The organism is Gottfriedia acidiceleris (genome assembly GCF_004138285.1).
Taxonomy (GTDB): Bacteria; Bacillota; Bacilli; order Bacillales; family Bacillaceae_G; genus Gottfriedia; species Gottfriedia acidiceleris_A.
Genome location: NZ_SCFN01000026.1, coordinates 1 through 57671, shown reverse-complemented (window position 1 = coordinate 57671; position 57671 = coordinate 1). Strand labels below are relative to the sequence as shown.

The window sequence follows — 57671 nt, the reverse complement described above, 5'->3', positions numbered from 1 at the left end:
TTTCAACAACATGAAGCTAGCAATCGCTAGCTTTTTTGTATTTTTCAATAAAATCTGGGGAACTGTCCTTCAAAAACCTCTTTAATAAAATCAAATAAGAATTGTTGGTTATTCTCCTACGAATCTAGAAAGCCACATATATAATTCTGTCAATTTGTTTAATATAACTAAAATAGTCGTTAAAGTATTGTTAATATATTTAATAACTCACAAATTTTGTGTATTGCAAAAATATGGTATAATACTCAAGATACAGTTTTATTCTATAGAATTTGGAGGGTAAAAGATGCCTTCTTTACATATAAATTTTTTACAGTATTTACAGAATGGATTAGACATACTAATAGTTTGGTTTGTTATTTATAGATTAATTATCATTATTCAAGGGACGAAGGCTGTCCAACTCTTAAAGGGTGTAACAATCATTATTGTCGTAAAAGTATTAAGCAGTCTATTTGGCTTGCATACTTTACAATTTTTAATGGATCAAGCATTAACATGGGGATTCTTGGCGGTTATTATTATCTTTCAACCAGAATTAAGGAGAGCACTAGAACAGCTTGGACGTGGTCGTTTCTTCTCTAGAACGACAGGTAGTGGGATTAATGACCGAAATGATATTGTTGAGAACATTGCAAAAGCCACTGAATACATGGCTAAACGAAGAATAGGTGCACTTATTTCATTTGAGAGACAAACAGGTATGGGTGACTATATAGAGTCCGGTATTCGAATGAATGCTAATTTATCATCAGAATTATTGATTAATATCTTTATACCAAATACACCACTACATGACGGAGCGGTAATTATACAAGGTGAAAAGATTACAGCAGCAGCCTGTTACTTACCTTTATCTGAGAGTGCATTTATTTCAAAGGAATTAGGAACGAGACATCGAGCTGCAGTTGGAATCAGTGAAGTTACTGATAGTATTACGATTGTAGTTTCCGAGGAAACAGGTGCAGTTTCAGTAGCAAGGAATGGAAATCTATACAGAGAATTATCAAAAGACGAGCTTGTAAATTTATTAAATACTGAACTAAAATCACCAGAAGAGTCCACTACATCTAAATGGAATTGGAAGGTGAAACGTAATGGATAACTTTATGGATAATCGTTGGATATTAAGAGGAATCGCTTTATTAGTTACATTATTACTTTTTATGTCTGTCAACCTAGTTCCACAGTCAAGTACATCGGGGTTAGGAGACATACCGTTTGTAAATAATAAAGAATTAGTCAAAGAGGTACCAGTAACACCTATTTATGATCAGCACAATCTAATTGTTACTGGAATTCCAAAGAATGTTTCAGTGCAATTAGATGGACCTAATAGTATTGTAAAAACTGCTGAAATGAAGAAGGATTTTGAAGTATATTTGGATTTAACTTCTTATGCTTTAGGTACATATGAAGTTCCTTTAAAAATTAGAAATATTTCAGATAAAATTAAAGCAACTATTAAACCAAGAACAGTTAGAGTAACAATTAATGAAAAAATTGAAAAAGAAGTTTCAGTTAACGTTGTTTATCTAAATGAAAAAAAGATTAAACATGGCTATAAGGCAGAAAATGCAATTGTTAAACCAGGTTTAGTTACAATAGTAGGATCAAGAGATGAAGTGTCACAAGTGGCATATGCAAGTGTTGGTGTGGATGTTACTGATGCGAATCAGACATTTAGTCAGGTGTTACCTGTTAAATTATACAATAAAAAAGGTGTTCAACTTCCTTTCACTACAAGTCCAAGAAAAGTTGAAGTAACTGTCCCTATTGTTTCTGAAAGTGCTAGCTTCCCGATTAAGTTAGTACAAACAGGAACACTTAAGGATGGTTTGAAGCTAAGTAGTCTTGCTAGTAAAGTTAATGCAGTAAGAATTTATGCGTCTAAAGATTGGTTGGACAAGTTTAATGGACCTATAGAAGTGCCAGTAGACGTATCTTCATTTGATCAAAGTGGTACATATGAAGTTAATGTACCTACTCCAAATGGAGCATTTAGAGTTGACTCCAGCACGATTAATGTAGACGTTAATTTTGATACAGAAATGGAAAAGAAATTTAGTAATATCCCTATTAATTTAGTGGGTGAAAATAATCAATTTGAATATAAGTTTATTAAGCCTCCTTTAGGAAAAGTAGTAGTTACAGCTAAGGGATTTAAGGATGACTTGGATGCGATTAATCCAAGCGATTTAAATATTACAGCAAAAGTTAATGGACTAGATCCAGGAACTAGAGATGTAGCACTTACTATTACTGGCCCAAAAGGGGTTATATATAGTTTAGAGTTTGATACAATAACGATTGAAATTACTGATAAAAAATCTGCTCAAACTGATACTGATGAAAATGAGAATTCAGGCGATGTAGGACAGTCATCGAATTAGAAGGAGAGTTAAAATGGGTAAATATTTTGGTACTGACGGTGTACGAGGAGTTGCAAATAAAGAGTTAACTCCTGAATTAGCATATAAAATTGGACGCTGTGGCGGTTATGTATTAACAAAAAATAATGTCAAACCTAAAATTATTGTTGGGCGTGACACACGTGTATCAGGACATATGCTTGAAGGAGCACTAGTTGCAGGTTTATTATCAATTGGTGCTGAAGTTATGAGATTAGGGGTAATTTCTACTCCAGGTGTTGCCTATTTAACAAAAGCACTTGGAGCACAAGCGGGTGTTATGATTTCAGCTTCGCATAATCCTGTTGCTGATAATGGGATTAAGTTTTTTGGTCCAGACGGTTTTAAATTGTTGGATGAGCAAGAAGATGAAATTGAAGAACTAATGGATGCAGAAGTTGATCGTCTACCAAGACCAACTGGAAATGATTTATGTCAAGTTAGTGATTACTTTGAAGGTGGTCAAAAATACCTACAATTCCTTAAAAACACAATTGATGAAGATTTCTCAGGCCTATTAGTTGCTCTGGATTGTGCACACGGTGCCACTTCTTCATTAGCGCCATATTTATTCGCAGATTTAGAAGCAGATATTGTAACAATGGGAACGAATCCTAATGGATTTAATATAAATGATGGTGTAGGTTCTACACATCCTGAAGCTTTAGCAGCTCTTGTAAAGGAAAAAGGTGCTGACATCGGTTTATCATTTGATGGAGATGGAGATCGTCTAATTGCAATCGATGAAAATGGTGAAATCGTTGATGGTGACCAAATAATGTATATTTGTGCAAAATATTTAAATGAAAAAGGTCGTCTAAAACAAAACACAATCGTATCAACTGTTATGAGTAACTTAGGCTTCTACAAAGCAGTAGAAATGAATGGGATGAAAAGTGCAGTTACAGGTGTTGGAGACCGTTATGTAATGGAAGAGATGAGAAAGAATGGCTTCAATCTTGGCGGCGAGCAATCTGGACACATCATCTTTTTAGATCATATTACGACTGGTGATGGTATGTTAAGTGCGATTCAGCTCGTAAGTATTGTTAAAGAAACAGGTAAATCTTTATCACAATTAGCTGGAGAAATGAAAAAGTATCCACAATTATTAATTAATGTTCGTGTTACAGATAAAAATGAAGCGCTTAATAACGAGCGCATTAAAGCGATCATTTCAGAGGTAGAAGAAGAAATGAACGGCAATGGTCGTATTTTAGTTCGTCCTTCTGGGACTGAGCCACTTATTCGTGTAATGGCTGAGGCTCCTTCTGAGGCAGAATGTAAACAATATGTAGAACGTATTGTTGCTGTTGTAAAAGAAGAAGTTGGAGAATAATATAAATTAAAAAAATATGCATTGATGAGCACTTTTGTGTAAGTCTATGCATATTTTTGTTATATACAGCTATTCTATAATTTTTTTCCAACATATTTTTGTTGACCATTTTTAATTCAGTATAGTATAGTTGTTTTATTGTTTTCCTAACAAGGAAGGAGTATAGAAATAAAAAAAAATTTAAAAAGCGCCAGAACTACACTAGACGTGAATGTGTAGTTGACGAGGTGGAGTTTTATCGAAGTTTCGGCGGATGACTCCCGGTTGCTGTATCACAACCGAAATTATTTATGTAAAACACATGGGTGACTGTGTGCACAAACGTAAATAATCTGATACACCGTTTAAAACAAAAAAATGAACTCGCTAATGAGCGGAATATGAAAGGTAGGTGGATATTGCTTGTAAGTCCTCTACCATTATTAAACATGACGAGGGAATAGAAAATTAAATAGTTAAACGGTTAGGAAAACAGCGTTCCATTCCTATACATTTTGTATGTCTTGTTTTTGGACTTACTAAGCAATAGTAATTATGTGTGGAATCGTTGGATATATTGGAAATGATAATGCGAAAGAAATTTTATTAAAAGGTTTAGAGAAATTAGAGTATCGTGGTTACGATTCTGCTGGGATTTCTCTTTTAACTGACAAAGGTGTAGAAGTTTATAAAGAAAAAGGTAGAATTGCGGTATTACGTAAATCAATCCCTACTAAAGCGGACGGAAACGTTGGAATTGGTCACACAAGATGGGCAACACATGGTGCTCCAAGTAAACGTAATGCGCATCCTCACCAAAGTTCTACTGAACGTTTTACACTTGTTCATAACGGCGTTATCGAGAACGATGTACAATTAAAAAACGATTATTTAAATGATATTGAATTTACAAGTGATACAGATACTGAAGTAATTGTTCAGTTAGTTGAACTGCATATTAAAAAAGGTTTATCCGTACTTGATGCTTTTAGAGAAACACTTAAGCTACTTAAAGGTTCTTATGCAATTGCATTATTAGATAAACAAAATGATGACGTAATTTATGTAGCAAAAAACAAAAGTCCATTACTAGTTGGTGTTGGTGAGGAGTTTAATGTTATTGCATCTGATGCGATGGCAATGTTACAAATTACTGATCAATTTATTGAATTAATGGATAAAGAGGTTATTTTAGTTACTAAAGATCATGTTCAATTAATGGACCTTAACGGAAATGTTAAAGAACGTTCTCCATATACTGCAGAAATTGATGCTAGTGATATCGAAAAAGGAACTTACCCTCATTTCATGTTAAAAGAAACAGATGAGCAACCTTTAGTAATCCGTAATATTATCCAAAAGTACCAAGATGAAAACGGCGAGCTTGTAATCGACTCAGAAATTAAAGCGGCTTTATCAGAAGCTGACAGATTATATATTGTTGCTTGTGGAACTAGTTATCATGCTGGACTTGTTGGAAAACAATTTATTGAAAAAATGGCGGGAGTACCTGTAGAAGTACATGTTGCAAGTGAATTCTCTTACAATATGCCACTCCTTTCAGAAAAACCATTATTCATTTATATTTCACAAAGCGGTGAAACTGCTGATAGTAGAGCATGTCTAGTACAAACAAATAAATTAGGTCATAAAGCAATTACACTTACAAACGTTCCAGGATCAACATTATCACGTGAAGCTGATTTCACTCTTCCTTTACACGCAGGTCCTGAAATCGCTGTTGCATCAACGAAAGCTTACACTGCACAATTAGCAGTACTTGCAATTGTTGCAAATGCTCTTGCAAAAGAAAAAGGAAAATCAGTTAACTTTAACCTAGTTAAAGAACTTGGAATTGTGGCAAATGCAATGGAATCAATTACAAACCAAAAAGAAGAGTTTGAAAAAATTGCTACAGAATATTTAGCTACAACTCGTAATGCATTCTTCATCGGTCGTAACGTAGATTACTTCGTTTGCTTAGAAGGCGCATTAAAACTAAAAGAAATTTCTTACATCCAAGCAGAAGGATTTGCTGGTGGAGAATTAAAACACGGTACAATTGCTCTAATCGAAGATGGGACTCCAATCTTCGCATTGGCAACACAAGAATCAGTAAACTTAAACATTCGTGGAAATGTAAAAGAGGTTGTTGCTCGTGGTGCTAACCCTTGTATCATTTCAATGGAAGGATTAAACATGGAAGGCGATCGCTTCATTTTACCAAGAGTACAAGAAGAATTATCTCCAATCCTTTCAGTCGTACCATTACAATTAATTTCTTACTATGCTGCTTTACATCGCGGTTGTGATGTTGATAAGCCACGTAATCTTGCAAAATCAGTTACAGTTGAATAATCAAATTAGTAATCTTAAAGTTTGTTAAAGAACAGATTTGAAAATAAAAACTGAGCAGGGAGTGTAAAATGATGACCAAATTTAACGATGAAAATATCATTCCTACAAAAGACGATTTTCACGTTAGTGAAGTTGATGAGCGTGTTGTAATAAGAAAACCAATTAAATAACTTTAAATATAAAATACAGGGGACTAGTGGTGATGACCATTAGTCCTTTTTTTATTTCGAACATGACGACGCATCCAAGCTAACTTTCTAAAGTTAGATAAAGTCAAAAATTTAAATAAACTAAGAATAAACCTATACCAATCAATCCATCATAAGAATATGGGAAAATTCGCAATTAAATACTGAGTAGGAGTGAAATATGATGATAAAAATTTACGATGAAAACTTCATTCCAACAAAAGATGACTTTCATGTTAGTGAAGTTGATGAGCGTGTTGTAATAAGAAAACCAAATCAGGTTGAACTTTAATAGAAAAGAGGCTATGTTGAAATCTAAAATTTCAGTAGCCTCTTTTTTGTTGCTTCCGAAATCGCATCATTTATCAGCTAAAATCTGACTTTCAAATGACAATCATAGTTCGATTATCGGACCAAGTGATAGTATTTATAAATTTGATTTCCATACATAGTTATACTTATTGCCAATTATTTACGAATATCCACATGATATTCGTACAAATTAGTATAGAGGTGATGTATATGAAGTTTAAATCAATTCAAAATAATACTGATTTTCAAAAACGTAGCCTAAAAAAATATAATAAAACGATCACTCTGTTCTATTTAAATTCAGTATGTGATGGGAATAAAATTACTGAACTTCTTATTACACCTTTTTATGAATATGAATCATTTGTTGTATATAAAAACTACCTTAAAACATTAAATGATTGGGAGATCGTTACCGAAGAATCAGTCATGATTGAAAAGATTCTAAACGGAAATATTATTATAAATTTAGATGAAATAAACTACTCAATTACGATTAGCGAATTTAGTGCAAGTTCTGTTGGAGTGTCAACTGAAGAAAATGTGTTGCAGGGTCCAAAGGACGGATTAAATGAAAAATTTGATGTATCTTTAAACTTGATTCGCAATCGATATAGAAAGAGTACTTTAAAGGTTGAAAACTACATTGTAGGAAATCTATCAAAAACAAAAGTACTTGTGTTATATGATGAGAACTTAATAGAAAGTAATGTATACAAACATCTCATAGAAAAAGTTAAAGGCATAAATATTGATGTATTGCAATCTTGCGGTCAACTTCAAAAATTATTAATTAATAATAAGTGGAGTTTATTTCCTCTTTTTTTAACTACAGAGCGGCCAGATCGAGTCGTATTTAATATATCGACTGGAAAAATAATTTTACTTGTTGAGGGAACACCATGGGCGCTAATTGGACCTGCGACTTTCTCCGAATTTTTTAAATCGATGGATGATACAGTGGAACTAACAGTTGTGTCGAAGTTTTTTATTTCAATCCGTTATATAGCTTTAATGATTACGGTGTTTTTACCGGCTATTTATGTCGCAGTTATTTCTTATTCTCCAGAAGTTTTACAAGTCCAATTCGCCTTACTCGTTGCCGGAAGTAGAATGTCAGTACCGTTTCCTTCTTATATTGAAATTCTTTTTCTAATGTTAATGGCAGAATTTTTAATAGAAGCAAGTTTGAGATTACCTAAGTCAATTAGTTCTACAGCTACTACTGTAGGGGGATTAATTTTAGGGCAAACTGCATCACAGGCAGGTCTAGTAGCAGACATCATGATTATTGTTGTTTCATTAGTTGCCATCTCTTTATTTAGTATTCCAATTAATGCGATGCATCAAGCAATTAGAATTGTTCGATATCCGATTATACTATTTGCCTCATTGTTTGGGATGATAGGAGTTATAGTAGGTACACTAGCAATTCTTTGTCATTTATGTAATTTAAGAAGCTTAGGAAAGCCTTATTTGACACTTTTTAATAAAAATTAAATAACGAGGTGTATTTTTTGCTAGGAAAGAGATATATTACATACCTATTTTATTTAAATACGGTTATTAGTATAACTGCATTTGGGCCTCAAATATTGTATAGGAATAGTTTAAACGGGAGTATTACAAGTATTGGTTTAGCCATTATAGTAGGTGGCTTTTTTATTTATATTTTACAAAAGTTATTTAGTAAATTTCCTGAACAAAATATTAGTCAAATCATAAAAAATGTAGTGCCCGACTGGTGTCGAAAATGCTACATAATTTATAGCTTAATTTTTTGGTATTTGACAGGTGCTTTATTTATTATTGCGTTAATTCACGTTGTAAATATTTTTATCAATCCAAATACTCCTATCTTATTAACTTATATTGTGTTTCTCTTAGTAATAATTTTTGCGATTTTACTAAAAACAGAATCATTATTATACGTTACAGAAATACTCGTAATACTTCACATTCCGATTGTTTTATTTGTGCTTATAAGATTTTTGACTGATCGTTTTGTTGTGGTTGATTCCCTTTACCAATCTGTTAACTATTTTAAACATCTACCAAAAATCAGTGCGTTTACTGCTGCCTTATTTGTCTTTACAGGCTTCTCTAATTTAATTATTTTTAATGAAAAAATAAATTTAAATTTTATAAACAAAAGATTTCTTCTCTGGATCTTTCTATGTGGGATGTTTATAATCTGTAGTAATTATTTAATACCAATCGGATACTTAGGCTTAAAGGGTGTTAGAAAAGAAGTGTTTGTTTGGTTAACGACGGTTGATAGTATGCATTTCGACTATTTGATTGTAGAGAGAGTTATTTACATTCTACTGTTTGGCCAAATCGTTATTTCGTTAATATACATTATACTTAGCTGGCATACCTCATTAGAGCTTTTTAAAACACTCAATTTAAGCTATGGAGGAACTTATAAATGGATATTAATTTCCTTCTTTATCTGTGTAACCACAGTTATTCAAGTTCTTATAAGAGAAACAGACTTAGTAAAATATTTTACTATGTTTTTCAATTTAAATGCCTTCTCAAACTTCTTATTAATAATTTCGTTATTGTATGCGTCAATCAAAAAAAAGCACGCATCTTAAGTCTTAGCTTTTTTATGATTGGTGCCACGCTCCTATTATCTGGATGCACCTTTAAAGATATTGATAAGAGAGCATTCGTGACAGCTATTGGAATTGATCAATCTGAGAATCCCGAAAAAAAATATAAAGTGATGATTAAAGTAGCAATTCCTAATGGAGATCCGAAAATACCGAAATCAGAATTTCTTATTCTCACAGCAAATACTGACTCGATTTCAGAAGGTCTAAACTTAATGAAGTCACAGATTGATAAAGAATTAGTATATGGACATAGTAGTACGATTGTAATTGGAGAAAAATTAGCCAAAAGTAATATACAGCCGTTATTAGAGTTTTTTGTAAGAAGACCAGATATTCAAATGACGTCTTATTTAAGTGTTGCGAAACCGAATGCCTTTGAAGTGCTTAATTTTAAACCTATACAAGAACAAGTATCAGGCGGTGTTTTGAAATCATATTTTGATTTTAGTAGAACCGAATCGCCATATATAGATCCAGTTTGTCTATTTGACGCATATAGGAGAGAAACAGAAGACGGTATAGATATCGTCATGCCTATGATTGAATCAAATAAAAAAGATTTATTAGTAGATCGAATAGCATTATTTGATAAGAGTAAAATGATTATGGAACTCAGTCCAAGTGAATCAGAAACCTATCGACTTTTAACAACTGGAATCTACGATGAAAGCTTAAAAGTCAAAAACAAGAAAGTTATGTTTGTAATGAATTTAGAAAAAGGTAAGGCGAATTACAAATTAAAACATCGAAATAACAATATAGTTGCCAATTATACGATTAAGGTGAGAGCAGTTATTGAAGAAAAGATTGATGACCTGGATACGATCAAACAAAGTGACATATCAGAACTAAATAAGCAATTGGAAGTTAAAATTAATGCAGAGGCTAAAGCTTTACTTAATAAAATAAAAGAAAAAGACATTGATCCAATCGGTTTTGGTTTAAGATACTTATCTAGGAATAGCGAAAATAGAAATTTATCATTATGGAACAAAAAGTACGCTAACCTTGCATTTAAGATTAAGTCTGAAGTGAAAATTAAAGGGACCGGGTTAATTAATTGAGCCCTATAAATAGATATAAGAAAAAAGAAAAAGAGATAGGAAAGCAGATAAAAATCTGCTCCCTATCTTTTTTTGATGAGCAAAATTAATTTTTCGTTTTCACCATAATTTCACCATACTCTATTAGAATTCAATTTATTAAGAAATGAGAGGAGGGAAATAGCATGAATAAAAGAGTAAAGAGAATAGTTACATGGGTCTCTATAACAGCAGTTTTTGTTTTAGGGGTACATTTTTTTCTTAGATTACTAGGTGGTTTTCATGAAAGACGTTTTGCTGATCAACATTCAATGTTCATGGATAGAGGCGGTCGAAACGAATTTAGATCACATCAGATGATGCATGGTCCACACCATTTTCATGATTTTTCTTGGATTGGTTTAGTATTATTCCTTTTAATCGCATTTTCGGTTGTGACTTTTATCTTTAAAAAGTTAGTTAAAAAGGGACAAGCTAGCCAGGTTAATCAAATTTCATTAGATACTACTAGTTTTAACACACCTGTAAACAGAACAAACGCAGATTTATTGGATAAATGGGAAAAAAATCTATTATCAAAAAAGGAGAATAAATAAAATGGGCATTTTTAAAAGAATGAAATCAATATCGTTGGCTAAAGCGAATGGAGCATTAGATGGTTTAGAAGATCCAATCTCAATGTTGAATCAATATATTAGAGAAATGGAAGAAGATCTTTTGAAAGGTCAGGAAGCACTCTCTCGTCAAATCTATCTAGAGAATAAGCAAAAAGCATTGATTTTGGAGACAGAAGGGCTGGTAAACAAAAGAAGTGGACAAGCTAAGCTAGCAGTTGAAAATGGAGAAGATTCCATTGCAAAACTGGCAATACAGGAAAAACTCGTTCATGAAAAACAGTTAAGCCTATATACAGAACAGCTAAATACAATTAAAAATCAAACTCAGTCACTTTATGAAAAATTAGATGAACTGAAAGGTAAATATGATGAATATCTGCATAAGAGACTATTACTAGTTTCTAGAGCAAATATTGCAAAATCAATTAAACAAATTCAACAAACATCCGTTTCATTTAATTCAGAAACAATCGCAAATGGAATCTCGCGTGCAGAAGATCGAATACTTATGATGGAGGCAGAAGTACAAGCTCAAAATAAATTTGCATATCATAATAACCTTTCTAATGGTTATAAAGATAACGTAATGAGTGAAGAAATAGAAGAAGAGCTACAAAAGCTAAAACAGCATGCTGTGGAAACTGCGTAAGGTCATGATCTAAAAGAAATATCGGGGAGCACCGTTTTAATTAACGGGTGCTTCCTTTTATTTTATAATTGATTTGAAAATGGAAAAGATGAAGAAGACAATCAAAAAATATAGAGATACTTATATAAAACGAGGGAGTATTTTTGATGATGAATATACTAGTAGCTGAAGATGATTTGAAACTTGGTGAGCTAATCAGTTATATGTTAAAGAAAAAAGCAGGTTATAAAGTGGAGTGGGTTACAGAAGGAGAAGAAGCTTACTATTACGCTACGAACAGTCATTATGATGTATTAATATTAGATTGGATGATGCCAGGAGGAACAGGAATAGAAGTATGTCGTAGGTTACGCAAAGAAGGATATTCAGGAGCGATTCTAATCCTTACAGCTAAAGACGCGTTAGAGGACCGCATTGTAGGGCTGGACTCAGGAGCTGATGATTATTTAGTTAAACCTTTCGAAATTGATGAGCTACTAGCCCGATTAAGAGCACTTTCTAGGCGTAATTATGCTCCTATATTAGAGGAAGAAATTCTTATTAGTGATATGATTCTAAATCGTACAAGCCAATCAGTAAGAGGTGAAGACACTGAAATACAATTAAGCCCACGCGAATTTCAATTATTTGATTTTTTAATACAGAATAAAGGGCAAGTATTACCTCGTGAAATTATTTTGGAGCGTGTATGGGGTTATGATTCAGATGTTGCAATGAAAACGATTGATGCCACTGTTAAACTTCTTCGAAAGAAACTAGATTTGCTTGGTAAACAAGATTTGCTACAAAGCATTAGAGGGGTAGGATATAAATTTGATAACTGATCTTATTTCTTATTTACGTGATTTTCGAAATCGCGGAGGAAGAGATGTTTTTAAACTTACGCAAAATCGCCTAACAGTACTATATAGCGGACTTGTTATGCTTTTTCTAATTATATTCATCATTATAGTCTTTGCAGTGTTATATGTAGTCATAATGAATGATCAAAGACGTACAGTGGAATCATTGGCTAGTCAAGAAGCAAAAGTTATCGAAAATTATATGACTCAAAATCAACAAGGAAACCTTCAGGACGATAACCAAGAAGTAGTTTTAGCAGGTGTAGATCAATTTTTTTATTATGTAGTTAATCCAAGTGGCGAATTAATAATGGGACAGGAGGATATCCCGCAAATAAGGTCTAAGTTGTTTGAGCATATGAAAGGTTGGATTCCCAAAGGGAATGAAACCCGAAAGGTAAAAATTAAAGTAGAACATGAAGAGTTTGAAAAGGACATGAGAAAATTCCATGATCATGAAATACATGTTCCTTCAAATCGAAAAGAGATTAATTTGATGGTATCAGGTAAACCACTATTTTATAAAGGAGATTTCATCGGTACAATCTATGTTGGTAAAGATATTTCGGATGTTTATCATTTATTTAAATTTGTTGTCATCATATTGATTGGCTTAACAATCGTATTTTCTGGAGTTGCACTATATATTAGTTTTTTTATGTCAAAAAAAGCGATGATCCCTATCTTTAAATCATTTAATCGACAACGCGAATTTGTTGCAGATGCTTCTCATGAGTTAAGAACACCATTAAGCGTTTTGTTATCGTCGATCGATGCAATGGAAATGACGATCGATACAGAGAAAGATGATTTTTCTCGAAAGCTTTTATTTAATATGAAAGACGAAGTAAAAAGGATGACAAACTTAGTCAGCGGATTATTAACTTTAGCTCGTTCAGACTCGGATCAAGTTGAAGTTAAATTAGAAAAGTTTGAGTTTCGCTCCATTGCAGAAAAGGCGATTGTATCTCTACAACCGTTAGCAGCATCAAAACAAATCCATTTAAACTTAACTGCTCCAAAGAATGTAATCGCTACGGGAGACTCTGAAAAGTTATCACAGCTCTTATATATATTAATAGATAATGGGATTAAGTATACACCTACTGGAGGAGAGGTCCAGTTAGTCCTTTCAGATAAAGAAAATGAACTATGTATCAAAGTAACAGATACTGGTATTGGGATTAAACCGGAAGACCATGCCCGAATATTTGACCGTTTTTATCGATCTGATAAATCAAGATCTAGACAAATTGGAAGCCATGGTTTAGGCTTGGCGATTGCAAAATGGATCGTGGAAATTCATAATGGAACTATTCAAGTAAATAGTGAAGTTGGAAAAGGAAGTACGTTTACTATTCGGATTCCAACTTCTAATATGAGTAGTAAAAAGGCATAAGCCGGATTTTATAATACTAAATTGCAATTGTAGAATAACAGATACAAAGAAGTAAAAAATAAAAATAAATTTGAATGGAGTCGTTTCCTAATTGTTTAATACGAACAATTGCTGAAATTGGAAATCCATTTTTCCTAAAAGAAAGGAATGTTGACGTTGAAAATTGCTTTCATTGCACACGATCAAAAGAAAAAAGATTTAGTAAATTTTGCAATGGCATATGAATCTATTTTATCTAAACATGAATTATATTCAACAGGAACAACTGGAACAAAAATAATGGAAAATACAAATTTAAAAATACATCGATTTAATTCTGGACCGCTTGGGGGAGATCAGGAAATTGGTGCCTTAATAGCTAAGAATTTGATGGATATTGTTATCTTCTTTCGCGATCCACTTACAGCGCAACCGCATGAACCGGATATTTTGGCTTTAATTCGTTTATGTGATGTTTACTCAATTCCTTTAGCAACGAACATGGGTACAGCAGAAATTTTAATACACGGTCTAGAGCGAGGGGACTTAAAGTGGAGAAACATCGTACATGATAAACAAAATCGAGAAAGATAACCAAAAATCTTAAAAAAGATAAAGGAATCGAATAATTAACTTTGATGAAGGAAATAGTAATGCTAGTTCAGTTGAAAAGGAGGTTTATAATGGATAATCAAGGATTTGGACATACACATGATACAGGTGAAACAGTAATGATTTCGGGCTATTATACTGATAAAGACGGGGAGCATATTGAATTACAAGCAGGACAAAAGTTCCCTAATTGCCCTTCATCAGGAAAGCCAACTAAATGGAGACACGGACGTTAAAATTTAGATAAAAAAAGATTGTACTTAACATAGTACAATCTTTTTTTCAGAGTGTTGAAATATATTGTAGTCAATATTGAAAATACCAACCTTAAATGAATTTCTATGAAAAATGTATATTTAATATTGTTTTAATGTTTTAACTAACTAGCGAAAATTAAAATATCTTCTTTTTTGACGAACAATATTAAGATGTCTAAGTCGTCATCATAAGTTACAATTTGATTAATAAAGGATAATTCATTCGATCAATTGACTATTCTATTATTTTTAAGATTATTATTTTTTTATCAAGAAGTTGATTGGAACGAAAGGGTGCTCGACTCCTATGGGAGAAGCGGGAAGGCTGAGACCCCACAGGCGGCGCCGAGGAGGCTCAGATCTCGCCCCATGGAAAGCGAGCACCCTGTAGTGGAAATCATATGACACAACTTACTTATCAATGATCAATCCAACAATTTAATCGACAAATTCTTTTTTCAACAGCAATAAAAGATTGTACTTAACATAGTACAATCTTTTATTACTGAACTGATACGCTATACATTAGTCCAAGATACATTGTAATCACAAAGCAAAGACTAAATGCAATTGGTAGCATGATTTTTATCTTTTTCATAAAGCTGATTACTAGTAACACTAGGAAGATGATCGACATACTCATTAACATCGTACCTTCAAATGTAAAAGTAAAAGCTATTTTAATAGGTAAAGTAATATCAATCCCCATAATCCACTCAATCCATTTAGACGAACCCTCATTTTGCAAAGTTAAATTAATATTATGCGGTGGAGATTTAGTACCCATTATAGCTGTAAAAAAGAACACAATTATGATTGTAATATACTCTGCTTTTAACCAACCTCGAATATTACTTGAAGGGCCTTCAGCGGACTTTCTCATTAGTACACCATTGAAAAAAGCAAAAAACAATACTGGAATGATACTAATGTGCTTTAACAGTAACATCTGTCCATAAGGAAGTAACCAAGCATTCGTATAGTCTTTTAATTTAACAACTTCTAGCATTAAGACTATACCACTAATAAAAATAATGACGACACATATGATGGCTAAAGGTGTAAACCATTTTAAGAATCGACCATAGTTATTAGTGTCCTTAGCAAGCCAAGTGACATTAAATAGAATTCCACTCCAAATAGAAACCATTAGAAAATGACTACTTTGAAAGATAAAACCCGTCCAAAAGTTCATAGAGGTAATATGACCTGCATAACCGATACTTAAAATCATCATGAATAACCAAAAGAAATTAAAAAACTTTTTACCATCGCTATAAATATTAATGACAAGCATAATGGCAAACATACTCGAGTAAATCCATGCATTACCTACAGCTGTTTTAATGAAAACAGAATAAATGGCTGTTTTAAGATGAACATCATCTAGGAAAAAAGTAATAATTCGTAGAGCAGGAAATAGTGAAAAGAATACTATGCCGACAATAACCAAATAAACAGTACCTTTCGAAATGCTGTTTGTTGGTTTTTTATCTGAAGGTACAAAATCTAATACAAACTTTCCTGCTAATATCGAATAAAGGATATAAGTTATGAACTCAGTGATTGGAACGATATAACTCATTTTCTATTCCAAAGAACAACTCCACCAACCATTAATGCAATTCCAAATAGCCCGATTGCAATTAATGGAATAAGATATTTAGATCTTTCCTTTTTAGGAGTAGCCTCTTTTTGTTTTTCTTTAGTTGGTGTTTGATCCTTAACTGCCTTGTCAGTTGTTTTATTTTCAGTTGTCGTTTTAGTTTCAGCTTGCTTTAATTGTACTTTGAAAGGAATTTGACCTGTTATTGGATGACCATCTTCACTTACTACTTTCCACTCAATCTTATAATCACCATTTTCTAAACTATTTGGTAGATCAGCAATTAATTTATTACTTTTAATAGAAACATTTGTAACAGCTGTGGCAGTCCCAGCTTTATACAATTTGATCGTACCTAGTTGCTCAAGAGCCTCTTCAAATTCAAGGTTAATTTGTTTAATTGGTTCAGTTATCACTTGCCCATTTGATGGATTAGATGAAACAAGCTTAGTATGAGCACTCGCCATAGTTGGGAATAAAAATAGCAGTAAAATAATGATTGATAAACCTTTTTTCATATAAATCTCCTTCTTATGTAAAAATTTGTGCTTAATTTAATATAAGGTAAAAACTTGTAATTATGAAATATTATTTTAGTTAAATTAACCACTCTATTCAATTAGATATTTTAGTTCAAAAATGTGATGTATTTGTGAAGTAGACTTAACAAGACAATTTATATTTGTAATCCTTTCAAAAGAGTATTGGTTAGTTTTAATTAAGAAAATTAATTTATCAAAAATAATTCTTTATATTTTATTTACAGAACCTCCAAAGTGGATTAATAAAATTTCATTAAAATTAAGAAGTAAAATCTAATGAATTTTTAATTTTAGGGAGGTTTATTTTATGTTCAGAAACAAACTTAAGAAAAAGTTAATTCCAGTTGCAGTGCTTTCAACGATGGCATTTGGTTCGTTTATTGGCTCATTTGCAAATCATACAGTACAAGCTAAGGAAACAAACAAGAATGAAATTAGAAATGTGATCTTTTTAATTGGAGATGGAATGGGTGTATCATACACGACTGCTTATCGTTATTTAAAAGATAATCCAAAAACAAAAGTAGTAGAACAAACAGAATTTGATCATTATTTAGTAGGGCAACAAATGACATATCCTGAGGATCCAATGCAAAATATTACTGACTCTGCGGCAGCGGCAACGGCAATGTCAGCGGGGGTTAAAACTTATAATGCAGCAATAGGCGTAGATAATGATGGGACAAGAGTAAAAACAGTGCTTGAGGCTGCAAAGGAAAAAGGAAAAGCAACAGGGCTTGTAGCTACTTCAGAAATTACACATGCTACACCGGCGTCTTATGGAGCTCATGATGTAAGTCGTAAAAATATGAATGCAATTGCGGATGATTATTATGATGAACTAATTAAAGGTGGACATAAAATAGATGTCATGCTTGGTGGTGGATTAAGTAACTTTGTAAGAGAGGATCGTGATTTAACAAAGCTATTTAAAAAAGATGGCTACTCTTATGTAACGAATAAAAATCAAATGTTAAAAGATAAAAACAATAAAGTATTAGGCTTATTTGCTCCTGGTGGAATGCCGAAGATGATCGACCGTGAAGCATCTATGCCGTCATTAAGTGATATGACAAATACAGCTATTAATAAATTAAGTAGAGATAAAGATGGTTTCTTCTTAATGGTAGAAGGTAGTCAAATTGATTGGGCTGGACATGATAACGATATCGTTGCGGCAATGAGTGAAATGGAAGACTTTGAAAAAGCATTTAAAGCTGCAATTGCATTTGCTAAAAAGGACAAGCATACATTAGTCGTTGCAACGGCAGACCACTCAACAGGTGGCTATTCTATTGGCGCAAAAGGTGATTACAATTGGTACGGGGCACCGATTGCAGCAGCTAAACGTACTCCTGATTTCATGGCTGAACAAATTAGTAAAGGCGCAGATGTAGAAAAAACATTAAAATCGAATATTAACATAGAATTAAAACCTGAAGAAATTCAATCTGTTAAAAAAGCGGCAGAGTCAAAAAATATGTTAGAGATTGATAATACAATCGAAGCAATTTTTGATAAGCGTTCAGTAACTGGTTGGACTACTGGTGGTCACACAGGTGAAGACGTAAATGTTTATGCGTATGGACCTGGCAGCCAATTATTTGCAGGGAAAATTGATAATACTGACCAAGCAAAAAACATCTTTAGAATTTTAAAGAATGGTAAATAAGTAATAAATCAAATCCCGTTAAATGACCTTATTTAACGGGATTTAAGGATGAAAGGGGATTTATATGAAAAAATTGATTCCATTTATTTTACTTTCTTTAATGCTTTCAGGATGTAGTTTAGTTCAGAAGGAAAAAACAACTGCTTCAGCAGAGAATATAAAAAACGTCTCTACAATCTCCAAAAGCCGAGCAAAGTCTTTAGACGATGTATATGTGACAAATCCACAGGTTTCAGATGATACGAGTTTACTTCTTAAAGGTCAAACACTGAAAGATGATAAAGGAGAAGTTACCTTAGAGGGCATTGCTTCATTAAATAAGTCCTATTCAATTGGGCCGATTGATATGAAAATTAAACAGATTAAGCTTATTAAAAACTTACCAACGTATTCTTTAATGGATTATTTTCATTATTATACAGAAAGCTATGAGAGTTTTCGATTCATTAAGGTAGAGGTAGAAATCATTAATCACTCGAGTAAACAATTACACTTTGGTCCAGTTGCCCATTTGACGACAAGTAATAATGAAGTAAAGGAATTTAAAGATGACTTCTATATCGAATATTTAGGCGGGGAAATCAATCCTAATAGTTCAAAGCAAGGCGCAATGGGATTTATAGTCGATCATACTGATCCTAGCTTGAAATGGATTGAGCTAACAACTAGTGATGTATTAGATGATCAACATAAAGTAATTGCTAAAGCCCAAAAAATTAAAGTGGATTTAAATTAGATTGCAGAAAAAAACTCCTTTCTTAATAGAAAAAGGAGTTTTTTATTTATAGAGTTACTTCATCCTCAACTGGTGGAAGAAGTACGTCATTTTTGTCAGGATACATTGTTTCAATATGATTTTCTCCCCAAGTGCACAGTAGATCTAATACTTCTTTTAAAGACCATCCGTAATCCGTTAAGGAATATTCTACTTTTGGCGGAACCTGATTAAATACTTTTCGGTGAACGATATTGTCTTCCTGCAATTCCTTTAGCTGCTGAGTTAACATTTTTTGGGTAATGTTCGGCATTAATTTTTTTAACTGAGAAGTTCTTTTCGTGCCTTTTGTCAAATGACAAAGAATCACAACCTTCCATTTACCACCGATTACATCTAATGAAGCTTCAACTGGAATATTGTATTTTTTCATTTTTCTCCTCTCCTTCATTCATTTTTAATCAAAACTACGCAACATATTTTTAATGATTCAAATATCATAACATTCTCTTCGCAAACTGTGTAGTTTCTAGTCCGGTAAAAACTTTTTTATAAATTTTTCTCTGTTTTAAACCTTTATTCTCTTAAATGTTACTAAAAAGTAACTATATCACTTCAAAGTACATACTTCTTTTACTTAATCCTATCGCTCATAATGACAATAGTTAATTGATTAACAAACATTTACGAAAAGTATTTTTTCCATTGTTACTTAAATGTATAGAGGAAGACGTTAATCTTTTACAATTTCATTTCATTTATGTTTTGAATGACAATGAGACTTTATTCAGGCGCCATGTCTCTTTGTATTCAAGCTAATAATAAAACTCACAATAAAAATAATAAGGAGGATTTTATATGAGTTCGACTGCTGCTTCGATTAAAATGCAAGAGAAAAAAAGTGGCACTCCCGCGTTAATGGCACTTGCTGTTAGTGCATTTGGGATTGGAACTACCGAATTTGTTCCCGTTGGTTTATTATCAACTCTAGCTGGTGACTTGAAAATTTCAATCACATTAGCGGGATTATTAATTTCTGGATATGCGATGGGTGTTGCATTTGGGGCACCAATTTTAACCGCATTAACAAACAAAATTGGTCGGAAATCGTTACTAATGCTATTAATGATTATTTTTATCATTGGTAATAGTGTTGCAGCCTTTTCAACTAGTTTTGGTCTATTGTTAGTTGCTCGAATCATTACTTCATTTTCACATGGTGTATTCTTTTCAATCGGTTCAACAATTGCAGCGGATGTAGTACCTGAAAACAAACGTGCAAGTGCAATTGCATTTATGTTTACAGGCTTGACTGTTGCGACTGTAACAGGTGTTCCATTAGGCACATTTATTGGTCAGCATTTTGGATGGAGATCAACTTTTGGAGCTGTAGCATTATTAGGTGTTATTGCAATCATTGCAATTGCAATATTAGTTCCAAAATCAATTAAACAGCCACCGGCATCAAAATTTAGTGATAACCTGAAAGTTTTAAAAAATGGACCATTACTTTTAGCCTTTGCTATTACAGCATTAGGATATGGAGGTACTTTTGTAGCATTCACATACTTATCACCAATCCTTGAAAAAATTACCGGCTTTGCTCCAAACTCTGTAAGTATTATCTTACTCGTTTATGGAATTGCAGTAGCACTTGGTAATACGATCGGTGGAAAAGCGGCTAATAAAAATCCTTTAAAAGCACTAACGTGGATGTTTGCCGTTCAAGCAATTGTTCTCATCATTCTATCTTTTACGGCACCATTTAAACTAGTAGGAATTGTAACGATTTTCTTCTTAGGCTTGCTTGCTTTTATGAATGTACCTGGTCTACAAATTTACGTTGTGAAATTAGCTGAGAAGTATGTCCCAACTGCTGTAGATATTGCATCAGCGCTAAACATAGCAGCATTCAACGTAGGTATTGCAATTGGAGCATTTATAGGCGGTTTAGTTGTAGATACAATCGGCTTGATTCATACACCGTGGATAGGTGGAATCATGGTATTAGGAGCAGTTCTGTTAAGCATTTGGAGCGCTTCTTTAGAAAAGAGAAAAAGTGAATTTTAAAAAATAATATATAAAAAAGGAGAAATAAAAATGAATAATTTAGTTAAATTAAATAATGGTTTAGAAATGCCAGTAATAGGCTTAGGAGTTTTCCAAGTAGAAGACGGTCAAGTCGTAATTGATTCTGTAAAAGCTGCAATACGAAATGGCTACCGTAGTATCGATACTGCAGCGATTTATCAAAACGAAGAAGGTGTAGGGCAAGGAATTAGAGAAGCTCTTGCAGAAAATGGTCTTAAACGTGAAGACTTATTTATTACATCAAAGGTATGGAATGCTGATCTAGGCTACCAATCAACTATAGATGCTTTCGAATTGAGTTTGAAAAAACTAGGCCTTGATTATTTAGACCTATATTTAATCCACTGGCCAGTAGAAGGTAAATATGTTGAATCGTGGAAAGCACTTGAAACACTATACAAAAATGGTAAAGTAAAAGCAATTGGAATGAGTAACTTCCAAATTCACCACTTGAAAGAAGTAATGGCTAATGCTGAAATAATGCCTATGATCAATCAAGTTGAGTTACATCCTATGTTAAGTCAAGTTGAACTAAGAGAATTTTTAAAAGAAAATTCAATTCAAGTAGAAGCATGGGCTCCTTTAATGCAAGGACAATTATTTGAGAATGAAACTTTATTACAAATAGCAAACAAACATAATAAATCAATTGCTCAAGTTGTATTACGTTGGCATGTACAAAACGGTGTTGTAATCATACCAAAATCAATCAAAGAACATCGCATTCAAGAAAACGCAAATATTTTCGATTTTGAACTAACAGAAGAAGATATGAACCAAATCAACTCTCTGAACCAAAACCACCGTGTTGGTCCAGACCCTGACAATTTTGATTTTTAATTAAAGAATAAAAGTAAACGACTGTCAAATCTTCGACGGTCGTTTTTATTTTTAATCGAATGTGAAGCGTTTGTACATCTAATCTTACAAAAAAATTATTTAATCTATTTAAATCAAAGAGGCATTTTGTATTAAGAGTCGAATATTCGAATATAACAATTTTCATTTGCAAAAACTTCCTCCCGTAAGACTTAAGACTTAAGACTTACTAAGTTTAATACTTAAGTTCGTTTCAAATGATATACCGTTTCGTTACTATAAACATAGTAGCGAAAAATATTTGTGAACGGTCAAGCTTTAGTAGAGGAGTTGATTACTTTGAAGAAAGAGAATAAACAGTTTAATACGATGAAAGAACTTACGTTACACATAGTATTAGCTACAATATCGATCTTAATATTAGTCATTAGTTTACCTACTGTCGTAACGATCTATAAAATATCATTTATTTTTGCAATCATGGGCATTCTCCTACTAGATTTCTATCTGGTTGTATCAAATCATAAAAAGTTTTTAAAGGTTACAAAAATAGCGCTAATTAGTTTACTACTTTGTATATCGATAGTTGGAATTCTATTTTATGCTAGTCAATTTCTGGTATTCGTAGATACGTACGGAGTTGAGCGAATATTAACTAATCATATTACAACTGCAAAATTATTATTTTTCTTAATCTGTTTATTTCAACCGATTTTTTTACCTTTACCAGAAGCACTTACTATTCCTGCGGGTAGTGCTGTAATCGGATCGTTTTCAGGAGCGTTAATTGGATTTTTAGGTTCAACTTTAGGTATTGTCATTATGTATTTCTTAGCAAGAATAGGTGGACTTAAATTAGTTTCAAAGTTTGTTAATGAAAGACAGTTAAAAAAATATCAGGAATATGTCAAAAAAAATGAAACAATTATTTTAACTTTAATGTTTATCATTCCGATATTACCAGATGAAATTATCTGTGTCGGGGCAGGAATTAGCAAAGTATCTTTCAAAAAGTTTCTATTAATTGCTTCAATTTCAAAATTAATTACATCATCCCTACTATCATACTCTGTATATTTGGCCAAATTTTTCTCTTTAACAACATCGCAAATAGCTTTAACTAGCTCCATTTTAATTGCCTGCATCTTCTCTTTATCATTTATGATTAAGAAATCAATTAAGCGAACTAATTCAAAAAAAGCTTACGTGTCACAAAGTGAATAATAAAAAAGGCAATGTAATGGTTTAACCTTACATTGCCTTTTTATTTAATAAGAAGTATAAAATTACGTTTGTCGAAATTAAAAATTTCCTGAGAAATAATGTAGAAAACATGACGAATTTACATCAATACTTTTATACCTTGAACAATATTCCATATAAAGACAATTAAATTAACAATGAATGCTAATACAAATCCACCAATAAGAGCAAAACCTGCACCATCACCAAAAGTATTAAAAGTGAAAAGTGAAATAATCGCTAAAATAATAATTGTTAGAAATGGGAGTATATGTGAAAAAAATGCTCGTTTAGAATGCGATTTTAGTTGTTGATCTTTTGCGACGAAATAAACAATTATTGGGAATAAGAAAGGTGCGAAGAATACACTAAAATAACATAATGAGGACAAAATCTTATTTGTTTCCATCTTTTTACCTCGATTTCTTAAAAAATTTTAATTAATCTTAGTATAGTTTAATTTATATATATAAATCGATTTATTTATTAACAATTTTTGAAAATACTTAGTTTGATAAAGTTTAGGCTGAGAAATGAGTATCCTTTTTTTGTCTCTTTTTTAAAGAAAAGTAAATGAAAAATCCGACTAAGATTGTAGCAGTAATACAGATTGTAATCCATGGCGAGCCAAGCAAGAAATTTCCGTATAAGGTATAAAGAACTGCAATCGGAATATTACCAGCAATAACAATTGCAATATAGGACAAGTATTTCATATTAGTGGAGGCTGCGATAAAGCATGCGCCATCTGTCGGAGCTAGAGGAGTTGCAACTGTTAAGAATAAGTATCTCTTTCGGTTCGAAATAATCTCTTCAAATAGAGAAGGATATTTATTCTCCATGAATTGCTGGATTGAATCACTTAAAATACTTCTACTTAATAAGTAAATAATTGTTTCTGTGATAGCCATTCCGATTAATGATAAGAGAATGGTTTCAAACGGGTGAAAAAACAAGCTACCTACTACAATTAATACAGAGCTAGGAATAAATAGAAAGATTCTTGCACAGAAAATAGCGACAAATAATAGCATCGGATTGATGGAAGAATTAGCAATAAAATGTTTTATATCTTGCAATGATAAATGAAATAAATGATATCGAATAGCGAGTAGTAGCATTAAAATCCAAAAGCCGATTACAGTTAGTGGAACGACTTTTTTCATGATTTATGCTCTCCTTTTAAGTTAGAAAATCTTCTGTTATAGTATTCTATTCCTCAATTACAAGAAAACTGATTCATTTTTAAAAATTAATAATAAAGGTCATAAACATGTCAAAAAATGAATAAAAATAATTATGCACTAAATATCTCAAATTAAAGAGAAATGAGGTGGAGATATGCTTGATGAAGGCCTATTAGTTATTAGACTTGTTTTAGGTATTATTTTATTAGGTCACGGGGTGCAGAAAGTATTTGGTTGGTTTGGTGGTTACGGTATTAAAGGAACTGGACAATGGTTAGAGTCGATTGGAATCAAACCTGGTGCATTTTTTGCTTTTATAACAGGAGCGGCAGAAATTGTAGGTGGATTCTTTGTAGCGGCTGGTGTATATACAGAAATAGGCGCATGGTTAATAATAGTAGTGATGGCAGTAGCAGTAATAAAGGTTCATATAAAGAATGGATTCTGGAATAGTTCGAACGGATTTGAGTTTAATCTATTAATTATTGCAGCTGCAGTAGGGTTATTGCTCACTGGACCAGGATCAATGGTTTTATTTTAAGAGAATGATAGAATTTTTATATTTAATATATTTGGAGGAAGTCTCATCTATTGAGGCTCCTTTTTTGTTTCTCAATTATTGTTTAAACGACCGTTTGTGTCTAGGGAGATAACATCTTTTTTTATGAAAAATATCCCTCATTCGTGATACGATAATATCAGTAATGACATTATATGGAGGGATCAAGATGGCAGATGCTATTTTTGAACAACTTAGGTTTACAAGGGTTTATACTTTGAAAGTTCTTAGTTCTGTTTCAAGAGAAGTTGTAGATGTAATACCTGCAGGATTCAATAATAATATTCTTTGGAATGCCGGTCATGTACTAGGGGCATATGAGCAATTACTTTATGCTAACACTGGTGATGCTGGCCAACTTTCTAAGGAATTCATTGATTTTTTTAAGGGTGGGACTAAACCGGATGACTGGCAAGAGGAGCCACCATCATATGAGGAAATTGTTACATTATTAGAACAGCAAGTTGAACAAGTTATTTCTACATATGAAGGACGTTTAGATGAAATCATTCCAAAAGAGATGAAACTAGGTAGTTTTGAAATAAAGACTGTTAGAGACATGATTAGCTTTAACATTTTCCATGAAGGGCTACATGCCGGATTAATAAATGGTTTAAAAAGATCACTTAGCCAATAGTGTTATTTTTTAACTTTTGTCCACACACTAAATCTAGGAGTTTATGCTTTTAGATTTTTTTGTTATAATCAAGTTTAACAATTTGTCAATTTGATAGTTTGAAAATTGTGGTAATTCAAAATAAAATATGGCTCTTTCTGATTGATTTTTGTTTTTTAGTAACATTGATAATAATATTAAATAGCAACGATTATGACGAAAATGGTCTAAAAAAACGAGGTTATATAAATGAAGAAAGAAAGTAATTTAATTATTTACGATCTAATTTTGTATTTAGTATTTCCGCTTGTTTTATATAAAGTTTTACAACACTATTTTAGTGACTATTGGGCGATGCTCTTACCGACGGTTCCAGGGATCTTATATACTTTATTCCGTTTTTGGTATACTAAACAGTTTAATGTTACTGGTATTTTTATTATCTCAACATTAACTGTTAGTACTGCCGTTGATTTAATGGCATTAGGTTCTGCAAAAAACTTAATTTTGTACAATGTGTATTATCACTTTGGGGTTGTAGGGGTATTTTTAATTTTAATGGCTTTGAAAAAGCCATTACCATATTATTTTATGATTGATATTGCTGCAATACAGGGGCAAGATCGTGAAGAAAGTAAGAAATTATATAAACATCCTTCACTATTTAAAGTGTTTCAGTACTTGTTTGTCGCATGGATTATTAAAGATATAGTATTTGCAATTGCACAATGGTGGATGGTTGATACGTATGGATTAAAAGCATATTATTCACGTACAATTATCTTTACAGTTGGTGGATATGTTTTTGGCATAATTATGGCGATCGGCTATGCAATGGTTACAATGAGAGCTCAAAAATTAAAAGGGGACGACTCAGAGCAACCTTCCGATGAAATTATTATTTAATAAAAGTCCTTTAAATAGAATGCAACCCACAAGGTTTTAAATCCTTGTGGGTTTTTTTAATTACTGATGGCGATTTATCCCTTTAATGAATTTCCTACTCCTTGCAATTCCCGCTCTTCTCTTGATCTTGCATTTAAAATATCAAGTTTTTGTATCCTTTCATTTTCTGGTTCGACATGAATTAATATTTTAGGATCTACTAAAACCTTTTTTATTTCTTCTTCTATTTTGTCACATAGTAAATGGGCTTCTTCAATGCTCATGTGTGATGGTAATACTAAATGAAAATCTATATGCTCCTCAGCACCCGAACGTCTCGTGCGTAAGTCATGGTATTCGATAAATTGGGATTTGAAAGAATATAATACATTTTCGATTTGTTTTAACTCATCTGTAGAAAGTCCAGTATCAAGTAGGGGGGTAAACGACTTACGTCCAAGTTCAATTGATTCCTTCATTATATAAATTGCGATTCCAATTCCGATTAATGCATCGAGAAATTCCCAACCAGTAAGACTTACTAAAATTAAACTTACTGCAACTCCGAGTGATGAATAAACGTCTGTTAATAAATGCAAAGCGTTTGATTGCATTGCAACAGAATGAGTATCATTTCCTACTTTTTCAACGATTTTTCCTACTCTCCAATTGATCAACGCTCCAATTAACATGACGACTACACCGATAATTGGCATTTTAATTGGGGTAGGATGAAGTAGTTTTTCAACAGATTCAATGATAATCCAAATACCAGCTACAAATATTAAGATTGTTTCGACCGTACCTGAAATATTTTCAAACTTACCATGACCATAAGGGTGGTCCTTATCGGGCGGTCTGTTTGAAATCCTTACAGAGAAAAATGCAATGACTGAAGCAACTAAGTCCAATAAAGAATGAATTGCTTCAGAGATAATCGCTACCGAACCAGTAAAAATCCCGACAATTAATTTTAATAAAACGATGAAAGTGTTACTACATATTGAAAGTACTGCTATTTTGCTTGAACGCAATCTATTCACCCCTGTCCAATTTTTTCTACTCAAGTTAAGAGTTTTGTAATAAGGCAACAAAAAAGAAAAACCACTAACAGTTTGTTAGTGGTTTGTTTTTTTAAAATTTAATTTATATTTTTTGAAATGATTTTTCATTTTTGAATCACCTTTTCTCTCGCATAAAACATATTCTATAGTATAAACACTATTTTTGGAAAGAAAAAGCTGTGTGTGCAAGTGAATATAAATCGACAATTATTTTAAAAATGGTTTGACATCTATTTTTAGACTGTGTTATACATAGACTAATATAAAAAATAACAGTCTATTCGTAGAGGTTGCATTGTATATGAGTATCATTTTAGAGAACTGTGGGTTTTATGACGAAATGAGAAAGGATCCTATGCCGAAGAAATAAATTGCCACACATTTTATTTCTGGGACTACATTTAATAAATGTAGTACTGTCACATGTGTTTGTGAAGAGCTATTGAAGAGATGTGATTGGCTAAGTCCTTTTTTAAAAGCGATAGGCACATGAACATATCCTTCATGTGTCTTTTTTAATACACTAATACATTGAAGGAAGCTTCTTAGAATGATCTTACATTTGATTTGAAGGGAGAATACGAATGTATTTACATGGTAATAGTCGAATTAATAATGAAGGACATTTAGAAATCGGAGGTTGTGATACTGTAGATTTAGTAAAAAATTACGGTACGCCTCTATACATTTATGACGAAGCATTAATTGAATCAAAATGTAGGGAATTCCATGAAGCTTTAAGAGAAACGGGAATGAAATATCAAGTTGCTTACGCGAGTAAAGCGTTCCTATGCGTTGAACAAGCCCGTTTAATAGAAAGAGAAGGTCTATGTCTAGACGTTGTTTCTGGTGGAGAGTTATATACAGCTTTGCAAGCAGGATATCCAGCTGAGAAAATTCACTTTCACGGAAACAACAAAACAATTGAAGAAATTGAAGAAGCTTTAAATGCAAAAATCGGTTGTTTTGTAGTCGATAATTTCTTTGAGCTAGAAGTATTACAGGCCCTAGCTGAACAACGTAATGAAGAAGTATCAATATTATTACGTGTTACGCCAGGTGTTGAAGCACATACACATGAATATGTAATGACGGGCCAAGAAGACTCTAAATTCGGATTCGATATTATGTCAGGTCAAGCTAATGAAGCAGTGGAAGTTTCATTAAATTCAAATAACCTAAAATTATTAGGTGTACATTCACATATAGGATCTCAAATTTTCGAACCAGATGGATTTGTTCATGCAATCAATGTATTAATGAGCTTTTTAAATGGACTTAAAAACGATTTAGGTTTTACAGCTGAAATATTAAATGTAGGTGGGGGCTTCGGTATTCGCTATACTTCAGAAGACGAGCCTTTAGCTGTTGCTAAACATATAGAAAAAATTACTACTATTATTAAACAACAATGTGAAGAGCTAGACTACAAATTACCAGAATTATGGTTAGAGCCTGGACGTAGTATTGTTGGTGAAGCTGGAACAACACTTTATACGATTGGTTCAACAAAAACTCTTCCTTCAATTCGTAAATATGTATCTGTTGATGGGGGAATGACTGATAATATTCGTCCTGCCCTATACGGATCAAAATACGAAGCGATGCTTGCAAATCGAGCAAATGATGAGAATAAAGAAGTTGTATCGATTGCTGGTAAATGCTGTGAAAGTGGCGATATGCTAATTTGGGATTGTAAATTACCTGTTGTAGAAAACAATGATTTATTAGCTGTATCTTGCACTGGTGCTTATGGCTATTCAATGGCTAATAATTATAACCGTATCCGTCGCCCAGCAGTAGTATTTGTTAAAGATGGTGCTTCAAGAGAAGTAGTTCGTCGAGAAACATATGAAGATTTAGTTAGAAATGACAGAGTTTACATCGAAAACTCTAGATAATTAACGTTTTTGTGTTATTTGTCTCAATACTGACACTTCTATATAATATAGAAGTGTTTTATTTCGTTTTCTTTAATAAAAGATGATAATTTATCGACATATAAAGACATATTTATCATTTATATTACAATATTGTAACAATTGCGACTCTCTTCGGGAATCTATGGTATAAATATTTACGTAGATTAGCGAGAGGAGAACGCTGAAATGTTAAGAAAAAAACTAGCAGTGCTGGCGATGGCAAGTACAATAGTATTATCATTAGCGCCAAATGCTTCAGTATTAGCTGATAGCAAAGTTGAAAAAAAGCAAGCTGAAGTAGATAAGTTCCAATCACAATTTAAAGAATTAAGCAACGAGATAGAGAAAATAGATAATCAAATTAAAACAACTAAGCAAAACATAGAAGCAAAAAAGGCAGAAATTTCTGAAACAGAAGAAATTATTAAAGATAAAAAAACAAGAATTACATATTTACAAGACAGAATTGAAAAACGTAACGATTTATTAGAGGATCGTTTAGTTGCAATGCAAAAGCAACCAAAAGTTAATCTAGTAACAGACGTTTTATTTAATTCAGACTCAATCGTAGATTTCTTTAATCGAGTAAATTCAATCTCAACACTTTTTGAAGCTGATGAAAATATCATTAAAGAACAAAAGTCTGAACAAGCAGAAGTAGTTAAAGAAAAACGACTTGTTGATGAGAAGAAACAATCTTTAGTTACAGCAAAAGAAGATTTAGTTGCTCAACAAAGTGAACTTTCTAAATCACAAGCTGATAAACAAAAATCATTAAATACTGCTGAAGCAAACTTAAAGTTAGCTGTTAAAGAATTAGAGAATGCAAAAGAAGATGAGAGAGTTCAACGTCTTGAGCAACAATCTCTTGAACTAGCTGCTTTATCTAGCGATGATGATGAGGATGACAGCGTTAGCACTCCAGCTGCTAAATCTAGTTCAAATTCTGATTCGAAATCTAGCTCAAATTCTAGTTCACATTCAAATTCAAAACCTAATTCAGGTTCAAATAATGATGGTCCAGCAGCAACTGGAAACTCAATTGTAGATTATGCTTTACAATACCAAGGTGTACCTTATGTATTTGGCGGAACGTCTCCAAGCGGTTTTGATTGCAGTGGTTTCATCTGGTATGTATATTCACATAATGGATACGGCATCTCTCGTGGAAATGTAAAAACATATTGGAGCAATGCTACTAAAATCAGCTCTCCACAACCTGGTGACCTAGTATTCTTACAAAATACTTATATTAATGGTCCTTCACATATGGGTATTTACATTGGTGGAAATAAAATGGTTCATGCTGGAAGTAAAGGTATCAGCGTAATCAGCTTAAGTAATAGCTGGGTTCGTTCTCACTTCTTAGGCTATGGAAAATTCTAATAGTTTACTAACCTCGTATTATAATTAGTATAGTACGAGGTTTTTTATATTGTCTTACGGGAAAATTAAAAAGGTATAAGCTTTTAGCTTATACCTTTTTGATTTGAAACCTGTTCTTTTAGTAAATCACGTATTTCGATAAGCAAGGCTTCTTCTTTAGTAGGAACAACAGGTTTTGCTGCTTCTACTTCTTTTCTTCTAAATGATAGTTTATTAATTAATCGAACAAAGAAAAATACTGAAATCGAAATGATAAGGAAATCGACTACTGTTTGGATGAATGAGCCATATTTAATCCCGTAAAATTGCCACCCAGTAAAGTTTTGTTTTCCTATGATAAGTCCAATAATAGGCATCATTATATCAGCAACTAAAGAAGATACGATCTTACCAAATGCACCACCAATAATTACCCCGACTGCTAAATCAAGTACATTCCCTTTTAGGGCAAACTTTTTAAACTCTTCAAACATTTTTATATTTCCTCCTGTGTAATTATCGTATAAGTTTACATACAAATCTTCATTCTTTCAAGTTAGAAATCGGTCTTTTTAAGCAAAAATATTTATATCGTCTTTTATATATGGTAAATATAATTAATGACAATTTTTAGGAGGAGTAATGGTATGGGCACAGAATTGGCTACATTTGCTGGTGGATGTTTTTGGTGTATGGTAAAACCGTTTGATCAACAGGACGGAATTATAAAAGTTGTGTCAGGTTATACAGGTGGAGAAAAAGAAAACCCAACATATGAAGAAGTATGCACTCATTTAACAGGTCATTATGAAGCTGTTCAAATTACATTTGATCCAGAAGTCTATCCTTATGAAAAATTATTGGACTTATTTTGGCAACAAATTGACCCAACAGATGTAGGTGGGCAATTTAATGATCGAGGAAGTTCATACAAAACTGCAATTTTTTATCATAATGAAAATCAAAAAGAACAAGCTCTAGCTTCAAAAGATAAACTAGAGAAAAGTGGCGTTTTCAAGAAACCAATTGTCACTGAAATTTTATCTGCAAAACCATTTTATGAAGCAGAAGAATACCATCAGCATTATTATAAAAAGCACCCGGTTCGTTACCAACTTTACTTTAAAGGATCTGGTCGTCAAAAATTTTTAAAGGAACACTGGAAAACGGGCCAAGAGGAGTTAAAGCAAAAACTAACACCAATTCAGTATGCTGTTACTCAGGAAGATGCAACTGAACCACCATTTAGAAATGAGTTCTGGAATCATAAAGAAAAAGGAATTTATGTTGATATCGTATCAGGACTTCCTTTATTTAGTTCATTAGACAAATTTGATTCAGGCTGTGGATGGCCAAGTTTTACAAAGCCGATTTTAAAAGGTGAAATTGAAGAGAAGAAGGATTATAGCCATGGGATGTTGCGTATTGAGGTCAGAAGTTCTGAAGCTGACTCGCATCTAGGGCATGTTTTTGATGATGGACCTGGACCTGAGGGCCTTCGCTACTGCATAAACTCTGCTGCATTAAGATTTGTTCCATATGAAAAAATGGATGAAGAGGGCTATGGTAATTATAAGAGTATCTTTCTTAAATAGACTCTAAGGATATTTAACTAAGTACAATCTAATTGGAATAATTAAAATTTGAACCGAGATGTCTATTCATCTCGGTTTTTTTGTTTATTTATATTAGAAAGGGGATGGTATTGATCTAACCCAATCATTTGTTTCTTAATGATGTCCTAAATATTTTCTAAAAAGTTTTCTGAAAATATTTACAATTGCGAAATGAGTGTGTTAATATAAAAGTGTCACAAAGTTGTCACAAATTAGGTATTGCAATTCACAAAAAAGCCGAAACGGGAGGTTAATCATTATGAAGCGCACTGATTATGAAATCGTCGAAACATATACTCAATATTCTGGTATTGCCTTTTTTATTGGTCTTATTCTTTTTTTACTATATTTCACTGGAAGCGGTTTCTTACATACGAGCGTAAGCTTAACGGTGAGCATAGTATTGATGGGCTCTTGTTCAACCTTATTTCTATTAGGTACTTTTTTGGGATTGATGTTCTCAATTTCTTCAAAAGAACAAGTTTAAACGTTTAAAAAAAGAGTGGGTGTTCAGCTGACGAAAAGTCAATTTGAACGCCCTTTTGTTTTGTGTAACATATTTTATCGGATACGTGTATAAAGTAATTTGAAACTTAAAATTCTTCCGATACGATTTAAATATGGAAGTTATGATGCACTAGGAGGTGTCGCTTAAGGATGAATTTTTTTAAAAAGTTAAAAGGTATGGACCGTAATGTGTGGATTAGAGTGATTGGAGAAACGATTACGAGTAGTGCGATGATGATGCTTATGCCATTTTTTGCTCTATATCTAGAGGGAAAAGTTGATTCAATGCTAAAGGTAGGATTTATTATGTCAATTTCACCTATAGCATCATTATTTGGTTCGATGGCTGGCGGTAGACTAGCTGACTTATATGGTCGAAAACGTATGATGGTTTTTTCGACGCTTGGAACATCTCTTATTTTAGTATCCTTTGCTTTAGCAGAAGGCTATACAGCATTTTTAATTTTATCGATTTTACTAGGCATTAGTAACTCGTTCTTTAGTCCAGCAGCATCTGCAATGGTAGCTGATGTAACTGAACCAGAAGAAAGAACTGAAGCATATGGATTATTAAGGGTTGGAAGTAATGTAGGTACTGTGATCGGTCCATTATTAGGAAGTTCAGTTGTTTACTTTTCGAAAGACAGTTTATTTTATATTGCAGCAATCACTTTAGGACTTTATAGTATTGCACAGTTAATTCTATTAAGAGAAACACTTCCTGCGGAAAAGAATGTTAAAGATAAGAATGAAGTAACGAAAATACCTTTTAAAAAGGTTATGAAAATCATTAGAACTGATAAATTATTAATTTTTTACGTAGCAACGGGTGTGATTATTTCAATGGGCTTCTCACAAATTGAAGGAATGCTACCACTTTATTTTAAACAAACCTTTCAATCGCAATTTGGTATGTGGAATCCTTACCCATTTTTAATGTCGCTTAATGGATTGTTAGTTGTTCTTTTGCAATTTCCAATTTCAAGTTATTTATCGAATCGTTCAATTGGAAAAACGATGTTTTATGGAACTATCTTATTTGGTTTAGGTATTTTATCAATCGGCCTTGCACCTCCATTATTGCTTACAGTTGGATTAGGTAAGTGGGTGATTCTATTTTTCTTGGCAATTATCTTCATATACTACACCTTTGGAGAAATGGTCATGTCGCCAGTTCAAATGACATTTGTGGCGAATATTGCTCCTGAAGAATTAAGAGCGACCTACATGGCCGTTGGTAGTATGAAATATACGATTGGTGGATTTCTTGGACCTTTATTAGGTGGATTTTTATTTGATTTAAAACTTGGAATATGGCTTTTTATAATTCTTGGAACAGGAGTTGTACTATCAGGAATAATGTATCGCTCACTTGATGAAAAAGTAGCGATTAGAGATAATAAACAGGGTATAGCGCAATAGTTCTCAGGACACTTGATTTCTTTGTTGCTTCGTCAGCTTATTACTCTTATCCACAAACTAAGTATAGTTCAAGTAGAGCTATGCTTTTTTTAGTTGTAAAGAAATCACAAAACAGATATCATTGCATATGTTGTAAAGAAAAATAGGTTTCTACCCATAAAAGCTTATACACATTTGTATAAAGTGGTACAATAGGGAGAGCAAAAAATAGTAGGGGGAACATCATGAAGATTAAGTTAGGATTATTATATGGCGGTAAATCTGCTGAACACAAAGTATCATTACAAACAGCTTTTGCCGTTATTTCTGCTTTAGATCACACAAAATTTGATGTGTATCCAATTTATATAACAGAACAAGGCGAATGGTTACAAGGGAAACAAATTGAGGGGAAAGTAGAAAGTGTTGCAGCTTTAAAATTCTCAAATGAAGATCAACATGTAAATGAAATCGCTCCTGTCGCGTTAACTTCATCAATTATTCCTGCAGCTTCAAATCAAGATTCAACTGGCCCGGTTGACGTTATTTTCCCATTATTACATGGACCAAATGGTGAAGATGGAACAGTTCAAGGTTTACTTGAGCTATTAAATATTCCTTATGTAGGTAATGGTGTATTAGCTTCAGCGGCTGGTATGGATAAAGTGATTATGAAAAACTTGTTTGCTCAAGCTGGAATTCCTCAAGCTAAATACGTACATTTCTTAAAAACAGAGTGGAAAGCAAATGCAGAGTCTTGCTATGAAGTAGTCGAGAAAGAATTAGGCTATCCTGTATTTGTTAAACCTGCAAACTTAGGTTCTAGTGTTGGTATTACGAAAGCTAAGAATCGTGAAGCATTAATGGCTTCATTTGAAGAAGCATTCCAATTCGACCGTAAAATAATTATTGAAGAAAACATTGTTGGACGTGAAATTGAAATTGCTGTATTAGGTAACGATCAAGTTGAATGTTCTGTTGTTGGAGAAATCAAACCATCAGTAGAATTTTATGATTATACTGCAAAATATGAGAGTGGCGATACTGGTCTAATTATCCCTGCTCCTGTAGAAACTGAAACATATGAAAAAATTAAGCATTATGCAGAAGTTGCGTTCAAAGCAATCGATGGCTCAGGCTTAACTCGTGCTGATTTCTTTGTAACAGAAGATGGTGGCGTATTAATGAATGAAGTTAATACAATGCCTGGATTTACTCCGTTCAGTATGTATCCTCAATTATGGCAGGCTACTGGATTAACATATCCAAAATTAATTGAAAAATTAATAGACCTAGCAATTGAACGTTACGAACAAAAACAACAAATTAAATATAATATTTAACAATTGAAAACACTATTCATGGTTGAATAGTGTTTTCATGTGAATAGAAGAAAAATTCTATAGAAGAGGAGTCGATGACAATGTCAATCGTACGTACTTTATCTCAAATTGTTAATATGATCCCTGGTAGCCAATTAAAGGGTGAAGATTTAACAATCAACGGAGTTTCAACAGACTCTCGTGTAGATTTAAATGGAAAATTATTTATACCGCTGATCGGTGAAAAATTCGATGCACATCAATTTTTACCTCAAGCAATTGAAAATGGTGCTAGTGCAGTACTTTGTTCTAGAAAGTTTTCAAATGTACCAACAAACGCGTCTGTCATCTTAGTCGATGATACATTAGAAGCTTTACAAAAACTGTCTAAATCATATTTAAGTGAGTGGAATGGTAAAATAGTTGGTATAACAGGAAGTAATGGGAAAACATCAACAAAAGATATTTTAACTAGCATTCTTTCAGCAAAATATAAAGTACATAAAACACAAGGGAACTTTAATAATCATATCGGACTTCCGTTAACAGTATTAGCGATGGCAGAAGATACGGAGGTTGCTGTCTTAGAAATGGGTATGAGCAATTTTGGAGAAATTGAATTTTTATCTAATTTAGCTGAACCTGACGCGGCAATAATTACAAACATCGGTGAGTCTCATATGCAGGAACTAGGCTCAAGAGCTGGTATCGCAAAGGCGAAGCTTGAGATTGCCAGGGGACTATCAAAAAACGGATTACTTGTCATTAATGGCGATGAACCATTATTAATCGAAGGTACAAAAGATAAAAACTTAATCTATACAATCGAAACTTTTGGTTTAAGCGAAAGTAATGATGTATATCCAACATTTATTGAAATGAATGAATCTGGTAGTGAATTTGAAATAAATAAAGCTAAGGATGTCCGTTTCAAATTGGGCGTACTAGGCAAACATAATATTAGTAATACATTGGCAGCTATTGCAGTTGCGAGAAAGTTTTCATTAACATGGGATGAAATTAGTTCTGGTATGCAGAATTTAGAAATGACAAAAATGCGTATGGAATTATTAAAGAATGAAAATGGAATAACAATTATTAATGATGCCTATAATGCAAGTGTTACATCAATGAAAGCGGCTCTTTTATTTGCTTCAGAACTAAAGGGTTATAATCGAAAGTTTGTTGTATTTGGCGACATGTTAGAATTAGGTGATCAAGAAATTGCTTTTCATGAAGAAATTGGAGAAGAAGTTGTAAATCTTCATTTCGATTTTCTTTATACTTTTGGACCATTAAGTAAATTTGCAGCAACGTCAGCTTTTGAACAAATGGACTCTTCAAAAGTAAAAAGCTTCGAAGATAAAAATAAATTAATTGAAGATTTATTACAACAAGTAAGACCAAATGACCTAGTATTAGTTAAAGCTTCTAGGGGAATGAAATTAGAAGAAGTTGTAAATGCACTTTTAAAAAAGGGGTAGGGGAAAATAGGGAATTTATAGGGTAGAGAAGGTTAATTAAAATCCAATCTTTTCCTAATCCTTTAATCCTTTTTCCCTTAGCCTTGCCCAATTCATATACAAAGTGAAAACTTTATTCTCATAATTTAACAAATGAAAACTGTTCGTAATATAAGTTGTGAAAAAGGTTATAAACTAAGAATTTACGGAGAAAATATCTATATTCCAAACGTTATTTATAGTTCAAAGGTCAAATTGTTAGAATATAACTTCATTTGCTTTTTAGATGGAATGTCCGTATAATGAGTAGATATTGTTTCTTTTCATGATACTTCGGACAATTGTTTTCCACTAAAAACGAACCTTCCTTATGAACAGTCACGAAACATATAATTTTAATAGATTTTTTATAGATCATTTTTATAGATCAATTGAGATACAAAGGAGATTAACCAAATTGACAACATTTCAAGAATTAGGATTAAGTAGTAAGATCCTGTTTGCGATTGAAAAATTAGGCTTCGAGGAAGCTACACCAATTCAAGCGCAGACTATTCCATTAGCAAAACAAGGCCATGATGTAATTGGTCAAGCGCAAACTGGTACTGGTAAAACTGCCGCTTTTGGTGTTCCATTGCTAGAGAAAATTGATGTAGATAGCAACAATGTTCAAGGACTTGTAATCGCACCTACACGTGAATTAGCAATCCAAGTTGGTGAAGAATTACACAAAATTGGTATGAACAAAGGTGTAAAAATCCTTCCGATCTACGGTGGACAAGACATTAACCGTCAAATGCGTTCATTAAAAAAATTCCCACATATTATTGTTGGAACTCCTGGTCGTATTCAAGACCATATTAACCGTCGTACAATCCGTCTTAATAACGTTAATACAGTGGTATTAGATGAAGCGGATGAAATGTTAAATATGGGATTCATTGAAGATATCGAAGCGATTTTAAAAGAAGTTCCTGAAAACAAACAAACACTTCTTTTCTCTGCTACAATGCCAGATCCAATTCGTCGCATTGCAGAAACTTTTATGACAAATCCTCAAATCGTAAAAGTAAAAGCAAAAGAAGTTACAATGCCTAATATTGAACAACACTTTATTGAAGTTCAAGAAAAGAAAAAATTTGACGTGCTTACACGTTTATTAGATATTCAAACTCCAGAATTAGCAATTATTTTTGGTCGTACAAAACGTCGTGTTGATGAATTATCTGAAGCGTTAAACCTACGTGGTTATGCAGCTGAAGGTATTCATGGTGATTTATCACAAGCAAAACGTGAGCAAGTACTTCGTAAATTTAAATCTGGTTCAATTGACGTTTTAGTTGCAACGGACGTAGCAGCGCGTGGATTAGATATTTCTGGTGTAACACACGTTTATAACTTTGATATTCCTCAAGATCCTGAAAGCTATGTTCACCGTATCGGACGTACAGGTCGTGCTGGAAAATCAGGTATCGCGATGTTATTCATCACTCCGCGTGAGTTTAATCAATTAAAAAATATTGAACGTACAACTAAACGCCGTATGGAACGTATGACTGCACCTACATTGGATGAGGCAATTGAAAGCCAACAACGTATTATTGCTGAAAAATTAACTTCAACAATGGAAAGTGACAACTTAGCATTCTACAAACGTATTGCTGAAGAATTACTTGAAGAACATGATTCAGTAAGTGTTGTTGCAGCTGCTTTAAAAATGCTAACAAAAGAACCAAATGAAACTCCAATCCGTTTAACTGATGAACCACCAATGGTGAAACGTGACCGTGGACGTGGTGGGAACGGCGGAGGTGGATTCCGTCGTGGCGAAAACAAACGTGGCGGAGGAGACAATCGTCGTGGTGGTGGAGACCGCCGTGGAGATAGTCGCCGTGGAGATAGAGACGGAAACCGTGGTGGAAACTTCCGTGGCAAACGTAGTGAAGGTTCTCGCGATGCAAACCGTGGCGGACAACGCAGACACCAAGATAGCAATAAATAAGACAAAATATAAGGCACATGGGATACCCCATGTGCCTTTTTGTATGTGAATACAAATATTCGATGCTCAGACTGACTGAAAACCTTGTCTGTCGAGGCGCAAAGTCTGTTGAAGAACGAAGGTTATCTTAAAAGGTGAGTGCTTGTCATTAGTCTGTATGGTACATGGAAAAATCCATGTACCTATTTCCCCTAACTTAATTCTTATGTTTAAGATAAATACCTGTGTGAATTTGGGCAGATTCCATACACTAATTAAAAACAGATGAGAGTTGGAATAAAAATGCTTGTAAGACTTGGGTATGTCGCAATGAGTATGAATTTACAAAATGCCTCACCTTCAAAAACAATGACGGTTGCACAATTTTTAAAGCAAAAGGATAAAGATGCGGCTATTCGTAAGCTAGAACAAATATCAAAAACTAATATAAATAACTGTTTAAGATTACTTAAGCACAACAAGGCACATGATATATCTTTTTTTCGCCTGAGCAGTAAATTAATCCCTTTAGCAAACCATGAAGAAGTATCAGATTGGAATTACATAAAGCCATTAAAGGAAAGTTTACATGAGTTAGGTAAATTTGCGATTACGAATGAAATGAGGATTGATTTTCACCCAGATCATTTCGTTATCTTAAACTCAACTGATGAAGAGTTATTAAAAACATCGGTAAAAACCTTAAAAATGCATTATCAGCTTTTAAAAGCGATGAAGATTAATACAGAACAACGATGTGTACTCCATGTTGGCGGAGGGTATGATGATAAGGAAAAATCACTGGAACAATTAATAGAGAATTTTAGCCTTGTTCCTGCGCAAATTCAAAAAATGCTAATGTTTGAAAATGATGATACTACCTTTACGTTTGATGAAACATTATTTGCCTGTGAAAAATTAGGAGTACCGCTTGTATTTGACTATCATCATCATCTAGTTAATCATACAAATGAAGATTGGGTAAAAAATTGGAGTTATGCAGTCGATACATGGAAGGCTTCAAGCTTGCCTATGAAAATGCATATATCAAGTCCTAGAGATGAGAAAGACATACGTGCTCATGCTGATTTTGTGGACGCTAACATGTTTGTTACATTTTTAAATGAAATTTATGGCTCGGTTAGGCAAATTGATTGTATGATTGAAGCGAAACAAAAAGATAATGCACTATTTCAATTAATGGATGATCTGAAAGCTCATCCGTCTATTGAAATTATTAATGATTCAAGCTTTTATTTTAAACCGTAGTACTCGAAAGTTAGGGTGAGGAAATATGATCGTAGGTATCGGATTAGATTTAGTAGAAATTGAACGAATGAAAGAAATTATAAGCTCGCAGCCACGGTTTGCGAAAAGGATTTTGACTGAAGCAGAATATGAAATATACGAAAACTTATCAGAACGAAGAAAACTTGAATTTTTATCAGGGAGATTCGCCGCAAAAGAAGCTTGTTCAAAAGCTTTTGGTACAGGAATTGGGAAAGAATTAGGATTTCATGATATTGAAATCTTAAATGACGAAAAAGGTAAGCCTGTTTTAACCGTTGATTTGCCGTTTATACCGTTTTTATCAATTACGCATACTGAACATTATGCTGCCGCTCAAGTGGTCTTACAGCAAATATAATACCTTTTTAAACAGTCACTCATTTGAGTGGCTTTTCTTTTTTCATACTCGACGTAGTTGCTAAATTTTATAGATTAATTAATATGTGTAACTACACCATTGTCTTTACTTACAGACTCACCAATCAGAGAGTTTTCTTTAAATATTTTAAATTAGCTTGTCATGCTAGTCTGCATATTTTAGAGCTTGACCTCATATAGTTCTATGAGGATATGAGAAGCAAGGTTGCAACGTGCATGAATAAATCTAGATTTTACTTCTAAGCTACTCGCGCACATTTATTCATAAGCCTTTGCATAAAATTCTCTTTTTTACAATTTAAGAGGAATAAAGGAGCTGGGGAGATGAAGAAAAAGCTTGTAGCGATGCTTTTGACAATCATGTTAGTATTATCATTGGCTGCATGTGGCAAGAAATCGAAAGATGATGTTGTAGGTTCTCTTAGCAATCAGATGGAAAAAATGAATGGCTATAAGGCCGATGCAACATTAACAATTAATAACGGTAATGATCCTCAAAAGTATGAAGTAGTCATTTGGCATAAAAAGCCTTCTTACTACCGCGTACAATTAAAAAATGCTAAGAGTGATCAAAACCAAATTATTTTAAGAAACAAAGAGGGTGTGTTTGTTTTAACGCCAGCATTGAATAAAAGCTATCGCTTCCAAAGTGATTGGCCATCAAACAGCAGTCAGCCATATTTACCGGAATCATTGGTTAATGACTTAGTACAAGATAAGAATGCAACGTTTAAAACAACTAAGCAAGGATATGTGTTTGAAACAAAAACAAATTACACAAATAGACAATTGCTCCCAACACAAGAAATTACTTTTAATAAAAAAGGTCTGACACCTGAATCAGTAAAACTATTAGATACAGATAAAAATGTTGTGTTGGATGTTAAATTCGATAAAGTACAATACAATGCGAAATTTGATAATGATGCTTTTGATGTGAAGAAAAATATGACAAGCGCTCGTTTAAGTGTACCTACATCTACAAATCCAAATAATGATCCTGATTTATTAGTTACACTTTACCCTAATTATTTAATGAAGGGTGTTGTGTTAGATGATCAACAAGAAGTAAAAACAGATAATGGAGTTCAGGTTATACTTTCATATAAAGGTGATAAAAAATCGTTTACTTTAATTGAGGAAAAAGCACGAATTTCAGAGTCTGGAACAACGATGGAAATCACTGGCGAACCAGTAGATTTAGGTAAAACGGTAGGAGCGTTATCAGATAAGATGATCACATGGTCATACGGTGGAACAGATTTTACAATTGTTTCTAAAAACTTAACTCAAGGTGAGTTAATTCAAGTTGCCCAATCAGTCGGAGATACAGGCACAAAATAATATTTTTTTCAAACTTAAAAGGGCGTGATGATGCTTTATCACGCCTTTTTAAATTTTAAATAAACTATAATTGAGTAGTATATTGGTTGACATTTATAGTAAAATAAGCAAATAATTTTACACATATAAAAAAAGAGTAATGGGTAAATCGATAAGGAAGTGTATATCATGACAGAAACATCATTTTATCGCGACACATGGGTAGAAGTAGATTTAGATGCAATTGAGGAAAACATCAAAAATATTGTATCGCTTTACCCTAATCATCAAGAAATATATGTAGCTTTAAAAGCGAATGCATATGGACATGGTTACGTTGAAGTGGCGAAACAAGCATTAAAGTCTGGAGCAACAAGATTATTAGTTGCTTTTATTGATGAAGGGATTTTTCTGCGTAACGCGGGAATAGAGGCGCCGATTTTAGTGTTAGGAGCAACTAGACCTGAGGATATTAACGTTGCAATCAAGAATAAATTAACTTTAACGGCATATAATGTTGATTGGTTAGAAGGTATTTCTAAAAATCTAAAAAGCACAGATGGTACAATGATTCATATTAAATTTGATACTGGGATGGGTAGATTAGGCCTGAAAACAAAATCTGAATGGGAGCAAGCTGCATCGATCTTACAAAAAAATCCATCAATTATACTGGAAGGTTTGTTTACACATTTCGCTACTGCCGATGAGCTAAATAGATCCTATTTTAATGAGCAAGTAGACAAATTTTACGAATGTATAGAATGGGTTAAGAGCAGTGGATTCTCTCCAGAGCTAATTCATTGTGCAAATAGTGCAGCGGCTGCATTAGAAACTAACTTATTTAATACTGTACGTGTTGGTATTATCATGTATGGTTTAACTCCATCTTTAGAAATAAAACCAATGCTACCATTTACATTAAAACCAGCGCTATCTCTTTATACGAAAATCTCACATATTAAGCAATTACCAGCTAATAGTGGTGTAAGTTATGGTGCAACGTATTTTACTTCTGATTCAGAGTGGATTGCTACGTTACCAGTCGGGTATGCAGATGGCTGGCTTAGAGATATGCAAGGATTTTCTGTGTTGGTTGAAGGTGAAAAGGCAGAAATCGTTGGTAGAGTTTGTATGGATCAGTGTATGATCAAGCTTTCTAAACATTATCCTGTTGGTACAAAAGTGACTTTAATAGGAGAAAGTAAGGATGGAGCGGTAACGGCTGAGGAAGTCGCTACGCATATGAATACAATCAATTATGAAGTAACTTGCCTTATTAATCATAGGGTACCAAGGGTATATAAAAAGAATGGAAATATTAAGTCCATAAGTAATTATCTAGTATCAGATTAATTGTAATTTGATGTATTAAAGTATGAAACACTGTTATTTGGTTAAGATAAACGAAGATATGTGTCTTTCCAATCACTGAAAATAATGATATGATGTAGTATAGGGAGATATATGGGTAATAGTTGATTCTGGAGGTGCTGAAACTTGTCCGAACTAAATGCGACAACTGAAATAACAGTACGTTTACCAAAACACGTAGTAAGCGAACTAGATGGATTAGTAAAGCAAGAAAACGGTAATCGAAATGAGTATATTTATCAAGCGACTAAGATGTTTTTAAAAGATCGTAAAAGACGCCAAAGTCGCGAACAAATGCGACGTGGATACATGGAAATGGCTAAAATCAACTTATTAATATCTTCTGAGTCATTCTATGCTGAGTCTGAAGCGGATTCTAAAGTGGAGCGCTTAGTTAGCGGGGGGTAATCACTTGATAGTAAAACGTGGCGACGTATATTTTGCAGACCTTTCCCCTGTAGTTGGCTCAGAACAAGGTGGAGTTCGTCCGGTTCTCATAATACAAAATGATATCGGTAATCGTTTTAGTCCTACCGTTATAGTCGCTGCGATTACAGCACAAATCCAAAAAGCAAAGCTTCCAACACATGTTGAAATCGATGCTAAAAAATATGGATTTGAACGTGATTCGGTTATACTACTAGAACAAATTCGAACGATTGACAAACAACGATTAACCGATAAGATAACACATCTTGATGATGAGATGATGGATCAGGTTGACGAAGCGTTGCAAATCAGTTTAGGACTTGTTGATTTTTAAAGTTGCTTTTATAGCAGCTTTACCTACATAGATTATAATAAATGTTTTGTAACCCTTTCGTTTTGAAAGGGTTATTTTAGGTCCTTTAAAATTCCCAAAAATTGGAGGCGTTATTTTTGTCACAACAATTGATTAATAAAATTGCATCTGATTTATCGATTACATCTAAACAAGTAGCTACCGTAATTGAACTAAAGGAAGAAGGAAATACGATTCCCTTTATTGCCAGGTATCGAAAAGAAAAAACGGGTTCTCTTGATGAGGTGCAAATTCATTCCATTTTAGAAAAATATGAGTATGCGGTAAATCTTCAAACGAGAAAAGATGAAGTAATCCGTTTAATTGAGGAAAAAGGGAAACTGACTGATGACTTACGTAAAAGTATTACATTAGCTACAAAGCTACAAGAAGTTGAAGATTTATACCGACCATATAAAGAAAAAAGAAGAACTCGCGCTACAGTTGCAAAAGATAAAGGGTTAGAACCTTTTGCAGAATGGTTATTTTCAATGCCAAATGAAGGTTCACTTGCAGATGAAGCGTTAAAATACATAAATGTTGAACTGGAAGTTAATACAGTTGATGAAGTTATTCAAGGTGGAAAAGATATTATTGCGGAATGGATTGCAGACGATGCAACTTATCGAAAGTGGATTCGTGAAGTTACTTTCAAAAAAGGAACGATTGACAGTACGGTAAAAGACTCCGAAAAAGATGAGAAAAAGGTTTATGAAATGTATTACGAGTACTCTGAACCAATTTCAAAAATTGTTCCACATAGAATACTAGCTATGAATCGTGCTGAAAAAGAAGATATTTTAAAAGTTGCAATTCAATCTCCTTTTGATGAGATAATTTTATATTTAGAAAAAAGGGTTATTACAAAGGACACTTTTGTACGACCAATCTTAATGGAAGTCGTTGAAGATGCATATAAAAGATTAATTCAGCCTTCAATTGAAAGAGAGATTCGTAAAGAATTATCCGAAAAAGCTGATTCACACGCGATTAATATTTTCTCAGAAAACTTGCGTTCATTATTACTGCAACCACCATTAAAAGGGAAAATCGTGTTAGGAGTAGACCCTGCATTTCGTACAGGTTGTAAATTAGCAGTAGTAGATGAGACGGGGAAAGTACTCAAAATAGATGTAATTTACCCACATCCTTTCAAAGGAGAAAGGGAAGAGGTTCAAAGAAATAAAAGAGAACAAGCAGTTGCAAAAATTAAAGATATTCTTATCAAATATAAAATTGAAATGATCGCAATTGGAAATGGTACAGCTTCAAGAGAAACAGAGCTATTTATATCTGGAATTTTAAAAGAAATGAAAAATAATACTTACTATGTAATCGTAAATGAAGCTGGCGCAAGTGTTTATTCAGCATCTGAGTTAGCAAGAGAAGAGTTCCCCGATTTCCAAGTTGAGGAACGAAGCGCCGTATCAATTGCAAGAAGACTACAAGATCCGTTAGCAGAACTAGTAAAAATTGATCCGAAGTCTGTTGGGGTAGGATTATATCAACACGATGTATCTCAAAAGAGCTTAAATGAATCATTATCATTTGTTGTTGAAACTTCTGTTAACCAAGTTGGTGTAAATGTAAATACAGCATCAGTTTCACTACTTCAATACGTATCGGGCTTATCCAAAACAGTAGCGAAAAATATTGTTAATTACCGTGACGAAAAAGGGAAAATTACAAACCGAAAAGAGCTTAAAACAATACCGAGATTAGGCGCTAAAACATATGAGCAATGTATTGGATTTTTACGTGTTCTTGAAGGAGATGAGCCTTTAGACCGTACAAGTATTCACCCAGAGAGCTACGTACAAGTAAAAAAATTATTAAAGCAATTAAATTTCTCAACGAGTCAAATTGGTTCGAATGAATTGAAAGAAAAGTTAAAGACTATTAATTTAAAAGAAGTATCAGAGCAACTAGATATTGGTGAAATTACGCTAAAAGATATTTTAGCATCACTAATGCAACCTGAAAGAGATCTACGAGATGAATTAGCAGCACCAATCCTTCGCCAAGATGTTCTTCAAATTGAAGACCTAAAAATAGGGATGGAACTTGAAGGAACAGTAAGAAATGTAGTCGATTTTGGTGCGTTTGTTGACATTGGACTAAAGAACGATGGTCTTGTTCATATTTCTAGAATAAGTAGCAAATTTATTAAGCATCCGCTTGATGTAGTATCAGTTGGACAAGTAATAAAGGTATGGATTGCTGAAGTAGACCAAAAGAAACAAAGAGTAGGTTTATCTATGCTACCAATTGAATCGAAAGAAATCGTTAAAGCTTAATTTTTTGATAATAAAACCAACATTGATTCAATAATTTAATTTGATAACGGTTTTTTTCATAAAATGCTTTTTGAATTTGAGATTTAAGCCAACTAGGCATTACCATGATGAAAACCTCCAACTTAAAAATCTTCGCCCATCTTTTTTTGAGGATGGGCGATGAAATAAATGAGTGAGGGGTAACCTTCCGATACATTGTATAAAAAGGATAACTGTATTGTTCATTTTGATAGTAAAAATTACGCCGATGTAGAGAGATTTACTAAGAGCAGCCCATTTAGCATAAATCGTACTAATAAGATCTTTTGAAATTCTCATTTGTAAGTTTAATGTATGCGCATACCCAAGAATTTGTGAGTTGTTCAGTTATAATTAATAAGAAAAAAAGGATGGCGATTCATAAATGGATAATGAGGAGATACAAAAACTAGTTGAAGAACTATCACTCACATATTTCAATCGACCATTTCTTCACCAAGCTTCTTTCAATACTAGATTGAGGACAACCGGTGGTAGGTATTTATTAAAAACAAGTAATATCGAACTAAATAAGTTTTATTTTGAAGAACACGGAATCGAAGAGTTAAAGGGGATCATATTACACGAGTTGTGTCATTATCATCTTCATATTATGAAGAAAGGATATAAGCACGAAGATAAAGATTTTAAAGAACTGTTAAAAAAGGTAGGTGCTCCTAGGTATTGTAAACCACTAAATTCAATAAAAAAAAGAACGCATTCTTATAAGTATAAATATAGATGTTCAGGGTGTGGGCAAGCCTTCTTAAGAAAAAGAAAAGTGGACCTAAGCCGCTATGTATGTGGTTTATGCAAAAGTCCATTAAAACTATTATAAATAGTGTTGACATCTAATATGCATTTAGTTTATATTAATACTTGTCATCACGTTTTAGCACTTGATGAAAAGATTAGTATTTTTCCGCAGTAGCTCAGTGGTAGAGCACTCGGCTGTTAACCGAGTGGTCGTAGGTTCGAACCCTACCTGCGGAGCCATTATTTTAGAGAAGTACCCAAGTGGCTCAAGGGGCGCCCCTGCTAAGGGTGTAGATCGTTTACGCGGTGCGAGGGTTCGAATCCCTTCTTCTCTGCCATATATACGGCCCGTTGGTCAAGCGGTTAAGACACCGCCCTTTCACGGCGGTAACACGGGTTCGAGTCCCGTACGGGTCACCATTTTATCCTGGAGGATTAGCTCAGCTGGGAGAGCACCTGCCTTACAAGCAGGGGGTCGGCGGTTCGAGCCCGTCATCCTCCACCATTAACTTCATATGGTCCCGTGGTGTAGCGGTTAACATGCCTGCCTGTCACGCAGGAGATCGCCGGTTCGATCCCGGTCGGGACCGCCATTATTTACTACAAATTGTAGTATTTTTTTCTTTATTTGGAGAAAAATAGCAAGAGTGGTTATATGGAGTTAGATTTATAAAAAATATTTTGAAATGTCGGATTGTTTTTATCTTGCGGAGTTAATTCGAGAGGTAGGGCAATACAACATAAAAAAAATCCTGCGGTGTATGTTCATGAAGGTTACTTGTACTTTAGGTAAAGATGAATTCCGAAATTGTCGGATTGTTTTTTATCTTGCGGAGTTAATTCGAGAGGTAAAAGCAATACAACATAAAAAAAAATCCTGCGTTGCAGGTTCATGTAGTTAATTCGAAGGAGTTAGTTCATGATGCTAAATCAATGGGCTATAGCCAAGCGGTAAGGCAACGGATTTTGATTCCGTCATGCCCTGGTTCGAATCCAGGTAGCCCAGCCATTTGTTTTTTGTAAGGTAGAGTATATTTGTATTTTTTTAGAGTGTCGGATTGTTTTTTATCTTGCGGAGTTAATTCGAGAGGTAGGGCAATACAACATAAAAAAAATTCTGCGGTGCAGGTTCATGTAGTTAATTCGTATTCTACAATAAGAAGTATATTGAAATGTCGGATTGTTTTTATCTTGAGGAGCTGATTCGAGAGGTAGGGCAATACAACATAAAAAAAATCCTGCGGTGCAGGTTCATGAAGTTATTTCGTATTCTTGATAAAGATGAGTTTCGAAATGTCGGATTGTTTTTTATCTTGAGGAGTTAATTCAAGAGGTAGGGCAATACAACATAAAAAAAATCCTGCGGTGCAGGTTCATGAAGGTTACTCGGAGAAGTTGATTCATGATGTTATATCAATGGGCTATAGCCAAGCGGTAAGGCAACGGATTTTGATTCCGTCATGCCCTGGTTCGAATCCAGGTAGCCCAGCCATTTTAGTTTTTTTATAAATATGTTTAAGGTAAGGGGATTTGCTTTTATCTTAGGCGCGATCGTGTAAACAGTAAGTTGGTTTAAAAATATATGGTATTTAGTTATACTTGTAATATCTTTATATTACGAGCCATTAGCTCAGTAGGTAGAGCACGAACGAATATGCTACGAAGCGATTACTTCAGCGTACTTGTTGAACTGCTACTTGAATTTCTATCTGAGACAAGGACGTCTAATAGAATGGGCTATATTTTATAAATCGTATTATTATGAGCCATTAGCTCAGTAGGTAGAGCATCTGACTTTTAATCAGAGGGTCGAAGGTTCGAATCCTTCATGGCTCACTTTTGTTTATTCGCGGTCGTGGCGGAATGGCAGACGCGCTAGGTTGAGGGCCTAGTGGAGGTTTCTCCGTGGAGGTTCAAGTCCTCTCGGCCGCATCAAATTATATATAAAAGTAATAAGGCTTCTACGTAATGTAGAGGCCTTTTTGTGTTTAAAAATTTTATGACGTTTATAGACTAGTTGGTCAAGGTACTTAACTCTAGAAGTATAGGAAAACCGTTTCCCAATAGCATTGTTTGATTAGGAATCTGGGATTTGTAGAATTTGAAAATGAATATTAAAAATTTTTAAAATTTATTGTGTTTTATGTTATTCTTGATTATAATACAAAGCATAACAAATAAAATAACTTTAAGAGAAAGGAGGTAATCAATGAAAATAGCAGGGATGAATATTACATTCAAGCATTATCCTATCCAATATTTTTTGGATTGTATGGACCAATTAGGCATCAGTAGCATTGAATTATGGGCTGGTGAACCACACCTCTATGTTTATAGAAACTTGCTTTGCAATTTGAGAAAGATAAAGAAAGAAATTAAAGCTAGAAGTATGGAAATAGTCTGCTATACTCCAGAACAATGCATTTATCCTTACAACCTTGCTGCTTCAGATTCGAATTGGCGAAAAACGAGTATTGATTATTTTATTGAAAATATTCACTCTGCTGTGGAATTGGAGACGGAAAAGATGCTAATTACTTCAGGAATAGGTGATTTCTCCTTAACAAAAGAAGAATCGTGGAAATATGCAAGTGAATCAATATATCAAATTACAAAGGTGGCGGAGCACGAGGGTATCACGCTTGCACTTGAACCATTAACAAGATTCGAATCTAATTTAATTATTAATACGCGGGGATTAAAGAGAATGATTGAAGAAATAAAATCCCCTAATTTAAAAGGGATGATTGATACCGTTGCAATGAACCTGGCGGGTGAAACACCAGATGATTATTTTTTATTGCTTCCTGAGTTATGTCATTTCCATTTAATAGATGGTGATAGCAAGTCAGATTCTCATCTTGCATTAGATGATGGTAATTTACAATGGAGAGAATATGTAAAAAGCGTTCAAAAGCACCAATACGATGGGGCATGCACCCTTGAAATTATGGGGTCAACTTACTATCAAAATCCACTAGATGCTGTTAAAAAATCCTTAGTGAAACTAAATGAATTAGGAATTGTATAATCTAAAAATTTGGAGGAGCCCTTTATGAGTAATACTACGCTTACACGAAAGCTCGGATTTTGGTCGGCATTAGCAATTGCTGTTGGTACGACCGTAGGATCAGGTATATTTGTCTCGTCTGGTGATGTAGCAAAAGCAGCGGGAACCCCTTCTATTTCTATTTTAGCTTGGCTTATTGGCGGTATTATTGCTATTCCGCAAGTAATGGTTCTTGCAGAATTATCAACTGCTTATCCCGAAAATGGAAGCGGTTACGTATATTTGAATAAAGCAGGCTGGAGACCATTAGCCTTTTTATATGGATGGGCAACATTTTGGGCGCTTGACCCACCATCTATTTCTATTATGGCTCTAGCAGTGGTTTCATACTTGGCAAGCTTTTTCCCGTTCTTCTCTGGAGTTGCTGGTAAGTTGTTAGGGGTTGCGATTATTTTAATAATAACTTCAATTCATTATCGAAGTGTAAAAGAGGGCGGGCTTTTTCAAGTGATTATTACTGCTGTGAAAATCATTCCGTTCATTATTGTTATTGTTCTAGGTTTAATGTATATGCACGCGGGGAACTTCTCCTATACGCCTCATGGAGAAGCGGTAAAAACAAGTTTAATTGGGGGTGTCTCTGCCACAACCTGGGCTTATACAGGTATGGCAGCCATTTGTTTTATGGCAGGTGAATTTAAAAATCCGGGAAAAACGCTACCTCGTGCACTGATTAGCTCTGTCTTTATTGTATTAATCTTATATACTTTGCTAGCAGTCTGCGTAATTGGATTGATGCCTTTTAATAAATTGATGAATTCTAGTGCAGCTGTTTCAGATGCGGTTAAGTATATACCAGGACTATCTCATATTGCTTCATCGTTTGTTGCGATTACTGCAATTATAGTTATTTTAGGATCACTAAGTTCCTGTATCATGTTTCAGCCTAGGTTAGAATATGCGATGGCGAAGGACGGGCTGTTTTTCCAACGTTTTGGTCGTGTCCATCCAAAGTATGAAACACCAAGTTTTTCAATTATTGTTCAAGTTACCTATGCATGTATTCTAGTTTTTGCAACCAATTTAACCACTTTACTAGGTTATTTTACATTAATTCAATTAGTAATTAATATTTTGGATTTTGTAGCGGTTTATAAATGCCGTAAGCGGGATGACTATAACCCGATTTACAGGATGCCAATGTGGAGGCTAACAACGATTTTAGCAATTATTGGGGCTTCGTGGCTTGCTTGGGGTACGTTTACTTGGGCTCCATGGCAAGGGATGGTAGCCGCATTTATTGTCATCGCTACCGGACTACCTGTTTACTTTTACTGGGAAAAAAGGTACGGGCCTAATAAGAATAAAGACGGTAATCTAGTAACAAAGAAGAATTCAATTATTTCAGGAAGCTAGTTTACTTATACTAGCTTCCTGATTTTTTGAAAATGCGATTGCTTTATTTGTTATATTTAATTATAATACAAGACATAACAAATATATTTTAGGGGGATCTAACCATGTTAAAATTTGATGAAGCGTTATTTTTAAAACTTGTGGAAAAAGAAGGACTTGCATTTAGAAGTAAAATTGAGGATATCGTCGATTCAATCTGTCAAAAAGGTTACAGCAATCTTTTCCTGATTGGTGCTGGCGGAACTATTGCAATGATGTATCCTTATAAATATATTTTAGAATCAAATTCAACGATCAATGTACATGCTGAAATCGCTGCCGAGTTTATGGTCATGAACAATAAGCAATTTTCAAGGGATTCTGTGTGTATTTTTACTTCTGTTTCAGGGACAACACAAGAAACTGTAGCGGCTGCAGAGTTTTGTAAAGAAAGGGGTGCTACTACAATTGCATTAGTAGCAGAGGCGAATACTCCATTAACGCAGGTAGTGGATTACTGTATCACAACAGGTTCAGAAAAACATTCATTTGATACGTTCTTTATGCTGTTGTACATGGTAGTATTTCGCTTCATGTATAATAACAATGAATTTCCGCAATATGAAAAGTTCACAAAAGAAGTTTCCTTGTTGCCACAAGCGATTTTAGCTGCCGTAAAAGACTTTGATAAAAAGGCTGAGGAATTTGCTATTAAACATAAGGATACAGATTACCATATGATGGTGGGCTCAGGTAACTTATGGGGAAACACTTATTCATACGCAATGTGTATTTTGGAGGAGATGCAATGGATTCATGCAAAATCCATCCATGCAGCGGAGTTTTTCCATGGTACGCTTGAACTGGTAGTTGAGGATACTAGTGTTATTTTACTTAAAGGTGAAGATGAAACAAGACCATTGATGGATCGTGTTGAAAGGTTTGTTGAAAAAATTACGGATCAATTAACCGTAATTGATACAAAGGACTTTGAATTGCTAGGCATTAGTGAGGAATTTAGAAAACACTTTTCTATCAGTATTAACTGGGCAGTTTTAAGTCGAATCAGTGTATACCTTGAAAGGGAAAGAAACCACTCATTAGACCTAAGAAGATACTACCGCAAAGTAGAATATTAAAAAATTTATGGGCACTACATAGTAGTGCTCGTTTCTTAGATTAAAAAGAAGGTTGGGATTAGATGAGAATTGTTACAGTCGGCGATAACTGTATGGATGTCTATCTTGCAAACGAAAAAGTGTATCCCGGAGGAAATCCGGTAAATGTTGCTGTTTACTTAAAGGAGTTAGGGGCAGACTCTTCGTATATCGGCTGGGTTGGAAGTGATTTTTTCGGTGAACAAATGATTAAGTCGATTAAGAGTAAAGGTGTCGATACGTCGTTTATTTCTAAAAAGATAGGAAAAACAGCTGTTACCCATGTTGAATTGGTTAATAATGACCGCCATTTTGGAGATTATGATGAAGGAGTAATGGCTCAGTTCACTTTAACTGATAAGGAACAGGAGTTTATTCAAACCCATCAACTTGTCCATGCTGGTATATGGGGACATGTCGAGGGGTATTATCCACTTTTTAAACAAAAAGGGTTGCTTACTGCATTTGATTTTTCAGACCAGTTAGAGCACGATTTAGTAAGGACACTGCCTAGTTTTGTGGACTATTCCTTTTTTTCTTATAAAAAAGATGATGAATTTATCAGGGGATTTTTAAAAGATGTAAAAACACAAGGTTCCAAGATGACAGTTGCTACGCTTGGAGAAAATGGATCTCTTGCTTTCGATGGCAAACATTTTTATCAATTTGGAATATTAGAAGATAACGTTGTAGATACGATGGGAGCAGGAGATTCTTTCATAGCTGGTTTTCTTTATGGTACTTTACAGGGCCTTTCGATCCAACAGTGTTTGGAATTGGGGACTAAAAAAGCTGCAAAAACAATTGGCTATTTCGGTGCATGGTGACGATAACTAGTCGGCAGTGTATAATAATGTTGAAAAACATTGACGGATAGGATGAAAATTATGAACCTAAATTCTTCAACCCCACAGCCTCTCTATATGCAGATAAGGCAAATGCTACAGAATGATATCCAACAAGGGAAATATAAACCGGATCAACAGATTCCCACAGAAGCTGAGCTTTGTGAAACGTATAATGTCAGTCGAATCACTATTCGAAAGGCCATTGAGGAATTAGTGAAGGATGGTACATTGACACGCATACCACGCAGAGGGACGTTTGTAGCTTCGAATAAGTTTAATAATGAACTGTTATCTGTAAGCGGATTCTCAGAGTTTAGCCACCAACTAGGGATGATTCCAAATTCCCGAATCCTTAGAAGTGAAGTCATCCCGGCACCAAAGGATGTTGCAGAACATCTCAAAGTTGAGGAAGGAAGTCGCGTACTAGAACTTGAGCGACTTATGTATGTGAACGACCGTCCACTTTTTTATGATATTGCACATTACTCACTAATTCGTTTTCCTGATTTGGAAAAGAAAATAGCAACAGACGAATCCACATATAAAGTTCTCTCAAAGGACTATAATACAGAAATTCTAAGCAACGATAAAACCATCGACGTAATCGGTGCGACAAAAGTATATGCCAGTTACCTTGAATGCGATATAGGAGCCAATCTCTTTAAAATCTTAAAAATCGCCTATGATTCAAATGAGGAACCTGTCCACCTTTCAACGTTTATGTGTGAAACGAGTAAAGTAACCTTAACCGTCCATCGCACAAAATAGAGATAATTACTATTTTAAATGGAATACATATATTTATAAAAAAACTCACTTTTGTTTTTATTCAAAAGTGAGTTTTAGCATTAATAATTTGCAGGATTTACCTGGACAGCTTTAAAGTTTTGATTATTATCAGAGTAATGCCACCATTCTTTAGAATAGCCTACAAAACCTACTTGTCTCATTGCCTTATCTATAATTTGATAATACTTTTCTTGTACACTGCTTCGTTTATAGCTTCGAGATGCTCGTGAAGAAAAATCATCGAATTTAGATTGTATTTGTACTTCTTTTCCATCTATAGTACATAGTGTAATATCCACCGTTGCGCCAAGTTGGTGTCCACGGATATTTTTAGGATCAGGTTTAGCTACATAATTCGAATTAGGATATGCATTCCAAAGTGTTTGTTGTGCAGATAAAGGACGATAAGCATCCCATACTTTAATTGTATATCCTTGTTCTTTCAGTATTGCGTTTGCTTTTGCTAATTTTTTTGCTGTGCTTGTCCTAAGTATTGCTTGACTAAAATTATAAATACGTTTGCCAGTAAAGTTATTGGTTGTGTTATATTTCAAGTCAACAATAATACTTTTATCTAATGATTTAACGTTAGTGAACTCCGCCGTCACATATTTCCCATTTATAAATCCTGTTGTTTTTTTAAATTTAATTTTATACCATCCATTGGATTGTTTATTAATAACCGTTAAAAGTTGGCCTTTTTTAACAGCACCAACCAACTTATATGATGTACTTGGCCCACTACGGACATTTAGTTTACTAGCAGTTACAGTATAAACTTTATTTGCTGCATAGGTAGAAGTTGGATTTGTAAAGAAACTTATCGATAGAAATGAAAGAGTTAAAAAAACTAAAAATATCTTCTTAATAATATTCATATTTCACCTTCTTTAATTTTTAAATAATCTGTTAACTATAACCATTATTCTACAGAAAAGCTGATATCACCTTTCATTTTGAAACTATAAAGATAAAATAAAAAAACATTACTGTTAAGTAATGTTTTTTAATTATAATATTGGAGATAAGAGGCGTGAGATAGCTTCTTTTAGCTTGATTATGACTGATCGCTTTTGATATTTTTCAATTGTAAGCTCACTACTATGATTACTATCAAGTAAAAAAAGATTTTGTAGCTCAGAAGCTTTTTCTTCTGAATAGGTAATCGCGTTTATTTCAAAATTTAATTTAAAACTACGTGTATCAATATTCGTAGTTCCTACAGAAGCTACTTCATGATCAACAACGATTGTTTTAGCATGTAAAAAACCATTCTCGTAAAGTAATATCTTTGCGCCATACGATAAAAGTTCTCCAGCGTACGATAGAGATGCCCAATACACGAATGGGTGATCAGGTTTACTTGGAATCATTATTCTTAAATCGATACCGGATAAAATTGCGATTTTGCACGCATCCATAATGCTTGCATCTGGAATAAAATACGGTGTTTGAATATAAACACTTTTTTTGGCAGACATAATTAACTTAACGTACATGTTTTTTAAGTGCTCTGTTTCTGAATTTGGTCCACTTGCAACTATTTGGATAGGGGTACTTCCGATATTTTTTTCATTATTAAATGAGAATTCTTCTATATTATGTACAGGTTGATTAGTAGCCTGTTGCCAGTCTAAAATAAATCTACCTTGAATTTGGTTTACTGATTCTCCCTTTATACGAAAATGAGTGTCTCTCCAATAACCAAATTTCTGATCAATACCAAGATATTCATTTCCAATATTGAACCCTCCTATATAAGCAATTCTTCCATCGATAATACACAGTTTTCTGTGATTCCTATTATTTAATCGAAAATTGATGAGTCTTAAGAATGAAGGGAAGAAAGCTTTTACCTCTCCACCATGCTTAACAAGTTCTTTGAAAAAAGAAGGGGTAATTCTTTTGGAACCAATGTCATCGTAAAGGACTCGTACCTTTACACCTTCTTCTGCTTTTTTTGAAAGTTCATCTCTAAGTTTTTTTCCTAACGAATCTCGCTGGATGATATAGTACTGAATATTAATCTCTTTTTGGGCAAGTTGTATGTCTTTGAATAGAGAATTAAACTTTTCGTGTCCATCTCGAAACGTTTGGATTTCATTATCTGTCGTTAATAAAGCGTTAGCTGATTTTAAATTCATCATAATTAAATGTGAATGCTTTGATAGTAGCTCATCTTGATGAAAACTTTGATCATTATGAATTTTATTAGCTTGGTCTGTAACCGCTAATTGAAGATAGGTTCTTTCTTTAGTAGATAGATGGTAGAAATTTTTTTGTTTTAGCTGCCTACCTAAAAATAAATATAGTAAAAATCCCACTATAGGTATAAAAAGTAAGATCATTAGCCACGCCCATGTGGCGACAACATCTCTTTTTTCGATAAATACTAGTACTCCTGCTAGAAGTATATTAATGATAAGGAGGATTGTAAGAAAATTAATATCCATTTTTCACACTTCCTATTAGTTAGATTACCTTATATTAGTTTAATATCTTTTTTAATGCTCATTAATAATATTTTTTATTTAATAGAACAAAGTATTCGAAAACACTTCATAGTTACTCTAAAACATATTATTTATACCAATTCTTTCACTATAAAATATCAAAGTAAGGAAACTAAGAACTTCTTGGTTATATTAGGAAAGGGGGATGATTTACTTTTATCAGAGCTTGTCTTTAAATAGTACTATAGTAATTCATTTATTGTTGTGTAGTACTATGTCAGAAATGTTAAATATGTACTGATTAAAGCTATATTTATAACTTAAAAAGGCTCTATAAGTCCAGTTAAATCAAATATGTTAATAAAAAGTGGATTACTCGTGATTTTTTTTTATAAAAAATGTTGACATTGATTGTCCGATGCTTTAGTATAGTTTAAGTCACGTCAGACAAGTTAACGAAGTCAACGAAAGCTTATCGTAGTAAGCTTTTAAAGTTTAAAAAACTTTTAAAAAAGTGTTGACATAAACAGTTGGATGTTATAAACTGTAAAAGTCGCTAACGAAGACGACACACTTTACAATATGCGCCCGTAGCTCAATTGGATAGAGCGTTTGACT

The 57671-nt window shown here is 33.5% G+C and carries 52 protein-coding genes, 9 tRNA genes and 1 riboswitch; of the genes, 51 read left to right on the top strand and 10 right to left on the bottom strand.

The features are described 5' to 3' along the window. The first annotated feature begins 286 nt into the window (after positions 1-286). The 13 genes from cdaA to EP747_RS24410 all read left to right on the top strand — a co-directional run bounded on the left by cdaA (position 287) and on the right by EP747_RS24410 (position 14588). Positions 287-1105 carry a diadenylate cyclase CdaA gene (gene cdaA / locus EP747_RS21895; RefSeq protein ID WP_129692129.1) on the top strand — a complete coding sequence of 273 codons (819 nt, stop codon included), beginning with the start codon at positions 287-289 and terminating at the stop codon, positions 1103-1105. Then, positions 1098-2393 carry a YbbR-like domain-containing protein gene (locus tag EP747_RS21890; RefSeq protein WP_129692128.1) on the top strand — a complete coding sequence of 432 codons (1296 nt, stop codon included), beginning with the start codon at positions 1098-1100 and terminating at the stop codon, positions 2391-2393. Before cdaA ends, EP747_RS21890 begins: the two co-directional genes overlap by 8 nt. Positions 2394-2406: 13 nt before the next feature. Continuing rightward, entirely contained in the window at positions 2407-3750 is a 1344-nt protein-coding gene (gene glmM / locus EP747_RS21885) for a phosphoglucosamine mutase (protein WP_129692127.1), read from the top strand. Between the two features lie 534 nt (positions 3751-4284). Then, complete coding sequence (gene glmS, locus EP747_RS21880; RefSeq protein WP_129692126.1) at positions 4285-6087, top strand: glutamine--fructose-6-phosphate transaminase (isomerizing); 1803 nt, start codon at positions 4285-4287, stop codon at positions 6085-6087. A 710-nt stretch (positions 6088-6797) separates the two neighbouring features. Further along, a complete protein-coding gene (locus EP747_RS21875) occupies positions 6798-8087 on the top strand; it encodes a spore germination protein (protein WP_165347210.1) in 1290 nt (429 codons plus the stop codon). Positions 8088-8104: 17 nt separating this feature from the next. Next, positions 8105-9190 (top strand): GerAB/ArcD/ProY family transporter, encoded by a 1086-nt coding sequence (locus EP747_RS21870; protein WP_165347208.1) that lies wholly within the window; start codon positions 8105-8107, stop codon positions 9188-9190. A gap of 14 nt (positions 9191-9204) precedes the next feature. After that, the gene (locus tag EP747_RS21865) at positions 9205-10275 is read left to right on the top strand and encodes a Ger(x)C family spore germination protein (protein WP_165347206.1); all 1071 of its coding nucleotides are present in this window, start codon (positions 9205-9207) and stop codon (positions 10273-10275) included. Positions 10276-10439: 164 nt separating this feature from the next. Continuing rightward, positions 10440-10850, top strand: coding sequence for a hypothetical protein (locus EP747_RS21860; RefSeq protein WP_129692122.1), 411 nt, complete (start codon positions 10440-10442; stop codon positions 10848-10850). Between the two features lies 1 nt (position 10851). Beyond that, positions 10852-11520 carry a PspA/IM30 family protein gene (locus EP747_RS21855; RefSeq protein WP_129692121.1) on the top strand — a complete coding sequence of 223 codons (669 nt, stop codon included), beginning with the start codon at positions 10852-10854 and terminating at the stop codon, positions 11518-11520. Between the two features lie 149 nt (positions 11521-11669). Next, positions 11670-12344 (top strand): response regulator transcription factor, encoded by a 675-nt coding sequence (locus EP747_RS21850; RefSeq protein WP_129692132.1) that lies wholly within the window; start codon positions 11670-11672, stop codon positions 12342-12344. Then, entirely contained in the window at positions 12334-13761 is a 1428-nt protein-coding gene (locus tag EP747_RS21845) for a sensor histidine kinase (RefSeq protein ID WP_235832969.1), read from the top strand. Before EP747_RS21850 ends, EP747_RS21845 begins: the two co-directional genes overlap by 11 nt. Positions 13762-13917: 156 nt before the next feature. Then, positions 13918-14334, top strand: coding sequence for a methylglyoxal synthase (gene mgsA, locus EP747_RS21840; RefSeq protein ID WP_025671694.1), 417 nt, complete (start codon positions 13918-13920; stop codon positions 14332-14334). An 89-nt stretch (positions 14335-14423) separates the two neighbouring features. Further along, positions 14424-14588, top strand: coding sequence for a hypothetical protein (locus EP747_RS24410; protein WP_165347205.1), 165 nt, complete (start codon positions 14424-14426; stop codon positions 14586-14588). Positions 14589-15111: 523 nt separating this feature from the next. Here EP747_RS24410 and EP747_RS21835 read toward each other — a convergent pair. Together EP747_RS21835 and EP747_RS21830 are read right to left on the bottom strand one after the other, a co-directional pair. Beyond that, entirely contained in the window at positions 15112-16194 is a 1083-nt protein-coding gene (locus tag EP747_RS21835; RefSeq protein ID WP_129692120.1) for a copper resistance D family protein, read from the bottom strand. Then, on the bottom strand, positions 16191-16733 hold the full coding sequence (locus EP747_RS21830) for a copper resistance CopC family protein (protein WP_129692119.1): 543 nt from the start codon (positions 16731-16733) through the stop codon (positions 16191-16193). Before EP747_RS21830 ends, EP747_RS21835 begins: the two co-directional genes overlap by 4 nt. A 331-nt stretch (positions 16734-17064) precedes the next feature. Here EP747_RS21830 and EP747_RS21825 point away from each other — a divergent pair, with 331 nt between their 5' ends. Then, positions 17065-18429, top strand: a complete 1365-nt coding sequence (locus tag EP747_RS21825) for an alkaline phosphatase (RefSeq protein WP_129692118.1) — start codon at positions 17065-17067, stop codon at positions 18427-18429. Between the two features lie 64 nt (positions 18430-18493). Then, positions 18494-19165 carry a DUF4352 domain-containing protein gene (locus EP747_RS21820; protein WP_129692117.1) on the top strand — a complete coding sequence of 224 codons (672 nt, stop codon included), beginning with the start codon at positions 18494-18496 and terminating at the stop codon, positions 19163-19165. Positions 19166-19211: 46 nt separating this feature from the next. Here EP747_RS21820 and EP747_RS21815 read toward each other — a convergent pair whose 3' ends face one another. Beyond that, positions 19212-19577, bottom strand: a complete 366-nt coding sequence (locus EP747_RS21815) for a winged helix-turn-helix transcriptional regulator (RefSeq protein ID WP_091024744.1) — start codon at positions 19575-19577, stop codon at positions 19212-19214. Between the two features lie 425 nt (positions 19578-20002). On the opposite strand from EP747_RS21815, the gene EP747_RS21810 reads away from it, so the two are divergent. From EP747_RS21810 to EP747_RS21800, 3 genes are all read left to right on the top strand, one after another. Then, entirely contained in the window at positions 20003-21214 is a 1212-nt protein-coding gene (locus EP747_RS21810) for an MFS transporter (RefSeq protein WP_129692116.1), read from the top strand. Positions 21215-21244: 30 nt separating this feature from the next. Further along, complete coding sequence (locus EP747_RS21805) at positions 21245-22075, top strand: aldo/keto reductase (protein WP_129692115.1); 831 nt, start codon at positions 21245-21247, stop codon at positions 22073-22075. Positions 22076-22393: 318 nt separating this feature from the next. Next, on the top strand, positions 22394-23278 hold the full coding sequence (locus EP747_RS21800) for a TVP38/TMEM64 family protein (RefSeq protein WP_235832968.1): 885 nt from the start codon (positions 22394-22396) through the stop codon (positions 23276-23278). A gap of 118 nt (positions 23279-23396) precedes the next feature. Here EP747_RS21800 and EP747_RS21795 read toward each other — a convergent pair whose 3' ends face one another. Both EP747_RS21795 and EP747_RS21790 read right to left on the bottom strand, forming a co-directional pair. Continuing rightward, on the bottom strand, positions 23397-23705 hold the full coding sequence (locus EP747_RS21795) for a DUF4870 domain-containing protein (protein ID WP_098862936.1): 309 nt from the start codon (positions 23703-23705) through the stop codon (positions 23397-23399). 112 nt (positions 23706-23817) lie between these two features. Continuing rightward, positions 23818-24462 carry a TVP38/TMEM64 family protein gene (locus tag EP747_RS21790; RefSeq protein ID WP_129692114.1) on the bottom strand — a complete coding sequence of 215 codons (645 nt, stop codon included), beginning with the start codon at positions 24460-24462 and terminating at the stop codon, positions 23818-23820. A 175-nt stretch (positions 24463-24637) separates the two neighbouring features. On the opposite strand from EP747_RS21790, the gene EP747_RS21785 reads away from it, so the two are divergent. From EP747_RS21785 to EP747_RS21775, 3 genes are all read left to right on the top strand, one after another. Then, a complete protein-coding gene (locus EP747_RS21785) occupies positions 24638-25024 on the top strand; it encodes a DoxX family protein (protein WP_098429672.1) in 387 nt (128 codons plus the stop codon). Between the two features lie 187 nt (positions 25025-25211). Beyond that, complete coding sequence (locus EP747_RS21780; protein ID WP_165347203.1) at positions 25212-25679, top strand: DinB family protein; 468 nt, start codon at positions 25212-25214, stop codon at positions 25677-25679. Between the two features lie 228 nt (positions 25680-25907). After that, positions 25908-26564 carry a VC0807 family protein gene (locus EP747_RS21775; protein WP_129692112.1) on the top strand — a complete coding sequence of 219 codons (657 nt, stop codon included), beginning with the start codon at positions 25908-25910 and terminating at the stop codon, positions 26562-26564. 74 nt (positions 26565-26638) lie between these two features. On the opposite strand, the gene EP747_RS21770 is transcribed toward EP747_RS21775, so the two are convergent. Beyond that, complete coding sequence (locus tag EP747_RS21770) at positions 26639-27577, bottom strand: cation diffusion facilitator family transporter (RefSeq protein WP_129692111.1); 939 nt, start codon at positions 27575-27577, stop codon at positions 26639-26641. Between the two features lie 306 nt (positions 27578-27883). Next, positions 27884-28057, top strand: a riboswitch (Lysine riboswitch). Positions 28058-28191: 134 nt separating this feature from the next. Here EP747_RS21770 and lysA point away from each other — a divergent pair. Beyond that, entirely contained in the window at positions 28192-29508 is a 1317-nt protein-coding gene (gene lysA / locus EP747_RS21765) for a diaminopimelate decarboxylase (protein ID WP_129692110.1), read from the top strand. Between the two features lie 207 nt (positions 29509-29715). Then, positions 29716-30915 (top strand): C40 family peptidase, encoded by a 1200-nt coding sequence (locus EP747_RS21760; protein ID WP_129692109.1) that lies wholly within the window; start codon positions 29716-29718, stop codon positions 30913-30915. Between the two features lie 83 nt (positions 30916-30998). Here EP747_RS21760 and mscL read toward each other — a convergent pair whose 3' ends face one another. Then, positions 30999-31388 (bottom strand): large-conductance mechanosensitive channel protein MscL, encoded by a 390-nt coding sequence (gene mscL / locus EP747_RS21755; RefSeq protein WP_129692108.1) that lies wholly within the window; start codon positions 31386-31388, stop codon positions 30999-31001. Positions 31389-31541: 153 nt separating this feature from the next. Here mscL and msrA point away from each other — a divergent pair, with 153 nt between their 5' ends. The 13 genes from msrA to EP747_RS21690 all read left to right on the top strand — a co-directional run bounded on the left by msrA (position 31542) and on the right by EP747_RS21690 (position 46627). Continuing rightward, entirely contained in the window at positions 31542-32489 is a 948-nt protein-coding gene (gene msrA / locus EP747_RS21750) for a peptide-methionine (S)-S-oxide reductase MsrA (protein ID WP_235832967.1), read from the top strand. A gap of 280 nt (positions 32490-32769) precedes the next feature. Further along, positions 32770-32997: a hypothetical protein gene (locus EP747_RS21745; RefSeq protein ID WP_129692106.1), complete on the top strand. Its 228-nt coding sequence runs from the start codon at positions 32770-32772 to the stop codon at positions 32995-32997. 170 nt (positions 32998-33167) lie between these two features. Next, on the top strand, positions 33168-34439 hold the full coding sequence (locus EP747_RS21740; protein WP_129692105.1) for an MDR family MFS transporter: 1272 nt from the start codon (positions 33168-33170) through the stop codon (positions 34437-34439). 221 nt (positions 34440-34660) lie between these two features. Continuing rightward, positions 34661-35761 carry a D-alanine--D-alanine ligase gene (locus tag EP747_RS21735; RefSeq protein ID WP_129692104.1) on the top strand — a complete coding sequence of 367 codons (1101 nt, stop codon included), beginning with the start codon at positions 34661-34663 and terminating at the stop codon, positions 35759-35761. Between the two features lie 80 nt (positions 35762-35841). Further along, the gene (locus EP747_RS21730) at positions 35842-37224 is read left to right on the top strand and encodes a UDP-N-acetylmuramoyl-tripeptide--D-alanyl-D-alanine ligase (protein WP_165347201.1); all 1383 of its coding nucleotides are present in this window, start codon (positions 35842-35844) and stop codon (positions 37222-37224) included. Between the two features lie 436 nt (positions 37225-37660). Next, positions 37661-39205 carry a DEAD/DEAH box helicase gene (locus EP747_RS21725; RefSeq protein WP_114347030.1) on the top strand — a complete coding sequence of 515 codons (1545 nt, stop codon included), beginning with the start codon at positions 37661-37663 and terminating at the stop codon, positions 39203-39205. 282 nt (positions 39206-39487) lie between these two features. Continuing rightward, positions 39488-40453, top strand: coding sequence for a UV DNA damage repair endonuclease UvsE (gene uvsE / locus EP747_RS21720; protein ID WP_129692102.1), 966 nt, complete (start codon positions 39488-39490; stop codon positions 40451-40453). A gap of 25 nt (positions 40454-40478) precedes the next feature. Continuing rightward, the gene (gene acpS / locus EP747_RS21715) at positions 40479-40832 is read left to right on the top strand and encodes a holo-ACP synthase (RefSeq protein ID WP_098429684.1); all 354 of its coding nucleotides are present in this window, start codon (positions 40479-40481) and stop codon (positions 40830-40832) included. 344 nt (positions 40833-41176) lie between these two features. Then, positions 41177-42196 (top strand): LolA family protein, encoded by a 1020-nt coding sequence (locus tag EP747_RS21710; RefSeq protein WP_129692101.1) that lies wholly within the window; start codon positions 41177-41179, stop codon positions 42194-42196. A 168-nt stretch (positions 42197-42364) separates the two neighbouring features. Beyond that, positions 42365-43531 carry an alanine racemase gene (gene alr, locus EP747_RS21705; protein WP_129692100.1) on the top strand — a complete coding sequence of 389 codons (1167 nt, stop codon included), beginning with the start codon at positions 42365-42367 and terminating at the stop codon, positions 43529-43531. A 144-nt stretch (positions 43532-43675) separates the two neighbouring features. Further along, positions 43676-43957: a CopG family ribbon-helix-helix protein gene (locus EP747_RS21700; RefSeq protein WP_069033898.1), complete on the top strand. Its 282-nt coding sequence runs from the start codon at positions 43676-43678 to the stop codon at positions 43955-43957. A gap of 4 nt (positions 43958-43961) precedes the next feature. Further along, positions 43962-44312, top strand: a complete 351-nt coding sequence (gene ndoA, locus EP747_RS21695) for a type II toxin-antitoxin system endoribonuclease NdoA (protein ID WP_056476047.1) — start codon at positions 43962-43964, stop codon at positions 44310-44312. A gap of 116 nt (positions 44313-44428) precedes the next feature. Continuing rightward, on the top strand, positions 44429-46627 hold the full coding sequence (locus tag EP747_RS21690) for a Tex family protein (RefSeq protein WP_235832966.1): 2199 nt from the start codon (positions 44429-44431) through the stop codon (positions 46625-46627). Here EP747_RS21690 and cmpA read toward each other — a convergent pair. Continuing rightward, on the bottom strand, positions 46617-46727 hold the full coding sequence (gene cmpA, locus EP747_RS21685) for a cortex morphogenetic protein CmpA (RefSeq protein ID WP_088014579.1): 111 nt from the start codon (positions 46725-46727) through the stop codon (positions 46617-46619). The genes EP747_RS21690 and cmpA overlap by 11 nt on opposite strands. A 303-nt stretch (positions 46728-47030) precedes the next feature. Here cmpA and EP747_RS21680 point away from each other — a divergent pair, with 303 nt between their 5' ends. The 15 genes from EP747_RS21680 (at position 47031) to EP747_RS21610 (ending at position 54579) form a co-directional block, all read left to right on the top strand. After that, positions 47031-47483, top strand: a complete 453-nt coding sequence (locus EP747_RS21680; RefSeq protein ID WP_129692098.1) for a SprT family protein — start codon at positions 47031-47033, stop codon at positions 47481-47483. Between the two features lie 83 nt (positions 47484-47566). Continuing rightward, a tRNA-Asn gene (locus EP747_RS21675) sits at positions 47567-47641 on the top strand. Between the two features lie 7 nt (positions 47642-47648). Further along, positions 47649-47739, top strand: a tRNA-Ser gene (locus EP747_RS21670). A 7-nt stretch (positions 47740-47746) separates the two neighbouring features. Beyond that, a tRNA-Glu gene (locus EP747_RS21665) sits at positions 47747-47821 on the top strand. Between the two features lie 9 nt (positions 47822-47830). Then, a tRNA-Val gene (locus tag EP747_RS21660) sits at positions 47831-47906 on the top strand. 12 nt (positions 47907-47918) lie between these two features. Further along, positions 47919-47994, top strand: a tRNA-Asp gene (locus EP747_RS21655). Between the two features lie 341 nt (positions 47995-48335). Beyond that, positions 48336-48410 (top strand) — tRNA-Gln (locus tag EP747_RS21650). A gap of 408 nt (positions 48411-48818) precedes the next feature. Further along, positions 48819-48893 (top strand) — tRNA-Gln (locus EP747_RS21645). 271 nt (positions 48894-49164) lie between these two features. After that, a tRNA-Lys gene (locus EP747_RS21640) sits at positions 49165-49237 on the top strand. 13 nt (positions 49238-49250) lie between these two features. After that, positions 49251-49333, top strand: a tRNA-Leu gene (locus tag EP747_RS21635). A 277-nt stretch (positions 49334-49610) separates the two neighbouring features. Continuing rightward, positions 49611-50432 (top strand): TIM barrel protein, encoded by an 822-nt coding sequence (locus EP747_RS21630; RefSeq protein ID WP_129692097.1) that lies wholly within the window; start codon positions 49611-49613, stop codon positions 50430-50432. Positions 50433-50456: 24 nt separating this feature from the next. Further along, on the top strand, positions 50457-51827 hold the full coding sequence (locus EP747_RS21625) for an amino acid permease (RefSeq protein ID WP_129692096.1): 1371 nt from the start codon (positions 50457-50459) through the stop codon (positions 51825-51827). A 104-nt stretch (positions 51828-51931) separates the two neighbouring features. Next, positions 51932-52945, top strand: coding sequence for an SIS domain-containing protein (locus EP747_RS21620; RefSeq protein ID WP_129692095.1), 1014 nt, complete (start codon positions 51932-51934; stop codon positions 52943-52945). A 62-nt stretch (positions 52946-53007) separates the two neighbouring features. Next, positions 53008-53790 carry a fructoselysine 6-kinase gene (frlD, locus tag EP747_RS21615; RefSeq protein ID WP_129692094.1) on the top strand — a complete coding sequence of 261 codons (783 nt, stop codon included), beginning with the start codon at positions 53008-53010 and terminating at the stop codon, positions 53788-53790. 60 nt (positions 53791-53850) lie between these two features. Beyond that, positions 53851-54579, top strand: a complete 729-nt coding sequence (locus EP747_RS21610) for a GntR family transcriptional regulator (RefSeq protein WP_129692093.1) — start codon at positions 53851-53853, stop codon at positions 54577-54579. Between the two features lie 80 nt (positions 54580-54659). Here EP747_RS21610 and EP747_RS21605 read toward each other — a convergent pair whose 3' ends face one another. Both EP747_RS21605 and cls read right to left on the bottom strand, forming a co-directional pair. Then, the gene (locus EP747_RS21605) at positions 54660-55478 is read right to left on the bottom strand and encodes a M15 family metallopeptidase (RefSeq protein WP_129692092.1); all 819 of its coding nucleotides are present in this window, start codon (positions 55476-55478) and stop codon (positions 54660-54662) included. A 132-nt stretch (positions 55479-55610) separates the two neighbouring features. Then, on the bottom strand, positions 55611-57053 hold the full coding sequence (cls, locus tag EP747_RS21600; RefSeq protein ID WP_129692091.1) for a cardiolipin synthase: 1443 nt from the start codon (positions 57051-57053) through the stop codon (positions 55611-55613). Between the last annotated feature and the right edge of the window lie 618 nt (positions 57054-57671).

Bases quoted from the DNA above. Each gene is read 5' to 3' on its own strand.
- cdaA (WP_129692129.1), top strand. From the start codon at position 287: ATGCCTTCTTTACATATAAATTTTTTACAGTATTTACAGAATGGATTA.
- EP747_RS21890 (WP_129692128.1), top strand. From the start codon at position 1,098: ATGGATAACTTTATGGATAATCGTTGGATATTAAGAGGAATCGCTTTA.
- glmM (WP_129692127.1), top strand. From the start codon at position 2,407: ATGGGTAAATATTTTGGTACTGACGGTGTACGAGGAGTTGCAAATAAA.
- glmS (WP_129692126.1), top strand. From the start codon at position 4,285: ATGTGTGGAATCGTTGGATATATTGGAAATGATAATGCGAAAGAAATT.
- EP747_RS21875 (WP_165347210.1), top strand. From the start codon at position 6,798: ATGAAGTTTAAATCAATTCAAAATAATACTGATTTTCAAAAACGTAGC.
- EP747_RS21865 (WP_165347206.1), top strand. From the start codon at position 9,205: ATGATTGGTGCCACGCTCCTATTATCTGGATGCACCTTTAAAGATATT.
- EP747_RS21860 (WP_129692122.1), top strand. From the start codon at position 10,440: ATGAATAAAAGAGTAAAGAGAATAGTTACATGGGTCTCTATAACAGCA.
- EP747_RS21855 (WP_129692121.1), top strand. From the start codon at position 10,852: ATGGGCATTTTTAAAAGAATGAAATCAATATCGTTGGCTAAAGCGAAT.
- EP747_RS21850 (WP_129692132.1), top strand. From the start codon at position 11,670: ATGAATATACTAGTAGCTGAAGATGATTTGAAACTTGGTGAGCTAATC.
- EP747_RS24410 (WP_165347205.1), top strand. From the start codon at position 14,424: ATGGATAATCAAGGATTTGGACATACACATGATACAGGTGAAACAGTA.
- EP747_RS21835 (WP_129692120.1), bottom strand. From the start codon at position 16,194: ATGAGTTATATCGTTCCAATCACTGAGTTCATAACTTATATCCTTTAT.
- EP747_RS21830 (WP_129692119.1), bottom strand. From the start codon at position 16,733: ATGAAAAAAGGTTTATCAATCATTATTTTACTGCTATTTTTATTCCCA.
- EP747_RS21825 (WP_129692118.1), top strand. From the start codon at position 17,065: ATGTTCAGAAACAAACTTAAGAAAAAGTTAATTCCAGTTGCAGTGCTT.
- EP747_RS21820 (WP_129692117.1), top strand. From the start codon at position 18,494: ATGAAAAAATTGATTCCATTTATTTTACTTTCTTTAATGCTTTCAGGA.
- EP747_RS21815 (WP_091024744.1), bottom strand. From the start codon at position 19,577: ATGAAAAAATACAATATTCCAGTTGAAGCTTCATTAGATGTAATCGGT.
- EP747_RS21810 (WP_129692116.1), top strand. From the start codon at position 20,003: ATGAGTTCGACTGCTGCTTCGATTAAAATGCAAGAGAAAAAAAGTGGC.
- EP747_RS21805 (WP_129692115.1), top strand. From the start codon at position 21,245: ATGAATAATTTAGTTAAATTAAATAATGGTTTAGAAATGCCAGTAATA.
- EP747_RS21795 (WP_098862936.1), bottom strand. From the start codon at position 23,705: ATGGAAACAAATAAGATTTTGTCCTCATTATGTTATTTTAGTGTATTC.
- EP747_RS21790 (WP_129692114.1), bottom strand. From the start codon at position 24,462: ATGAAAAAAGTCGTTCCACTAACTGTAATCGGCTTTTGGATTTTAATG.
- EP747_RS21785 (WP_098429672.1), top strand. From the start codon at position 24,638: ATGCTTGATGAAGGCCTATTAGTTATTAGACTTGTTTTAGGTATTATT.
- EP747_RS21780 (WP_165347203.1), top strand. From the start codon at position 25,212: ATGGCAGATGCTATTTTTGAACAACTTAGGTTTACAAGGGTTTATACT.
- EP747_RS21775 (WP_129692112.1), top strand. From the start codon at position 25,908: ATGAAGAAAGAAAGTAATTTAATTATTTACGATCTAATTTTGTATTTA.
- lysA (WP_129692110.1), top strand. From the start codon at position 28,192: ATGTATTTACATGGTAATAGTCGAATTAATAATGAAGGACATTTAGAA.
- EP747_RS21760 (WP_129692109.1), top strand. From the start codon at position 29,716: ATGTTAAGAAAAAAACTAGCAGTGCTGGCGATGGCAAGTACAATAGTA.
- mscL (WP_129692108.1), bottom strand. From the start codon at position 31,388: ATGTTTGAAGAGTTTAAAAAGTTTGCCCTAAAAGGGAATGTACTTGAT.
- msrA (WP_235832967.1), top strand. From the start codon at position 31,542: ATGGGCACAGAATTGGCTACATTTGCTGGTGGATGTTTTTGGTGTATG.
- EP747_RS21745 (WP_129692106.1), top strand. From the start codon at position 32,770: ATGAAGCGCACTGATTATGAAATCGTCGAAACATATACTCAATATTCT.
- EP747_RS21740 (WP_129692105.1), top strand. From the start codon at position 33,168: ATGAATTTTTTTAAAAAGTTAAAAGGTATGGACCGTAATGTGTGGATT.
- EP747_RS21730 (WP_165347201.1), top strand. From the start codon at position 35,842: ATGTCAATCGTACGTACTTTATCTCAAATTGTTAATATGATCCCTGGT.
- uvsE (WP_129692102.1), top strand. From the start codon at position 39,488: ATGCTTGTAAGACTTGGGTATGTCGCAATGAGTATGAATTTACAAAAT.
- acpS (WP_098429684.1), top strand. From the start codon at position 40,479: ATGATCGTAGGTATCGGATTAGATTTAGTAGAAATTGAACGAATGAAA.
- EP747_RS21710 (WP_129692101.1), top strand. From the start codon at position 41,177: ATGAAGAAAAAGCTTGTAGCGATGCTTTTGACAATCATGTTAGTATTA.
- alr (WP_129692100.1), top strand. From the start codon at position 42,365: ATGACAGAAACATCATTTTATCGCGACACATGGGTAGAAGTAGATTTA.
- cmpA (WP_088014579.1), bottom strand. From the start codon at position 46,727: ATGCCTAGTTGGCTTAAATCTCAAATTCAAAAAGCATTTTATGAAAAA.
- EP747_RS21680 (WP_129692098.1), top strand. From the start codon at position 47,031: ATGGATAATGAGGAGATACAAAAACTAGTTGAAGAACTATCACTCACA.
- EP747_RS21630 (WP_129692097.1), top strand. From the start codon at position 49,611: ATGAAAATAGCAGGGATGAATATTACATTCAAGCATTATCCTATCCAA.
- EP747_RS21625 (WP_129692096.1), top strand. From the start codon at position 50,457: ATGAGTAATACTACGCTTACACGAAAGCTCGGATTTTGGTCGGCATTA.
- EP747_RS21620 (WP_129692095.1), top strand. From the start codon at position 51,932: ATGTTAAAATTTGATGAAGCGTTATTTTTAAAACTTGTGGAAAAAGAA.
- frlD (WP_129692094.1), top strand. From the start codon at position 53,008: ATGAGAATTGTTACAGTCGGCGATAACTGTATGGATGTCTATCTTGCA.
- EP747_RS21610 (WP_129692093.1), top strand. From the start codon at position 53,851: ATGAACCTAAATTCTTCAACCCCACAGCCTCTCTATATGCAGATAAGG.
- EP747_RS21605 (WP_129692092.1), bottom strand. From the start codon at position 55,478: ATGAATATTATTAAGAAGATATTTTTAGTTTTTTTAACTCTTTCATTT.
- cls (WP_129692091.1), bottom strand. From the start codon at position 57,053: ATGGATATTAATTTTCTTACAATCCTCCTTATCATTAATATACTTCTA.